Consider the following 57,218-nt stretch of genomic DNA (forward strand, 5'->3'; position numbering starts at 1 on the left):
CGCGACATGCGTCAGCGTCAGCGTCAGCGTCAGCGTCAGCGTCAGCGTCAGCGTCAGCGTCGAGCTCACAATACCCACCCTAGCGCTGTCAAGGGCCACGCCGCATTCTCCCTCGCGAGGACCCGAACGAATTCTCCATCACCGTGAACGCTGGCAAAGGATCGGGAATGCAACGTGCGGCGATTGTATTGGCGGGGGTTCTCACGTGCGGTGCCGTGCTCGTTCCGGTCGCACCGAGTCGTGGAGCCGCGCAGGTCGCGCCTCCGGCTGACACGGCGGTTGTGGCCCGCCTGCGTGGCGTCGTGTACGACAGTGTGGCGCAAGCGCCGCTAGCCGATGCCCTGGTGCGCGTGTTCCGCAGCGACAGTGCCGCCGAGGGGGTGTATGCGCGCTCCGATGCCGCCGGCGCTTTCACCGTACCCACGCTGCGTGCCGGTACGTGGCTCGTCTCCTTCCTGCATCCGCGCCTCGACGTGCTGCGCATCGAGGCGCCGGTGGCACGTGTGGAGGTGGTGGAGGCTGGCGAGATCGCCCTGACGCTGGCCCTGCCGAGTGCGGCGACGCTGGCGCGTGCCCTCTGCGGGCCGCCCACCGCGGATAGCACTGCGGTGGTCGTGGGCATCGTTCGCGACGCCAGCGCGCGACGTCCAGTGGCCGGGGCGACCGTGCGGACCACATGGCCAGAGTGGGTGTTCGCGAAGAAGCGCTCCGGGCGTGAGGACGTGTCGCGCGTGGCCCGCACCGACTCCAGCGGCCGCTTTGTCCTGTGTGGCGTCCCACAGGCTACGACCGTCAACGCGATCGCCTACAGCGGCCGCGACACGACCGGGCGGGTGGAGCTTGCGGTCCCGCCGAGCGAGTATCTCGTCTTCGACTTCATGATTGATCTGGACAGCGCCGCTACTGCGGCGGGCGCCGGAGGCCTGTCCGCGGACCCACTGCTACAGATCGCGCCGGCAATTGCATCGAAGCCAGCCGAAGTGTCGTTGCGGTACGGACGCGGCGCCGTGCGTGGAACTGTTCGCACGCCGGACGGCCGGCCATTCGCCAGCGCGGTCGCCCGCATTCTGGGCAGTGGTAGCGCGAGGCTCAGCGATAGCAGTGGGGTCTTTCGGATCAACGATGCGGCGGCCGGCACCCAGACCCTGGAAGTGCGGGCGCTCGGCTTCGAGCCACAGCGCCGGCCGGTGGTTCTGACGCCGAACGAACCATTGGACGTCGCGTTCGTCGTGCAGAAGACAACCGTGCGCCTCGACACGGTGCGGGTCGTCGCCGGCCGCAACCTTCCCCCCGAGCTCGAGCGCCTCGAGCGACGCTGGCGTGCGCGTCGAGGGGTCGTCCTTGATCGTGAAACCGTACGCAGTCGCTCGTCCTTTGGAATCACCGGCTCCCTGCGGGCAATTCCCGGCGTCCGTCTTGGCTCTCGTGCGGGCTACGGCAACGTCGTGTATATGCGGAGTGCCGGGGGAAGAGAGTGCACCCCGCCGCTGTTCCTCGACGGTTTCAGATTCGAAGCAGGCGATCTGACCCTCGACGAAGTGATCTTCGCCGACGATGTGGCCGCTATCGAGGTGTACGTGCGGGGCGTGACTGTCCCGGCCGAATTCTTCTCCGAGTGTGGCGCGGTCGTCGTGTGGACACGGCAGTTTTTCGATAATATCCCCGTGCTTGACCCGACGAAGACGCGCAACCGGGGCCGCTGAACCTTCTGGACGCGGGAGCGCGGTGTGCAATGTCTCGGTCGTGCCGTGGCCTCGACGTTCGAGGGTTTCGGGCAACGGGCCGTGCTACGGTGGGCGAGTAGCAGTGCTGGCCCAAACCGACGGTATCCAGCAACGCCGGTCGTCTGCCGCGCGTCGCGTGTAACTCCCAGCTCATGGCCGGCATGACCCATTTCCTCGAACGGCCGCAGCGTCCCGTGCCCGGAACTGTCCTCCGGCGCACGTCGTGTTTGGCCCCTCGACTTTAGGCGTCGCTACCACAGCGGGGCCCAACCCCCGCCGCGCGTAGCCCATTGGCACTGGCCTTGGTGAACAAGCCAAATGCTTTTTGGTGTTGTCGCTCCGATTCCGTTGGCGCCCAGCACACCGGCGCGAGATCCCAGCAGGAGTCGGTCGATAGCGGACGTCACGTAAACGGGCGTTGAGAGGACTCGCCAAGGCGGCGGCACGCCTGGCGCTCAACGAGTCGGCAAGGCGAATGCGGCCTCATACAGGAACGCGCCGCGATGGCGGCAAGAATGGGCCTCGATGACCTGACAATGATGCGGGGACGCGCAAGATCGTCCCCCAAACGTACCCCAGCCTCGCCAGCGGTGAACGCGGCGAGGCTGGGTGGTTATACAAATCGTTGTCGTTACTCGCTGTACACCATCGGGATGACAGGATTCGAACCTGCGACCCCCTGAACCCCATTCAGGTGCGCTACCGGGCTGCGCCACATCCCGTCGCGGAATCCAAACCCGCGAACAGACTGAAGAACGTAACGCGCTCCTCGGCGCCAAACCAGTGGTTGACCGCCGGTTTCCGCGTTCTCGAACGCGCGAGCCCCCGCCCGCGTAAAACGGATGACCGTCTTCCCGACCGCCCCTACTGAGTACTGCGTGATCTGTCTGGCTCGTTTCGTTTGTCCTGTCCGCGTCGCTGGTTCGCTCGCGCTTGTCGTCGCATCTCTGTGCGGCCCGCCATCCAATGGGCTCGAAGCGCAGCCATCCCCCAAGGTCGCCCGCGCGGTCCGTGTATCGCGTGCCCCGCGCGTTGACGGTCGCTTGGACGACGACGCATGGTCTCGGATTCCGCCGATCGACGACTTTTTGCAGCGCCAGCCCAATGAAGGCCAATCGCCTACCGAAGCCACGGAAGTCTTCATCGCGTACGACGCCGAAGCGCTTTACGTCGCCGCCCGTATGCGACGTCGCAACCCCAAGGAGCTGGCCCGTGCGGTCACCCGGCGCGACGGGTTCGGCAATACCGAACGGTTCACCATTACGTTCGACCCGCAGATGGACCGTCGCACGGCGGTCGGCTTCGGTGTCTCCGTGGCCGGCGTCCGATCGGATTTTCGCCACACGCAAGACGACGACATGCGTGGCCGAGAGAGTCAGTACGACCCGGTGTGGACGGCTGCCACTCGCGAAGACTCCAGTGGATGGACCGCGGAAATGCGCATCCCGTTCTCTCAGCTCAGGTTTCCGAAGGCAGACCGGCAGCGATGGGGCATGCAGATCGATCGATGGATGCCCGACAAGAATGAAGACATTCAGTGGGCGATGGTGTCGCCTCGCGAGACCGGGTACGTCTCGCGATTCGGCACCTTGGAAGGTCTCGACGGCGTCTCGCCAACGCGCCCTGTGGAGTTTCTGCCGTATGTGGCCGGCGATGCCACGCGACGCGGCTCGGCGACGGCCGGCAATCCCTTGAACCGTCCGCTCGCGGGTCGCATGGGGATGGACGCCAAGGCGGCACTCGGCTCCAGTTTGACACTCGACGCGACGGTGAATCCGGACTTTGGACAAGTCGAAGCCGACCCCGCGGAGGTAAACCTGAGCGCCTTCGAAACCTTTTTTGATGAACGTCGACCGTTCTTCACGGAAGGCAGTGAAATGGTCCGCGGAAACGGAGCCCAGTACTTCTATCCTCGCCGCATCGGCGCGCCACCACGCGGTTCGGCCACCGGCGATTTCGTCGACACGCCACGAAGCAGCACCATCCTCGGCGCCGCCAAGCTCACCGGTCGCTTGCCGAGCCGCCTCTCCATCGGTGCCGTCACCGCCGTCACGGCGGCCGAGCACGCGCGGGTGTTCCGATCAGATTCCGGTGTCACCAGCAGCGTGCCCGTCGAGCCGCGATCGGCCTTCGGCGTGCTACGGCTCCAGCAGGAAATTGGCAGGCAAGCTTCCACCGTCGGCGCGTCGTTCAGCACCGTGCAACGGAGCGTGGGCGGTCAACCAACGCTGGCGGGACTTCTCGCGCGCGAGAGCTACTTCGGCGGAACCGACTGGCGCATTCGCTTTCAACAGGGCAAGTACGCCATCAGCGGATTTGTTGCGGGTACGCATGTAGCGGGCGACACGGCGTCCATTCGTCGGCTGCAGACGGCGAATTCGCGCCTCTTCCAACGCCCGGACCGCCGAAACCTCCTGTTCGATCCGCTCAAGACGTCGCTGTCGGGCTACTCGGCCCAACTCCGTGCTGACAAGGATGCGGGACAGCACATTCTGTGGGGAGCCGAGGTCAAGGTCGAGTCACCGGGGTTCGAACTGAACGATCTCGGTCGACTGCAATCGACCGACGACATCGAGTACAACGCCGATCTCCAGATCCGCGAGACCACACCAGGGCGCCTGTTCCAGAACTGGCGACTCGGTTTCGAAACGCGCGGTGCGTGGAACTTCGAGCGAACGCACCAGCTGAACACGTGGTCGCAGAACAGCAGTGCAACGCTGAGAAACTTTTGGAATCTCAACCTGCGCTCCACGATCGCGCTGGCCACAGTGGACGACGCCGTCACGCGCGGCGGGCCGTACATGGGACTTCCCCGCGAGTTCCGTCAAGAGTTCCGCATCAACAATCCCTTCGGGGCGCGCACCGGTTGGCGTATGAATGGCGGATACGCTGTCGACGAGCTCGGCGCGTGGCGCCGCAACATGTCGGGCCAGATCACGCTGCGACCTTCGCCACGCGTCTCGGTATCCGCGGAGCCTATTTTCCAGTCGGGCACTGAACCGAGACAATATGTCACTCGCGTGGCAGGTGGCACCCGCACGTATGGCAACCGCTACGTCTTCGCGTTCATCAATCGCACCACGATCTCCACGAAGCTCCGCGCCAATTACGCCTTCTCGCCCAACCTGTCGGTCGAGGCCTACGCCGAGCCCTTCGTGGCCAGTGGTCGCTACTCGCGCATCGGTGAACTGGCGGCCCCACGCAGTCGGCTGCTGCGGGAATACGGCACCGACGGCACAACGATCGCCACCGATTCTGTTGGCGCGCTCACGATCACCGATGGCGCGTCGACGTTCACGATCGGGAATCGCGACTTCAACATTCTGTCATTCCGTTCGAACATGGTGATGCGGTGGGAATGGACACCTGGCAGCACGTTCTTTCTCGTCTGGCAACAAAACCGTCGGACGGCCGAGGCCTTCGGCGATCCTTCGAGAGCGAGCGATCTGTTCCGCACGACCCGCGCCAGCGGTGACAATTTCCTCGCCGTCAAAGTCAGCTATTGGCTCCCCGTCCGCTTCGGCGGACGGGGCTGAACGGCGCGCTGGAGCCTCCGTTGAGGCCGGTCCCGGGGTGCGCGCGTCACGAACGATCGGCGCCGAAGCACGATTCATGAATTGACAACTGGACCACGCACCGCACCTTTCACGTATGCCTACTGCCCTGCGCGTCCTGCTGTTGGCCTTCGGCCTAGCTCCGCTGTCACTCGCGCCGGGCCCGACGACATCGATTGCGTCATCAGTGCCGAGATCCTTGGCGAGCGCGCGGAAGACGGTCGCCGTGCTCACGTTCGACAACAATACCGGCAAGTCGGACTACGACCATCTCGGCAAGGGAATGGCCGCGATGATGACCACCGATCTGGCCGCGGTGAACGACATCCAACTGCTGGAGCGCGAGCGCCTGGCCGATGTCACGAAGGAGATCGACCAGCAGCGCTCGCGCTACTTCGACTCGACCACGGCCGTCAAGGTCGGGCGGCTGTCCGGTGCCCAGTACATCGTGATCGGCTCCATCGCCGCGGTAAATCCGCAGATGCGTATCGACACGCGTATCATCCGCGTGGAAACTGGCGCCATCGTGAAAACCGCCAACGTGACGGGCAAGGAAGAGAAGTTTTTCGAGTTGCAGAAGAAGTTGGCGCGGCAGCTCATAAGGGACCTCGACATCGCGCTCACGCCGGACGACGAAGCGAGACTTGATGCGCGACAGGAAGCCAACCGGGTCGACGATTTGGATGCCGTCGTGAAGCTGTCGAACGCCATGAGCATGGCGGACGCCGGCGACTACGGCGGCGCGATGCTTAAAATCGCGCCGGTCGTGGCCAAGTATCCGAACAGCACCTTTGTGAAGATCACCGCCGATGAGATCAAGAAGCGGGCGACGCAGAGTTCGAAGGAGAAAGCGAAGAACGGCATCAATAACGGCATCAACAAGCTGATCAAGCGGAAGTGGCCACCCACGAACTAGCTGTGTACGCTCGCCAGTGCCTCGTCCACCGACTTCCGTAGATCGTCGAGTGCGACCGGCTTGAGGAGGACCGCGTGCGCGCGTGCGGCGGCGATCCGCTCCGGCGTGAGCCGGTGACTGAATCCCGTGAGAATCAATACCGGCAAATCGGGACGCAGCATATGCACGGCCTCGGCCAACATATCGCCGGTCATACCGGGCATCGTCTGATCGGTAATCAACAGATCCACCGCTGACGGCTGGCGTTGAATGAAGGCCAGCGCCGCCTCCGGCTGCGCGAATACATGCACGACCTGCCCGTAGTGCTGCAAGGCGCGCTCCACCACCCGGGACACGCCCGGCTCGTCGTCCACCACGACCAGACACGCGCCGGCATATGGACTCTGCTCGAGCACATCGTTCTCGTCGGCGTCGATGGCACTGCCGTACGCCGCCGCCGACAGCTCGGCCGCCGACAGCTCGTCCTCCACTCCGAACGCCGTTTTCCTCTCCGCCTCGTCGAGCTCTTCGTCCCACAACCCCTCGATCACGGCGCGGGGGAAGCGCAGCTCGAAGGTGGTGCCCTGTCCGATTTCACTCATGACGTCGGCACGCCCGTGGTGCGAAACCACGATGCCATGCAGCACGGCCATGCCGAGGCCCGTGCCTTCACCGGTGGGCTTGGTCGTGAAGAAAGGTTCGAAGATTCGGTGGCGCACGTCGGCGGACATTCCGTCGCCCGTGTCGCGGACCTGTAGCACCACGACAGCGCCGTTCGGCTCCGGCGATGACTCGGGTACGTGTCGCGACGACAGCGCAATCGTGAGCACACCATCGGTTTTCGATCGCATCGAGTACTCCGCGTTCGACACCAGGTTGAGCAACAGCTGTTGCAACTGCGTCGGATCTCCCATCATCAAGTGCGACGGCTCAGCGCCTTCGATCACCAGCGTCACCGTTCGCGGAATCATGCGCCGCAACAGCGGCTGCAGGTCGAGCACCAGACGCGACACGTTCACGTACTCGCGCGTGGGCGTTGAGCGTCGACTGAAGGTGAGAATCTGACGAACCACATCACGCGCGCGATCGCTGGCATCGAGAATCGCGCCGAGATTCTCTTCATTGCTGCGACCCTTGCGGAGTGCACTCTTCGCGAGTTCCGCGTTGCCGCGAATGACACCGAGCAGGTTGTTGAAGTCGTGGGCCACGCCGCCGGCGAGCGCCCCGAGTGATTCCAGCTTCTGCGCCTCGCGGATCTGCGCCTCGAACCACGCCTTCTCCGCCTCCGCCTGACGCATCATGCTGAGATCGCGGATCACGAGATGTGTCAGCAGTCCACCACCATTCGGGACGGTGGTGACCGTGCACTGTACAGGGACCTCCGTATCGCCGCGCTGCACCATGAACTCGGATGGTGGTGGCGTGGACATGCCGGTGCCGGGCGACAACGGGAGCGGCAGCGACACGAACTGGTCGAGCGGACAATTCTGCAACTGCGCAGGCGTCGACACGCCGAACAGCGCGGCGGCCATCGCGTTGCCGGCAGTCACGCGACCGTCATTGACGAGCAGCTGCGCATCGATCGCGCGATCGAAGATCATCCGGCACGCCCGTTCGCTCTCGCCAAGCCGACGCGTACTGTCGCGGAGCAGGCCATTCAAGCGAATCAGACGTACGCGCCATCGGAATGCGACAACCCCGAGCAGGAGCAGCATGGCGACGAACGCCCCTGCACCACTATAGGTACTGGGGCTCACGCGAATCCTTCAGCGGCGGTCCGTACGGCGTCGTCCATTGGCGGGAATACCGAGTTCGTGGACTCGAGCGTTTCCACGAGCATGCGCGCGATGAGATGATTGCGCACCGCTTTGTTGTCAGACGGTACGACATACCACGGCGCCCATGGTGTACTGCAGCGTTCCAGCATCTCCCGATACGCGTCCGTGTACGCATCCCAGCGGTCGCGGTCCTTCAGATCCTCGAGACGGAACTTCCAGTTTTTCGTCGGATCGTCGAGTCGTGCCGTCAAGCGTTCGTGTTGCTCTTCCGACGAGACGTGCAGCATGCACTTGCGAATGATCACGCCACTGTCGGCCAGCATACGTTCGAACGTGTTGATATGCTCGAAGCGAGCACGCCACACCGATTCCGGCGCCAGTTCTCTCACGCGCACCGCAAGTACGTCTTCGTAGTGCGATCGATTGAACACCCCGACCATACCGCGCGGCGGTACGACCTGATGCACACGCCAGAGAAAGTCGTGGCGCAGTTCGAGCGGCGTGGGCGGACCGAAGGCGGCAACGTGTACCCCGATGGGATTGAAGGCACCGTACACCGTCTTGATGACGCCGTCTTTGCCCGAGGCATCGCGCCCCTGCAGTACGAGCAACAGCGCGTGCCGTCCGTCGGCGTAGAACGCTTCCTGCAGCTCAGAGAGGCGCGTGAGCAGCGTGTTCGTAGCCGCCTCCAGCGCCGTCTTGTCGACCGAGTCTTCAATGCTGGCCGACTTGCTTCCCAGTTTGATCTTCTGACTCAGATCAACCGGTGTGAGCTGCAACGAGGAGAGTCCGTTGGACATCAGTCGTTTCCTCCCATGGTCGCAGCACGGCCCGTCATTTCCTGGACCGCGATGAAGAACGCGAGTTCACGGGCGGGGGTGGGGTCGTCGGCGCCGAACGCGGTAGGCACGAGCGTGCGAAACATCTCCACCGCTTGCGCGAACCGTTCAACGTCGTGGGGCGCGCCCTCGGGATCGGGGAACTCGATCCGCCCGTGCACGACCACACTGCGCCACTCGAACAGGGCCGTAATTGCATCGACCTCGAAGGCGACCCACGGATGATGCGCCAGCACGTTCACCTTGGTGCCGTACTGCGTTCGACCGTAGATGTGGCCGTTGGCGTAGACATAGTGGATCGGTTCGATATCGACGCGATCGCGAAAACTGAAGGCCAAGCGTCCGACCTGCTGCGACGTGAGCAGCGCTTCGCATTCCGCCCGATCGAGGACGTGAAAGTCAGGCTGATTGGTCATGATTCCTCCGCCGGCTCGTACGGCTCCATGTGAATGAGCACTCCCATCGCCGCCGGCACCCGCTGCCGGATCGCGGTTTTTACCATACCGGACAGAATGTGCGCGTCATGGAGCGAAAGCGCAGGGTCGGCCTGCACGTGAATGTCCACGTAGAATGCGGTGCCGGATTTCCGAATTTTCAGCTTTTCGATCGCCCGCACGCCCCGGGTGGAGAGCGCCGCGTCGGACACCGTGGCCAGGATCGCCGGCTCCGGTGCACGATCCATGAGATCGCGAAGCGCGGTGCGCAGGAGCAGACCACCATTGATCAGAATGACGCCGGCCGCCACGAGCGCGGCCCAGTCATCGGCCGGCTCCCAGCCCGGGCCACCGATGAGCGCCATCGAGATACCGATAAACGCCGCCCCTGAGCTGATCGCGTCGGCGTGATGATGCCACGCATCGGCCGCGACCGCGACGCTCCCCGAGGCGTGGCTGACCGCCATCACGCGCTTGGCGAGGAGCTCCTTGACGACGATGACCAGTGCCAGCACCAGCAGCGTCCACCACGCCGGGGCGTGATGCGGTGTGCGGATCTCCGCGATCGCCTCGATGGCAATACCGGTAGCGGCGCCGAGCATGATCGCCGACACGGTGGCCGCCGCCAGCGCCTCGGCGCGGCCGTAGCCGAACGGGTACCGCTCGTCCGGGTCCCGACTGGCGATCCGGAGTCCGCTCCAGACCACCAGCGAACCGACCATGTCGGTCGAACTCTCTACCGCGTCGGCGACCAGGGCGTACGAGTTTCCAAGAAGCCCGGCCAGCAATTTGATCACCGCCAACCCCGCATTGATCACGAGACCAAGCTGCGCGAGGCGCTGGGACTGGGGGGTGGCGGGACGGGCGTCGGGATCCGAGCTCATCTATAAAATAGAAAGTGTGGAGAAACTGTGATGGATGCCCATTCTCGGTCGTCTATCCCAGAGAAGTCGTCCCGGTGACGCTCGTGGCATCATTTGTGTGATGTAGTCACTGTTGCCGGGAGTCTCTGACGGCGTAAGTTACTGGTCGGTGGTAGCGGTTACAGTTTTAGCTCCTTTCGTCCCCATTTTGGCGGAAGGTGGTGACCGTACTCATCAAACGCTCACCTATTCGGGAGGGATATGCGTACCCTGCACAAGTTCATCATCGGTGCGACGCTCAGCGTCGCGCTTCCGGCGTCCGCCTTCGCGCAGCGTCAAGGCGCCATCGAAATCGGCGCGTTCGGCCGTGTCACCAAGTTCGCCGACACACTGAAGCTCGACACGGGGCTCGGCCTCGGTGGTCGCGCCGGTATCTATGCGTTCAAGAACTGGCTCCTTGAAATGGAGCTCAGCTATGCCGACGTCGACGTGAACCTGCCGCTGACCGGTCAGGTTGGACGCGACACGCTCAACAAAGTGTCGCATGCTCTGTGGGCGTACCGGCTGACCTACAACCACCCGCTTTCGGACCGCGTCAAGCTGCTGGCTGGTGCCGGCTATGCCTATGATTCGTATGGGCGTGTGCGTACCGTGGCGCCGCGTGGCGGTGGCCCCCAGGGTCTGCTTGGCCTGCGGTACATCATCAACGATCGCCTCTCGGCGCGTTTCGAAGGCACCGGCACGTACGTGTTGCCGGCCGACGACAACGCCAGACCGGTGGCTCGTGCCGCCGCGCTCAACCTCGGCGCTCAGGCTGGTTTGAGCCTGTCGTTCTTCACCCGCGACCCGAAGCCGCGCATCGTGACGGATACGTTGCGCATCTCGATGCGGGACACGGTGTATGTGAACCGTATCGACACCGTGCGTCTCGTTGGCCCGTCGCCGCGTCCGATTGTCATCGGCGCGATCAACTTCTCGTTCAACAAGAGCGACATCACGGCCGAAGCCAAGACGATCCTCGACGTCATCGCGGCGTCGCTGGTCGATCCGACAAACTCTTCGCGCACGATCACCGTGACGGGTAACACCGACGCAATCGGCTCGGAACGCTACAACGAAACGCTCGGACAGGCGCGCGCCGATCAGGCGAAGGCCTACCTCGTCTCGAAGGGCGTAGCGGAATCGCGTGTCATGGCGCGTACGCAGGGTGAGACGGACCCGGTTGCTCCGAACACGACCGACAACGGCCGTGCGACGAACCGCCGCGTGCTGGTGATGCTGACCAACTAAGTCCCGTCCTTGGTTTTGCAGTACTGCGAACGCCGCGTCGATCTTCGGATCGACGCGGCGTTCGACTATCGGCCCGTTAGATTGTGTGACGAATGGACAGCCCCGCCCCCACGCCGCCGGCAGCGCCGCCGGCACCGCCCCCGATCGCCAAGCCAGTCGTCAAGCCCGCGACCATGTCGCACCGGCTGGAGTATGCCGGCACGCGCGTCGCCGTGTTCGGGCTCCGGCTCCTCGGCTGGCGCGGTGCGAGCTGGGTAGGAGGTCTGATCGGCCGGTTCGTCTACAGTCCGATCGGCATTCGGGCGGGGGTGGTGGAACGTCAGATCGCGGCGGCGTTTCCGGAGTATTCGCGCGAGCGCGTGGTCCAAGTTTCCCGCCGCTCCTATGACAGCCTTGGTCGCACGTCGATCGAGACGGCGGTGCTCCCCGGAACCTCGCGGCAACGGGTGCTTGATCGCGTGGAGCGCGTCGAGGGCTGGGAGCTCGTCGAGGCGGCACGGGCCAAGGGCAAAGGGCTGTTGATCGTGACCGGCCACCTTGGGAACTGGGAGTTTGGTGGCGCGTATTTCGCTGCCCGTGGCATCCCCATCGACGTCGTGGCCCGCGGGATGGCCAATCCGATCTTCGACGCCTATGTCACGCGGACGCGCCGCGAGATTGGCATGGAAGTGATTCACGACAAGGACGCCGTGCGGCGCACGCCGCGATCACTGCGGGAGAACCGCGCGATCGCCTTCGTGAGTGATCACGATGCGCTGGGACTGGCCAGCACCTTCGTGCCTTTCTTCGGCCGCCCCGCCAAGACCCCGCGCGGGCCCGCCGTGTTCGCGCTCCGCTTCGACGTTCCCACCGTCTTCGTGGCGGTCGTGCGTCAGCCCAGCGGCCGCTACGCGATCCTCATCGAGCCGGTGGACGTCGAGCGCACGGGTGATCGTGACGTCGACATCGATGCCATCGTGCTGCGCTACACGCAGATCCTCGAGCGTCTCATACGCGAGTATCCTGAGCAGTATTTCTGGCAGCATCGGCGCTGGCGCCGTCAGCCGCCCGATACACCGCCGCATCTCCTCGAGCCGTAAACAGGTGAGCGCGGCGAAGAAGAAGACGAAGCGCACCGTGAAGCGTGTTACGGGCTGGCGTGCAATCGTGCGGCGTCTGGCGTTGATCGTATTGATCCTGATGGCGCTGCCCGTGCCGTTCATCCTGCTATTCGCTGTCGTGCAGCCGCCGATCACCTCCGTGATGCTGCAGCGCGTGGTTGCGCGCACCGCGAACGGCGAGCGGCCGATCTGGCCGGCGCACACCCCGGTGTCGCGCCGCGACCTGTCGCCGTATCTCCGGCGTGCCGTGCTCGCGTCGGAAGATGATCGGTTCTATCTCCACTTCGGCATCGATACGGTGGAGCTCAACAACGCCCTCGAGCGGAGACGGCGCGGCGGCAAGCTGCGTGGTGCGTCCACGCTCACGCAGCAGGTGGCCAAGAATCTGTTCCTCTGGAACGGGCGTTCGTTCGTACGGAAGGGGGTCGAGGCCTACATCGCCCTGCTCCTCGAGCTCCTGCTGTCGAAGGAGCGGATCCTCGACCTGTATCTCAATCTGGCCGAATGGGGACCCAACGCGTTCGGCGCCGAAGCAGCCGCACGGCTGCATTTCAGCAAAAGTGCAGCCAATCTGACGCGGGACGAGGCGGCACGATTAGCCGCGATCCTGCCCTCGCCTCGTCGATGGTCACCCAGGGGATCGATCGCGACCCGACGCGCGGCGACCATTCTGTTCCGTATGCAGTACGCGGCACCAAAGACCGAACCGCCCACGCCCGCGAAGAACCGGCGGTCTCGCTAAGCACGTCACCGGACGGCGGATTCGTGCACGCGCGATCATCGCTACGTGCCGATCACCAATCCGCCGTCAACGGTGAGCACAGCCCCGTTGATAAATGCGGCAAAGTCGGACGAGAGAAAGCAGTAGGCGTTTGCCACGTCTTCGGGTGATCCGAGGCGACCAGCAGGCGTGTGCGTTTGCATGGCCTCGAGCGCCGATGCCGGCATCCGGGCGGTCATCTCGGTGGCAATGAAGCCCGGCGCGATCGCGTTGACGGTGATGTTCCGCTTGCCGAGTTCACGCGCCCACACTTGCGTCATCCCAATCACCCCGGCCTTTGTCGCGACGTAGTTCGTCTGACCGAAATTGCCATGCAGGGCGACCACGGACGACGCGTTCACGATCCGTCCGCCACCGCGTTTCAGCAGCTCGGGGACCACGGCCTGCGTACATGTGTAGACACCTTTCAGATTCACCGCCACGACGGCATCGAATTCGTCGTCGGTCATCCCCCCCGTTACGGACCCGTCCTTGATCTTCACCAGTTGCGAATCGCGCGTGATGCCGGCGTTGTTGATGAGAATGTCGATGCCGCCGAAGCGCGTGATGGTGAGCGCCACCGCAGCGTCCACGCTGGCGCGCCGTGTTACGTCGGTCTCGATGAAGTGCACATCGAGTCCCTCTGAGGCGAGCGCGACCGCAGTGGCTTCACCGATCTCCGGCACTCGATCCCAAATGGCCACGTGAGCGCCGCTTTCGGCGAGACGGCGCGCCGTGGCGCGGCCGATGCCGTTGGCGCCGCCGGTCACAACCGCGACGCGATGTGTCAGATCGATATGCATGCGCGCCAAATTATCGCGCGGGCTCAGCCGTGCAAGTGCGATGACGTTAGTACTTTTGAATTATGAAGCATACTGAGCTCTTGTTGGGAGGTGCCCTGCTCGCGACCTGCGCCCTCAGCGCTTGTCGCAGCGAGTCGCTCACGCCTTCCGCCCCCACCTCGCGCCCTGGGATGCGCAACATTCCTGAGTTGCCATCCATGCCGGTATCGACCGTCGACGCGCCGATCAGCTATGCGCTGGAGCCCGCGCTCACCGCGCTTGAGCAAGCCGTGCCACGACGCTTCGGCAGTCTCGACAAGCGCCTGCAGATTCCGTCGAACAAGCGGCAGCAAGTGGCGTTCGCCGCCTCGCGAACGCCGTTTATGGTCAAGTTCGACGGTGAGCGGCTCACACTAACCACGACGGTGTCCTACACCGGGCGCGGCTGGTATAAGCCGCTGATCGGGCCGACGCTCAGCGCGTCGTGTGGCACCGACGACTCGCCGCCGCGGCTCAACGTGGTGCTCACCACCGACATCGGACTCAATCCGGCGTGGATCCTGGAGTCTCGCTCTCGTGTCACGTCGCTGCGCGCGGCGTCCACGGATGTGCGCGACGCATGCCTCGTGACGTTTCTCAAGATCGACGTGACCGATCAAGTGATTCGCGCCGTCCGCCCGTTGTTGGCATCGAAGCTGCCCGCGCTCGACCGCAAGATCGCCGGGTTCGACGTGCGCACGCGGGTGGAGAAGTGGTACGGTATGTTGCAGCGTCCCATCCGCGTGCGCGACAGCCTGTGGCTTGAGCTATCGCCGGAACAGCTGCGGCTTGGCCAGTTCTCGCTGCAAGACAGCGCACTGGTGGCCACCATCCGCTTGTATGCGCATCCGAGACTGACCGCCGGTCCGCAGCCCGTCGATCCGAAATCACCGCTGCCACCACTCTCGCCGGCATTGAAAGAAGTCGGGGACAGTGCCCGCATCCGCATCGAGGGATTGTTGCCGTACGATGTGCTGTCATCGACGTTGTCGCGTGAGCTCGCCGGTCGAAAGTTTCGTCGCTTCGGCCGCGCGGTGCGGCTTGATTCGATTGCGGTTTCACCGCTCGACGACGGACGCGTGGTGCTGGCCGCTCGCGTGAGTGGAGACATCAATGGCACCGCGTATCTCGTCGGTACTCCGCGACTCGATCAAACCACGCGCGCGCTGATCGTGCCCGATCTGGACTTCGACGTGTCGACCAGCAATGCGCTGGTGCAAGGGCTCGCCTGGCTGCGGAAAGGCGACATGGTTGCGCAACTGCGCAAGCAGGCTCGCTTTCCGCTCGACACCATTCTCGAGGAAACGCGCGCCAAAGTTGAAGGCGCTCTGAATCGCGACCTCACGAGTGGCGTGGAGCTGTCCGGAACCGTGCGCACCGGCAAGTTGCTCGACGTCCTCGTGCATCCACGATGGCTCGTCGTACGGGCCGAAGCGGCCGGCACGCTCGCCCTCGATGTCGACCGCGCCATCACCGTGAAGCGCAAGGGCAGCGCGCTGCGCTGAGTGCCGCACCGTCCCCTTGGTTGGCTTCGAATACGCCGTTACACTGCCCGTACGGCCCTCTCCGGTGCCGCCCGTGCCCTATCATCACTCCTCCGTGCCGACCCACTCTCCATTCATGCTCTCCCGTCAATCGTTATCGCTCCTCCTGGGCGCGACCGTCGCCGCCGGCACCATGCTGGCGCCGGTGGCGATGCGCGCACAGTCGACGGCAACGTCGTCGACGAAACCGGTCACGAAACCGGCGGCGACTGCGGCGGCGAAGCCGAAGGTTGCTAAGCCACAAGGTGCGCTCGGCCCGCAGTCGGGCGACCGGCACCTCGCCTTCAAGGGCACCGGTAGCGATCTCGACTCGCTGTGGCCCGTCAAGACAGCCGCCCCACTGCCGGGGTCGATTTTTCCCGCCAAGCGCGTCTTGGCGTACTACGGCAACCCGCTGTCGAAACGCATGGGTATTCTCGGTGAGTACGAGACGAGCGAGATGCTCGCCAAGCTCGAGCGTGACGCCGCCGAATGGTCACGGCTCGATCCGACGCATCCCGTGCAACCTGCGCTACACCTGATTGCCATGGTCGCCAACCCGGACCCGGGGCCAAGTGGCAAGTATCGCACGCGCATGGACAGTGCCTTGATCGAGAAGGTGTACGGCTGGGCGAAATCGAAGAACGCCCTGCTCTTCGTCGATTTGCAGGTCGGTCAGAGCACGTTGCAGCAGGAGCTTCCGTGGATCGAAAAATTCCTTCTGCGTCCCGACGTGCATTTGGGCATCGACCCTGAGTTCTCCATGAAGTCGAGTGGCGCCGTTCCCGGTCGTCGCATCGGGACCTACGACGCCGCCGATATCAATTACGCGATCAAGTTCCTGGCCAACCTGGTGGACAAGCACAAGCTGCCGCCCAAGATCCTGGTGGTGCACCGCTTCACGCCGAAGGGCGTGACTCATGCGAGAAATATCAAGCTCGATCCGAAGGTGCAGGTCGTGATGCACATGGACGGATTCGGCGCCCCTTGGCTCAAGCGCGACACCTACTATCGCGACATCAAACGGGAGCCCGTCCAGTTCACCGGATGGAAGCAGTTCAGCAAGGCGAAGAACGACAAGCCTCCCACCACGCGCGAAGCGATCTTGCGCCTCTGGCCCGCGCCGCTGTACATCCAGGTGCAGTAGCACCTCCCGCGACCGCCGGACCGCAGTCGGGGAGGACGTTCCCCTCCTCGACTGCCAATGCAGGCGTGTATGCAACGACGTGAACTGCTGACGGTCGCCGCCGCCGCGGCCGCCCTCACACTCCTTCCCAGTGAAGCGCGCGCGGCGTGGACAAAAGCCGTGACGCCCGAGCGTGACCAGCGCGTGCCAGCGGTACTGACGGCCGCCCAGCGTGCCACCGTCGCCGCGCTCGCCGACGCCATCATTCCGCGCACCGATACGCCGAGTGCAACCGACGTCGGCGTGCTAGCCTGGATCGATGTGATCGCGGCCGACTACTACACCGACGTTGACCGTCGCGCCTTGACCACCGGCCTCGACGCCATCGACGCGCAAGCACGCGCGATTGCCGGACAACCGCTATCAACGGTCACCGGCGAAACGCTCACGCTCGTGATGAATGCGCTCGACTCGCCGTACGACCGCAACACGCCTGCCGCCCGCGGCTATTCACGGGTGAAGGGGCTCGTGATTCACGGCTACTTCACGAGCGAGCGCGTGCAGCGCGACGTGCTGAAAACCGACATCATGCCGGGTCGCTTCGATGGTGCCGCGGACATGCCCGCCCGCAGCGGAGGCCGCGATGAGTGACGATCTTTACACGGACGCACAACCGCAGCGTCGTGTGTACGATGCTATCGTGGTCGGTTCCGGTATCAGTGGCGGCTGGGCTGCCAAGGAACTTACCGAGCGCGGCCTCGCCACCCTCGTGCTTGAAGCGGGGGGGCCGGTGGACTTCGGTGGCAAGGATTTCGTAGAGCACATTCAGCCGTACGAGATGAAGTACCGTGGCTGGGGCGATCGCAACGCGCTGGAGAGGGAGCAACCGGTACAGCGCCAGTGCTACGCCTGCGACGAAACCGGACGCAAGTTCTTCGTGAACGACAACGACAACCCGTACGTCTCGCCCGCCGATGCGCCGTTCAAGTGGTTTCGCGGGCGACAGGTTGGGGGACGGTCGATCATGTGGGGCCGTCAGGTTTATCGGTGGAGCGACCTCGACTTCGAAGCGAACGCGAAGGACGGGCACGGCACCGACTGGCCGATCCGCTACAACGACATCGCGCCGTGGTATTCGCACGTGGAGCGCTTTATCGGCGTGACCGGCGCGAAGGAGGGACTGGCGCACTTGCCCGACGGCGAGTTCCTGCCGGCCATGCAAATGACCGTTGTGGAGCAGGTCGCCCGCGAACGTATTTTGAAGGCGTTCAACGGCGAGCGCGTGATGACGATCGGCCGAGCCGCGATTCTCACGCAGAATCACCAGGGCCGCGCAGCGTGCCACTACTGTGGCCCCTGCGAACGCGGCTGCGTTACGCACTCATACTTCAACAGCATTGGCAGCACACTGCCCGCCGCGCAGAAAACGGGACGCCTAACGCTGCGTCCGCACAGCGTCGTGGCCGAAGTGCTGTACGATGCGAAACGATCACGGGCGCGCGGCGTGCGCGTGATCGACGCCCGTACGCAGCAGGAAACGGTGTACGAGGCCAAGGTCGTATTTCTCTGCGCCTCCACCATCGAGTCGGTGCGACTGTTACTGAACTCGAGCAGCACGCGCTGGCCCGAGGGTCTGGCTAACTCCAGCGGCACGCTGGGGCGCTACGTGATGGACCATCACTACGGGTCCGGCGCTGGTGGCACGATGCCCGGCTATCTCGACAAGCGGACGATCGGCCGTCGACCGAACGGCATCTACGTGGCGCGCTTCCGGAATGTGAACACGACGAGCCCTGATTTCCTGCGTGGCTACGGTATGCAGGGTGGCTCGAGTCGATCCGGCTGGGGACGGGGCAGTGGTATGGCTGGCTACGGCGCAGCGTTCAAGCAGTCGTTGATCGACGACCTGGGACCCTGGGGTATCAACATCGGTGGCTGGGGCGAGACCCTGCCGCACGCCGATAATCGCATCACGCTCGATGGCACGACGAAGGACAAGTGGGGCATTCCAGCGGCGCGCATCGACGTGCGTTGGCGCGACAACGAGATCGCGATGAACAAGGACGTCTCGGCCAGCGCCGTCGAGATTCTCGAAGCTGCCGGCGCCATCAACGTTCGTCCGAATCGCACGATGCATCCGCCGGGCCACTGCATCCACGAGATGGGAGGTGCGCGCATGTCGACCACGGCCAAGGATGGAGTGCTCAATGGCTGGAATCAGGCGTGGGACGTTCCCAACCTGTTCATCACCGACGGCGCCGCGATGTCGAGCAGCGCCTGCCAGAACCCGTCGATCACCTACATGGCGCTCACCGCGCGCGCGGTGGCGCACGCGGTTGGTGAACTCAAGCGGAGAAACCTGTGATGCCGCAGCGCACTGAACACACCGGCGTATCACGTCGCGAGGCGCTCCTCGCACTCGGCGCGGTCGCCGTCACCGCGTCTGCCGCACCGCTCGGTGCCACGACCTCCCGCGCGGTGCGTGTGGGTCGGCTCGATCAGTCCGTCGCGCGCTGGTGCTTTGCGCGCACGCCGATCAACGACCTCTGTGCATCGGCGAAGCGCATGGGACTGATGGGCGTCGACTTACTGGGCGATACCGAGTGGGAGATACCGAAGCAGTACGGGTTACAGTGCACGATGGGCAACAGCTTCGGCACGATTCCGATGGGCTTCAATCGCCTGAATCAGCACGAGAAGTTGGTGGCCGATGGGGAAGCGATGATTCCCAACGCCGCGACGGCCGGAGTCCAGAAGATCGTGGTCTTCAGCGGGAATCGGGGCGGCATGTCGGACGGTGAAGGGATCGCGAACTGCATCACGGGTCTCAAGCGACTGATGCCGACGGCCGAAAAGCACGGCGTGGTGCTGTGCATGGAAATGCTGAACAGCAAAGTGGATCATAAGGACTATCACGCCGATCATACCGCGTGGGCGGTCGAGGTAGCGAAAGGGGTGAACTCACCGAGCTTTCGCTTGCTGTACGACATCTATCACATGCAAGTCATGGAAGGCGACGTGATCACGACGATCAAGGCGAATCTGTCGTGGATCGCGCATTTTCATACGGCGGGAGTGCCGGGGAGGAATGAGATCGATGGCGGCCAAGAGCTCAATTATCGCGGGATCGCGGAGTTTATTGCGGGCTCGGGATACCGCGGGGTCGTGGCCCATGAGTTTCTGCCCAGGAGGGAGGGGATGAAGTCGTTACGGGAGGCAGTGGAGGTTTGTACGGTTTAGGGGGGGGCTCTGGGGGCTCTGGGGGGCTCGGGGTTCTTTGGGCTGTGGGCTCTCGGCTCCCGAGGCTCGGGGCATTGGGCTATGTGCTCTCGGCCGTGGGACGTGGGCCGTGGGCCGTGGGTGAGGGAGAGTGGACCGATGTCAGGTGTTGACGCGTTTGAGGAGGTTGATGAGCATGCCACGAATGCGGCCGGCGTGGGCGAGGAGGTCGGCAGCGGTGGCGCTCGCGAGGACGCGTGTGTCCCGCGCGAGCATCAAATGATTTGTTGATTCGGTGGTGGAGCCGAGTGCGACCGCGAGGAATCGTGCGAATTGGGGGTCGGTGACTTGCCCCGCCCCTTCGGCAATGTTGGCGGGGATCGACTCTGCCGCCCGTCGGAGTTGATTGGTGAGATCCGCTCGCCCTTTCACCGCGGTGGCCAAGGCGCGATCGATTGCGACGGCAAATGCATGCGCTTCATGCCATACGCGGAGTTTCGTGAAGTCTTGCATGCTCGCGAGTGTAGCGTTGTTCAAGAATTCCCCGTCACCAGAATGACGCAAGCAGTGCCTGCCCTACTCCCTCTGTTCCCCCCCACGACCCACGGCCCACGGCCCACGGCCGAGCGCTGATAGCCCAGTCGCCCCAAGCCTCGGGAGCCGAGAGCCCAAAGCCCAAAGCCCAAAGAGCCGAAGGCCCAGGCCCAGAACCCAGCACCCAGCACCCAGAACCCCATCTACGGAGAAACCAGTTGACAACCCACCCTCTCCATCACATACTACTATACAACCAGTACTGACTAACCCGGAGCCGCCGCCAGCCGCCATGACCGATATCCATTTCCCCCCCCGCGAACTCGCCGTCATGAGCGTCCTTTGGCGCCTCGGCTCCGCCACCGTGGCCGATGTCCGCGACGCGTTGGACGACGACCTAGCCTATACCTCCGTGCTCTCGGCCCTGCAGACCCTCGCCGACAAAGGCTACGTGCGCCACGAGCCCGAGGGCCGCGCCTATCGCTACTTCCCGGCCGTGGCCGCCGATCGGGCCGGGCGGAGTGCGCTGACCCGTATAAAAGACGCAATCTTCCAAGGGTCGGCTGAGCGTATGTTCACGCAGCTTGTCTCTGATAAACAGCTGAGCCGCGACGAGCTGGAACGCATGCGCGCACTCCTCAACGAGCGCTTGGAGGACGACGCATGACGCCGTCGCTGATGATCGGCTGGATGACGCAGGCGATGGTGGTGAGTGCGCTCCTCGCCGCGGCCGCGTTGCTGCTGCAGCGGCTCGCCGGTCGCGCGCTGCCGGTGCGAACGATCTGGGCCGGTGCGCTGTTCGCGTCACTGCTGCTGGTGCTCGTGGCGCCGTTGCGCACCGCGCCATCCTCCGCTCCCGTTGCGACCGACGTGGTCGCACTCGGCAGGCCGACATCGAACGTCAGCCCCGCACCGACGCTCGACTTGCAATCCATGATCGGATCGATCGCATTGAGCGTGAGCCGCGCCGTCTCCGCCCCAGTGTCCTGGAGCACAGCAACCATCGGTGGACCGCTCGATCGGGCACCGAGACTCGCCCAGCACGCGATCACGCTGCTGTGGCCACTCTCATCCGCGCTCGTGCTGCTGGCGTTCGGCGTGAGCTATCGCCGTCATCGCGCCGCGCTGCGACGCGCGACGCAGCAAGTCATCAACAGAACCACGGTAAGTGTCACCGACGCCCTTGGCCCGGCGGTGATCGGCGTGCGTGATCCACGCATTGTGGTCCCGGCGTGGTTGCTCGAACGTACGCCCCACGAACAGCAGCTCGTCGTCGCGCACGAGCAGTCGCACATCACGGCCCGTGACCCATTGCTCCTGCTGGCCGCCTGCGGCGCCATCGTGCTCATGCCGTGGAATCCGATCGCCTGGTTCACGCTTGCCCGACTGCGTCTGGCCATCGAGCTCGATTGCGATCGTCGCGTGCTCGGTACCGGCGCCTCGCCGCGGCAATACGGCCAGCTCCTCATCGAATTGTCATCGCACGTGCCGCAATCTCTGCATGGCGGCATCGCCCGCACCCCGCTCGCACTCACCAGCCCCGCGTTTTCATACCACGCATCGCACCTTGAACGGAGACTGATCACCATGACCTCACGCCCATCGCGCTTCATTCGCTCCCGTCGCCTCGGCAGCAGTCTGCTGGCCGCCGTCGCGCTCCTCGCCGCCTGCGAATCACAGCTTCCCACGGCGGCCGAGTTGCAGCACATGGACGTCAAGGGCGTGGAAGCCCGAGTTGCGCAGGTCACCAAGATCGACACCGCCAACGTCGTCTATTTCGTTGACAACAAGCGGGTCACGCGCGCCGAAGCGAAGGCGCTCGCAGCCGAAAACATCGCCACGGTGAACGTCCGAGGTGGAAAGGCGCAGGAGATCCGTATCAGCACCAAGGGCGCGACGCCAACAGCTCGATTGAACGGTGCCCCCGCGACAGTGGTCACCCTCGCGGGATCGGCGAAGAAGCCGTTCGACGGCCTTCTGCTCATCGACGGCCAGAAGGCGGAATCCTCGACGCTGAACTCACTCAACCCGGACTCAATCGAGTCAATTGAGGTCATGAAAGGCGACGCCGCGACGGCGGTGTACGGAGAAGCCGGCGCCAATGGTGTCATCAAGGTGACCACCAAGAAGAAATAGCTTGCGGATTTCGCACGATGTGCCGATACTGAAAAACATGACCGCGCACCGCACGGAAGTTTCGCGACTTATTAGCCTTATTCCCTCCGACGTAACGATCCGTGTTACGTCGGGTGTAGTCGTACGCACCAGGGAGAAAGGCCACGTCGTCGCTGCCATGTGACGCACCTGCCGCCCCTCCCGCGTACTCACGGGATGGGCGACCTGGTCAGCATTGCCAAGGCCCCTCCCACGGAGGGGCCTTCGTCGTATCAGGAGCACCCGATGTTCATGCGATTCGATCGCCGGCCGCAGTCCCGTTCCAACACACCGCACCAGCCTTCGCAGGACGCCACCGGTACGCCGTTCGCGCGCCCGGTCTCGACCAATATCGGCCGGTCGGCCGGACATGAAAACAATGACTTCCGCGAGCAGGCCGACGGCGCGCCGTGATTACTCGCTCCGGTAGCGCATGCGGCCGCGCTACGAGAGCAGACGTCGTGCGAGCGCGGTACGTTGAATCACCGTGATGGCGAGCAGTGCAATCCATACCACCAGGACATATCGGCTGACCGATGGGGCGAGCGCGATCAGCACATACACCAACGTGGTTTCGCCGCCCTCAGCCAGCGCGCGCGTGAACTGAATAGACCGATCGCTACTGAGCTGTCGGTGCGTCTTTTCGGCCAGTGATGACAGCGCCAGCGTTGTGGTGATCGCGAGCACGTAGCCGAGCAGCACCACCATCCAGAGCACGACATCGGCGGGCATCGCCACGGCGAACGCGATCGCCATTGCCGAGTAGGCCAGCATATCGAACGTGATATCCAGATAGCCCCCGAACAGCGAGCCGTTGCCCGCTAACCGAGCGAGCATGCCGTCGTAACCGTCCAGCAATCGACTCACGAGCCAGAGCGCGATACCGGACCCTGTGAGATGCACGGCCACCAACGCGGACGCGGTGACACCGAGCACCGCCGCCACGACCGTGACCTGGTTGGCTGTGATTCCCGCACGATGCAGCGCAATCGCTGGGGCACCCCAGTGACGCGAGAGCCATTGCCGAAACGGATCGTCGATCATGCGACGAAGCTAGCGCCTCGCGGCGCGCGTTGGTCAGCGCGCACCACGATCGCCGAACAGGTACCGAGCCGAAAACTGGAACTGGCGGGGCGGGGCTGCTGAAAAGAGGTAGATGGGATCGTTCGGGCGGCCCAACTGCGTGCGACTGCCGCCACCGCCGATGCCATTCGCATACCCGCCCCATGCGAGCGTATTGAGCAGGTTGAAGGCATCGGCTCGAAGCTCGAGGCCTCGCAGCGCCGGCAAGCGCGGCCGATATGATGCGCTGGCGCCGATGGTCGCGAAGCCCGGCAAGCGCTCCGCGTTGCGCGCCACGCCAAAGAAACGATCGGCGTTCCCGATGAACGAGTTGCCGCGAATGGAGCCCGAACCCAGCAAGTCGTAGCGCGCGATGCCGCTGCTGGTCACGGCGCCAGCCAGTCGATTTAACGGCACGCCTGTTTGGCCATCGCCGATCATGCTGACGGTGAATCCGCGCGAGGATTCATAGACGCTGCGAACGGTCAGGCGATGGCGGCGATCGTTGTTCGCATCGGCCCATTCATCGCTCGTGCACGCCGCGCCGGTAACCGCATCGATGCGGCTGGTGTCGAAGCAGTTGCCCTGCGTGGCCGAGAAGTTGATGTCCTCGGTATTATTTTGTGCGCGCGACCACACCCAATTGGCATCGAGCTGCCAACGCTCAGTGAGGGCGCGACGCCCCGTGACATACATCGCCACGTAGCGCGCCGAGCCACCGCTCTGCGCCGTGGACAGGCGGCGATAACCGGACGTGGCCGGGCTATTCGGCCGCGACGCGTCTCCTTGGCAAGACAACGAGCTCGCGCAGAGGCGTGGCACCGAATCAGCGGCCGTGAGTCGCCGCGCGATCGGATTGAGATCGGCTGTCCACGGCAGGTTGCGCGTCTCGCTCCACACGAGATCAGCGCTCAGTGCCCAGGCGCGACCGAACTGACGTTGGTACCCTAGCGTTGTCTGCCAGCTCATGGGTTGCTCGAGGCCGAGTGCGAACGTGCGAAAAATTTCGCGAGGCACCGATTGCACATCGGCATTCGGAATATTGGCGGGCAGCGGTCCGGCGCCGAAGGCGGGCGCGCTCGCACCACTGAACGTCAGCACGGAATTGCCGGAGGCCCCAAGCTGAATCGCATCAGAATAGATCGCGTACGGCAGCTTTCCGGCATACCGCCCGACGCCGCCGCGAAACACGTCCTGTTCGGTCCGCGACCAGTTGAACGACAGGCGCGGCTGCACATTGTCGAGGTCGGGATCACTCTCGCCACGCGACGTCAGGTCATCGTAGTCCCAGCGGAGGCCTCCCACCACGGTGAGTGATGGTGTCGGACGCCAAGTGTCCTCAGCGAATGCGCTGTACAATGCTTGCGACAGATTCACCTGCTGCGGACGAGCGTCGATCGTGTACGACTGCACGCGGGCGTTCGCCGGAATATCCGTGATTGAAAGCGGGCTCCCGGGCTTCGCCAGAATGTTGCCGCTATTGATGACAACGTACGAACCGTTGGGATTCGTGCTCGCCGCCGTCAACCGGAACGCGCCGGCGATGACGTCACCGCCGAGGCGAAGCGTGTGACGATCGCCGATAGCGGTCTCGAACACGTCGCGCAGCTGCCATTGCCGTTCGCTTTCATCGAACACGAAATTACTGGATCCCACGATGGCTTGGGTAGAAAGATCCGGCGACAGCACCGTGACCTGGGGCCTCGAGAAGTTGCTGCGCGCGGGCGGAAAATTCCACCGGAATGTGCCGACCTGCGCCGACGCCGTATTCGACGCACGCCCATCACGTAGCGCACTGCGATGAATCAGCGCCGACAACGAGCCGACGCGTCGCGTCGTGATGTCCGCTTCCGGGGTGAGCACGCCGCTCCCGTCTCCGGCTCGATCCACAGCGCTCGCGGCCACACGCAACGTCGTGGTTTGCGTTGGCGTCCAGCCGTGATCGAAACGACCGTATCCCTTCCACGTCTGTCGCCTTTCCGTGCCCAGAAACTGTGCCTGCGCCGTAGACCCGATACGATCTTCCTGTTCCCGCGTGTACTCGATGGCAGTGGCGAAAAACGTACGGGTTGGGTTGAATGCGCCGCGCAGCGAGCCGCCGGCCTGCACCCGTTGAAAACCCTCCTGCTTGGCGGCGAGCGCATTCCGTTCGGCGCCGAACGTGACCGGTACTCGCGCGTCGAACGGACGACCTGGCCGCTGATACACGAAGGCATCGCCGGTAAGCCGAGCGCGACCGGCGGCCGACGTGATGTTCACGAGGCCATCTGGACTGCGTCCGAGTTGCGTGGAGTACGTATTCACCAGCGCATCCATCCGCGCGATAGCTCCCAGTGGGACGTCCACGCGCGGTCCGCCCAGAAAACCTTCGTTGTTGTCGAGCCCATCCAGCAGATTCTGCGAGTACAGCGAGTTGCCGCCGTTGAACGACAGCCTGGGCGCGTCGCCGAAGAACCCCGTGGCCTGCGTGATACCCGGAATGTTATAGAGCAGCGCGATGGGGTCGCGGGCGTCGGTGGGTAGCGACGTCAGCTCGCGCGCCTCAATAGATCCGCCGGTGACGGCATTCTCGGTGTTCAGCAGAGGCCGCACGCGCGGTGCGACGACCGAGACCGCGTCGAGCGTGGCCAGCGAGGTGAGCACCACTGAGATGGACCGCATGCTTCCGGCCGTGAGCGCCCCCAGAGCGATGCGTGTGGGTGAATAGCCGCGGGCCGACACGGTGAGCACCGTGGGTGAGCCCGACACCACCACCAACCGGAATCGTCCGTCGGCATCCGTCACGGCGCGCGTACCCTGCCCCTCGGCCTCCGCACCGACCACCGGCGCGCCCGGCTGACTGCGCACCGTCCCCTCGATTGTAGCGGTCGACGCTTGTCCCACTGCCGCGTGTGGGGTGATCATCACAGCAGCGGCGAATGTCATGCCGCTGAAAAACGGTCGCCACTGGACGACCACGGTCCAACCACTCATCAAGACTCCTGAAGGTGACGTGAAGGTTTGACCCCTTACGACGGGCGTACGTAGTCACAATACGGCTTCTGAGTTCCTCTTCCGGCTTTCCGACCCCTGTACATGGCTGTCAGTCCAATCGATATCGCTGCGTTCGCGGCATTGCTCGCGATCTTGGCCGGCGCCGGATGGCGACAGGCCTCGTCGGTCGCCTCGTTCACCGTGGCGTCGCGGGACCTGTCGTTGTTCCCGCTGGTCGCCACGCTGGTGATGACGGAATTCAACACCAGTACGCTTCTGGCCTTCGCGTCCGCTGGCTATGGGGCCGGGCCCATGGCGTTGGCCCTGCCAGCGGTGTTTCTGGTGGGGCTGTTATTCTATACGCTAACCGTTGCACGCGCCTGGAAGCGCTTTGACCGCCTGTCGGTGGCCGAACTGTTCACGGTTCGATACTCCAAGGGTGTTGGTCGCACGGCGTCACTGCTTCTGCTCCTCGCGATGACGGGATTCACCGCGACCTATGTGAAGTCGCTCACCCTGCTCTTTACGCCGCTCGCGCCCGCATGGATGCCCGTGCCCCTGTTGTCGGCCGTACTGTCCCTCGTTGTGCTACTGGCAGTGCTCCCCGGAGGCTTGGTGTCGATCGTTCGGGCCGACATGGTGGCGTTCCTGGCGACCATTGTATTACTGCCGCTGCTGCTAGTGCTCGGCATGAAGCAGAGCGCACTGGCCGGCGGACTCACTACGGTATTCCCCACCAGTCAACTGACGGTGAACCCCATCGCGCAATGGGAAAGTTCCGCGTTGCCGATGCGATTCGTGTCCACGCTGATGGTGATCACGTGCTTCACGTATATCGCCGCACCGTGGTACGGACAAAAGATCTTCGCGGCTCGCAATACGAAGGTCGCCTTCCGGGCGGTTGGCCTTAGCGCCGTACTGGTATTCCTGTTGTACGGTGCCGTCGTATTGGCGGCGGCGCATCTGCGCGCTTCGCAGCCTCTGCTGGCCGACCCGCAGCTTGCCGTGCCGACCATGGTGCTGGTGTGGCTTCCCCGCGGACTGCGCGGATTTGCGTACGCCGTCCTGTTCGGTGCGGCGCTCACCACGCTGGCTGGCGTGTGGAGTGCGATGGCCACCATGATCGCCGCCGATTTTGGCGGACCGAAACTCGCCACGGTGTCGTCGCAGCGGTCGTTGATCATACTGTTCGCCTTCGGCAGTTGGTTGGGCGCCACCTTCCTCGTGGATCGGATTCTCGATCGCCTGATTCTGGCGAATATCCCGGTGGCCGCACTTTCGTTCGCCCTGCTCGCCGGCTTTCACTGGCCGCGCGCCACCACAGCGGGTGCGTGGGCCAGCATGATCGTGGGTATGGCCTGGGGTGTGGGCTGTTACCTCGTGGTCGGCGAAACGGGTGGCTACACGTGGCCGTGGGCCATGTACGGCATCCCGCTCATCTTCGCGGTGGGCATCATCACGTCGCTGTTGACGTCTACACGTGCTGCACCAGCCATGACACCAATGACTTCTTCCAGCCCGTGAATCCCGCTTTGCGTCGTTGCTCCGACGCCTGACGGATGGCTTCTGCGGTCGTAGGATAGGGGTGGATCACCGACGCGATCTGCCCCACGGTGAGCTTCAGAGTCACGGCCATCGTGAGCTCGCCGATCATGTCGCCGGCGTGCGCGCCGAGAATGTGTCCGCCGACCACACGGCCTTTCGGATCGGTAATGATCTTCACCAGACCGGCCGGTCCGGCATCGGCGATCACGCGATCGACGCCAGCCAGCTCGCGGCGCCACACCCCAACGGCGCTGCCGTAGCGATCACGGGCTTCGGCTTCGGTAAGGCCGACGTGCGCGAGCTCGGGGTCGGTGTACGTCACCCACGGCACGCCCGAGTAGTTCACGGTGCTCGAGCCGGGGAAGAGTGCGTTGCGCAGCACGCTCCGCGCCATGTGATCGGCGACGTGTGTGAACTTCAGGCCCCCGCTCACGATGTCGCCGGCGGCGTACACGCCGTTCACGTTGGTGCGCAGCGCTCCATCGGTGATGACGCCACCCTTGTCGGTGCGCACACCGATCGCGTCGAGCCCCAACCCTTCCACGTTCGGCGTGCGCCCCACCGCGATCAAGAGTGCATCGCCCCGGACGTCGTGCGGCACGCCATCGCGTGTCACCGCGAGCACGATATCGTCGCCATCACGACGAACCGCTGTGACGTTCGCGTTGAGCATCAAGCGCACCCCCTCGCCTTCGAGCTGACGCTGCAGCATGTCGGCCAGTTCACGATCTTCGCGCGCAAAGAAATCCGGCGACGCCTCGATGACGTACACGATAGATCCGAGGCGGGCAAACGCCTGCGCGAGCTCGATGCCGATCGGGCCTCCGCCCACCACCATCAACGTGCCTGGTAGCGTGTCCATCGAAAAAATCGTTTCGTTCGTGTGGTGCGGCACGTCGGACAAACCGGGAATCGGCGGTACGGTCGGCCTGGTCCCAGTGGCGATCACGATGTGCCGGGCCGTCAATCGTTCCTCACCAACCTGAATGGTATGCGCATCGACGAACCGTGCCGATCCTTCCACCACGTGCACGCCGAGTCCCCGGAACCGTTCAGGTGAATCATGTGGAGCGATCCGGGCTTGGACCCGACGCACGTGGTCGAGCACTTCGTCGAATGCCACCCGGATGTCGCTCGGGTGTATGCCTAAACGGGCGGCGGTGCGGGCCGCGTGCACGGCCCGGGAAGCGGCAATGAGCGCCTTCGACGGAACACAACCGTTCCACAGACATTCGCCCCCCAGGCGATCACGTTCCACGAGGGCCACGCGGGCGCCCAAACCGGCCCCGCCGGCGGCAGTCACCAGTCCCGCCGTACCGCCACCCACTGCAATCAGATCGAGAGTACGTTCAGTCATGGAGACAAATGGCCGAAGGGATGGAGCCCGCGATGAGTGAAGCGACGTCGGCGCCGAAGACAGGAGCATGGCTGCGTCTCGTCATCTTCGTCGGGTTTCTGCTCACGCTGTGGCTCGTGGCGCGCATGCTGGGCTTCGATGAGTATATCAGTGCAGAGCGGATCGGGACGACGATTCGCGACGCGCGAGCGTTGCCGTTCGCGGCGGCGATATTCGTGGTCGCCTATGCCGTGGTGGCCACGATCGGCCTTCCGGCCCTCCCGCTAACCTTGGCGGGCGGCGCCATCTTTGGCGTGGCGGCCGGCATCGCGCTCACCTGGCTCGGGGCGACGTTGGGCGCGACCGGGGCCTATCTGCTGGCCCGTACCCTCGGCGGCGACGCACTCCGGCGCCTGCTCGGCTCCCGCGCCGGCACTCTCGACCGCCTGCTCGGCGACGGCGCGTTTCTGACGATGTTGCGGCTGAGACTGATTCCCGTCGTGCCCTTCAACGCCCTCAATTTCGGCGCCGGATTGGCCGGCGTTCGCCTGTCGCACTATATCGCCGCCACCGCGATCGGCATTCTCCCTGGGACCAGCGTGTATACCTACTTTGCCGACTCGCTCCTTGCGGGAACTGAGGGCGCACGGCAAACGGCGTTCATTCGCGTCGCGATCGCCGGCGTCCTGCTCCTGGCCCTGTCGTACGCACCAGCGCTCGCCAAGCGCGCCGGATGGATCAGCCTGCTGGTGATCTCACTCGCCACCGCGGCGGTGTCCCGCGTGTTGCCTTCGCAGACCGTGTCCGCGGTGGGAAGTGCTCCGGCCGTCGATCATTCTGCGTGGAACACAATGCTCGCGGCGTACGTGACCGACGGCCTGGTGGACTACAATGCCTTTCAACGCGACCCGCGGTTCGCGGCGTATCTCGCCCAACTGCATCGGGTGCAGGCCGCCACGCTCCCTCGCAACGAGCAGCTTGCCTATTGGATCAACGTGTACAACGCGTACACCATCGAGCTGCTGAATAGCAGAAGAGAACGCAAGTCCATTCGCCGCATCAATAAAGTGCTGGGCGTGACGCTGAAAAGTCCGTGGGCGGAGTCCATCGTGAACGCGGATGGACGCACACTTACGCTCGATGCCGTGGAGCACGAAATCATCCGCAAGCAGTTCAAGGAGCCGCGAATTCATGTCGCGTTGGTGTGCGCCGCGTTGGGATGCCCGCCGCTGCGCAGCGAGGCGTTCACGGCCGATCGTCTCAATACGCAGCTCGACGATCAGGCGCGTCGCTTTCTCGCGCAGTCCGCGAAGAATCGCGTCGATGTACGAAGCCGCACGGTGTACGGGTCGCCGATCTTCACGTGGTATCGTGAAGATTTCGGGGGATCGCTGGAGGGAGTCGGTGCGTTCTGGGCGAAGTACCTGCCTCCAGGTCCGGCGCAGGATGTTTTGCGTAGTGGGAAGTTCCAGTGGGTCGATACGGACTACGACTGGAAAATAAATCTGCGGCGGTGATTCGAGACTGCTCACTGCTTAGGGAGCAGGGCAGCGGGTGAAGGAGGCAGAAGCAGTAATCGCGACTACCTCCGCATCACCGAATCCCCCAGCACGCTCCGATTACCGCTGTACGGCGCGTATCCTGCCCCCCAGTCCACGCCGATCACTTCGATCCACACGCGCGGGCCGTCGACATGCACCACGGTGTAGTGGTACGGATTGTCGCCAGCCTTCGGACCCGGCCGCACGACGTGTGACACGCGCGCGGAATCGACGCCCGACGCCCGCTCGTAGGCACGCAGGTCGGGCTCGCCTTGATACGTGTACAACGGCGCACCACCGCCGCCACTCACGATCTGATCGATGCGACGCGGCTGTCCCGTCGCATCGCGATAGCGCTCAACGAAATGTTCGTAGAGGTGCTCATGCCCGGTGAACAACAGCTCCACGTTGTGCTTGCGAAACAAGGGCATGTAGTACTCCCGCACCGCCGATGTCGGACGCTCGATTGTCGATCCACCGTGCGGCCCGGACGAGTAGACCGGGTGATGAAAGAATGCGATCACGTGCGTGAACCGTGCACGATCGAGTCCTTCCAACTGACTGCGCACCCACGCCAACTGCGTGGGGTCTTCCGCGATGTTGGAGTCGAAAGCGATCACGAACGTGTTGCCGTAGCCGAGGGCATACGTGGGGTAGCCCGCGAGGCGACGCGCTGCGCCATCGGCCGGGATGAGCTGCCCGACCGCGCGCAGGTAGTTCTCCAGCCCCACCAGACGACCCGGTGCATCGAGCTCCGCGGCCGACGTCACGTCGTGATTGCCAGGGGCGAGGTAGTACGGCACGCCACCTGTCGTGGTGAGTCGATTGATCAGTCCGATGAAGCTGACGTTCCACTGTTTCGGATCTCGCCCGTTCACTACCGCGTCACCACTCTGCAGTACGAAGCGAATCGCTTCCGGGCCGTTCTCCCTGCTCTTGATCGTGCGCAACATCGACTCGACCACGAGCGAATGCTCGTACTGCTCACTCACTCCGTCGCGCCGGCCGCGCGTATCGCCATAGGCTATGAACGAAAAGCGCGTCGTGTTGGCACTCGCGGACTCGGCCGGCAGCGGATTTCGCGGCTGCCGGATGGACACGACGGTGTCTTTGGCACCTGCCGCTGGCGTGACCTGCGCGGGTAGTGAGCAGGCGATGGCCGACAACACCGGCAGAGCCAACGCGGCAATGGCCGAAAGAACAGGAACCGTGCGGCAAGGCAGCGATCGCATGCAGGTGCTCCGGGCAAAGGGGATACGTCAGAACGTACCGCCGAAACGAAGAGGCCGGAACACGTGTGCGTCAGCGATCTTGGTCGCGCTCGACCGATCGTAGCGCTAGCATTACTCGACGACAGACGGCCACCTCACACCGACTACGCTCATGTCCATCAGGGTCTTGTTCGTGCCGTTCCACTTGCAAAGCGAATCGGCAAATGCGCCCGGACACGACTACGTGGAGAAGAATCGCGCGTGGGGGGAACGATTCATCGGGCCGCATTCGGTTCACTCGATGTTTTACGAACCCGGCAAAGTGAGCCCTGTGCTCGCACGCTTGGACGATGCGGGCCAGGTCTACATCCGCGGCCACAGCCTGACTGGGTTCGCGGGGGTCTTCGATCACGCCGGACTTGATGAAGCCGGACAGGTGCTGCATCCGGCGAAGATGAACCAGCACCTCCTCGCGCTGATGGCGCAGCCCAGTGTGAAATTTTCGCTGAAGGCCAAGGAGGTGGTGCGTAGATTGATTGCCTCCGGCCTTCGCTCCACCTTTGGCGGGAAGATCAAGTGTTACAATTGTCATAGCGCCGAGGGCGATCCGAACTTCGCCACGGAAGTCTCACGTCGACTGTGGGAAAAGGAGTACCGGCAGTGCGCGGTTTTCGGATATCAAGGCGCGCTCCAACCCTTTCACGTGGAAGTGGGTGGGAAGAAGCTCACGGACGACGGGCGGGCGGCGAAGTTGCGTCGCGTGGAAATTCTGCGCGGACCTTAGGTGCGCGATGCTGCGTTCGGCTGCCCTATCGCCGCGGCACTTTCGCCTCATTGCTACGCGCCGCCGCCGTTTTGGGCATGTACCACTCCTGACGGATCCATTCCACCACCATCTCGATCTCGCGCTGACTGAGGCTCTTCTCCGTACCGTACGACGGCATGCGATCGTTGTCGCGTCCGAAGAATCGTGGATGCGTCGGATCATTCACGAACGCGACCATCCACTCGCGCGACGCCCACCCGGAAAGCTCGGGGCTGTCCGTGCCAACGTCCTGAAACTTGTGGCACTCGGCGCACCCATTCGTGGTGTTACGCATGAACTGAATGCCGACCGCGATCTGCGCACTGTCCCGACGATCCATCGCCGCCTGCGCGCGGAGTGCCGCCTGCGACGACAGCGCCAGTACTACGTTGCGTCGCATCGCCTTGTCTTCGTCCGTCTCCGGCATGTGATCGCCGAGCCAGCCGACCATGTCCCCGTCCGTGTGCGCCGTGCCGCCCCAGTAACGGGGCGTAAGGATCGTGTCGGCGTTGAGAAAGCCCTGCACCCACTCACGTGAACCGTAGCCCTTGAGATCGGACGCCGAGATAGAGTCCTTCGGCAACGCGTTACCAAGTCCATCGTGTCCATCGTAGCGATGGCATGAGGCACAATTCCGCGAGAAGATGCGCGGCCCTTGAGTGTACGGATCGTCGCGCATGAGCGTGAGCGCGCCCGTGATCGGTACGCCGGCATTCGCCAGTTCCACCGCGCGAGCCGCATCGCGATTGGACACGGCCTTGGCCACCTGGTATTCCGGATCCTTGCGATCGGCGTCCAAGGCCTGCCACGTGAGCAGTGCCGCTCCGGCGAGCATCGCGCCAAGAAACCCGAGATTGAAGCGGTGGCCAAGCTTCCATCGCCCGAGAAAGGGCATGGCCATCAGGATCAGGATCCCGAGTGTTGGAAGCACGATCGCCCCAAGGAGCTCAGTGCTACCGGGGAAGTACTTGAGAAACTGGTACAAAAACAGGAAGTACCATTCGGGACGTGCGGCCGAGTACTGTTCGGCGGGATCGGCCGGCGCACCGAGCGGTGCCCCCTGTTCACGCACCACGAAGAACAGCACGACGGCGAGTACGGCGAGACACGCCACGGCATCGCGCAGCACCTGCTCCGGCCAGAAGCCTTGGTCGGGACCCTTGAGCGGCTTTTTGGGCGTCAGACCGTGTTTGCGGAAGAGGGACACGTGTCCCACGATCAGCAGGATGACCAGACCCGGAATCACGCCGGCGTGCAGCGCAAAAAAGCGCGTGAGCGTGAGATGCCCGTAGGTCACGCCGCCCACTATCACCGTCTGCAGCGATTGGCCGATACCTGGACTCATGCCCACGATGTTGGTAGTCACCGCTGTCGACCAGTAGCCATTCTGGTCCCATGGCAACAGATAGCCGGTGAGCGACAACGCCAACACGAGCAACAGCAACCCAACGCCGAACCAGTAGTTCACCTCGCGTGGCGCTTTGTAGGCGCCGTCGATGATGACCTGCATGAGGTGCAATATCAGCAACACCGTCATGGCCTGTGCGACAAAATGGTGCAGGCCGCGGAGGAACCAACCGCCCAGCATCTGGTGCTGGATGTAGTACACGCTTTCCCACGCCGTCTGCGAACTCGGGCTGTACGACATCCACAGGAACACACCCGTTATGAGCTGCACCACGAAGAAGAATGAGAGCGTGCTGCCCCACACGTAGCGCCAGCGCGCGCCGCCGGGGACGTTCTCGAACAGCGTTTCGTGAAGCAGCCCCTTATAGCCGGTGCGTGAATCAATCCACGACCCGATGGACGGACGTTCAGGACTCGGTTGCTCGGCCATTAGACGGGAATCTTGCTCGGGGAGCCTTTGCGGAAATTCTGAAAGCGCACCCAGACTTCGCCATCGCGGACTACGGCTTCGAGTTCATCCATGCCGCGCGGGCTCGGGCTCTTCGGGTCGGCGATCGCTCCGTCCAGCGTGAAGCTGCTGCGGTGACACGGGCAGAAGTAACCGTGTGAGGCGGCGTTGTACCCTACCGAACACCCGAGATGCGGGCAGACCGAGTTGAGCACACGCACGGTGTTCTCGCCGGTCTTCTGCAGGTAGACCGATCCCACGGGCACGTTCTCCGTCTTGTTCCAGGCGTCTACCAACGTATCGAGCACCGGGAACTTTCGCGGGTCGCCGTTGCTGGCGAGCGACGAGATCGACGCGACACGGACTAGACCGCGCGTATCGGACTTGCGCCGCAATGGATCGAACAGCGTGAATAGGCCCGCGACGGGCGCTACGACGGAAATGAGGCCGCCCACGATGATCGCGGCGGCCTTCGAAACGAAGTTGCGCCGGTCGGGCGCGGGCTTGATGTCGGACATGTCGGCGTGGTGATCCCGGAAGACAGAACGGATGCTTTGCACTAACTGTACGCAGTGGACCAGCGGATTGCTGACGTGGGACCGACAGCACGATGGGAACATCATACGCCGTGTGCGGTACGTCAGCGAAGGGCCGGTCCCGCGCGTTATCTCTTCATGGAAGCGCATTCGCACGTGCCCGGATGCGCGCTTTTCACACCACTTCGTACTCCACCTCACATGCATCTGCGACTCCGGCAGTTTGGCGCTGCGTGCGTCTTGGCTATGGCCATTTCGAGTGCAGCCCACGCCCAGCAGGACGAAGACAAAACGCCGCTCGGCAAGAAGATGAGCGCCATGAACACGGCGTTCAAAGCGGTCGGCCGTCAGGTCGATGACGCCTCGAAGAATGCCAACACGCTCGAGCAACTCACCACGATCGAGACCAACGCCAAGGCGGCCCTCACTATGGTGCCGGCAAAGAAGGAGAAGGTGCCGGCCGCCGAGCAGGCCAAGTTCCAGGCGGGCTATGAGGCGGGCATGAAGGAATTCCTCGCTGCGGTCGCGAAGCTCAGGGTCTCGATCAAGGCGGGCAAGAACGCCGAAGCCGTGGTCATTTACGATGAGATCAAGGCACTGCAGCGCGAGGGGCACAAGGAGTACCGCATCAAGAAAGCCGGCGCCCCTCCCGGCGGGATCTGAGCCCGACCGGGCGCAGCGGTTTCCCAATGCCACAAACGGCCCCGAATCACGTAGATTCGAGGCCGTTTGGTTTTAGAGCGGGAGACGGGACTCGAACCCGCGACCTTTTGCTTGGGAAGCAAATACTCTACCAACTGAGTTACTCCCGCAGACCCGGCCGAGCTGCCGACCACGCCACATCCAGAAACTACTGCGCCGAGGCGCGCGGGGTAAAGGGCTCCCCTCATATCCGCCCAGTTCGTCTGCGCGACAGCCCAAGGCAGTACGTTACCTGTCCCCCCACCGGAGTGCCCGTGCGACTGGCCGATTTCATCGAAGCGAACCGCGACCTCCTGCTGGCCGAATGGGAGGCCTTTGCGAGCACGCGCGAAGGCGCGGAGCACATGGATCGGGCCGCCCTCCGTGATCACGCCGGGAGCCTGCTGCGCGAGATCTGCGCCGACTTGCGCACACCGCAGTCACCGGCCGAGGCTGAGGACAAGGCGCACGGCCACAGCGATAGCCCCGATACGGCACCGGACTCCGCCGCGCAGGCCCATGGCGAGGAGCGCGCACACGGCGGATTTTCTATCAGCGAAATGGTGTCCGAGTTCCGCGCTCTCCGCGCCAGCGTCCTGCGACACTGGACGGCGCACACGGGCAACCTGAGCGGCACGGACTTGGCTGATCTCATGCGCTTCAACGAATCCATCGATCAGACCCTCAGCGAGTCAGTCACGCGGTTCACTGACAGCATTGCCGAATCCAAGGACCTCTTCCTGGCCATTCTCAGCCACGATCTGCGCGCACCACTACAGACCGTGCTCATGGTCAATGAACATCTGGCTGCCGCGCCGTCCCGTGACACAACGCAGACCGTACTGGTGTCCCGCGCCACGCGCAGCGTGACCCGCATGATCGAACTCGTGGACGACCTGCTCGACTTCACGCGCAGCCGCATGGGGGCGGGACTTGGCATCGTGCTCGCACCGACCGACCTGTCGACCGTGATCCGCGATGCGGTCGAGGAAGTCGAGGCCGCCCATCCGCAGTGGGCGTTCGAGGCCCACATCGAACCGGAGCTGCGGGCGTCGGTGGACAGCGCGCGCCTCCAGCAGGTGCTCGCAAACCTGCTGAGCAACGCGGTGCATCATGGGGATTCGTCGCTGCCGGTGACCGTGCGCGCCCATGGCACCGATCGCGACGTCGTCATCGAAGTCGGCAATTTCGGACGTGCCATTCCGGCCGCCGATATGAGCAGCCTGTTCAGTCCGTTCAAGCGCATCTTGGACAACGCGCCGCCGACCTCAGCCGATCACCACCTCGGTTTGGGCCTCTACATCACCGATCGCATCGTCACCGCGCATCACGGTCGTATCGATGTCACCTCGTCGAAAGAAGACGGCACCAAATTTCGCGTGACGCTGCCGAGGTAGCAGGCGCGATGCGGATCAGTGCTTCGGCGACAACACGACCTACACCCTCGGCACGGCGGTGATGTTTGCCGGCCTTCATGCTGCAGCCGATGATCGCCGCGTCGAACGACAGCGTGGTGCGCTCCACCATGCCACCGTCGTTGGTGAACTATCTGGCGAACAACTTCACGCCCACGGGGAATTTGCGCCGGCCGCTGCTCACGGTGCTTCCGTGGTCGCCGGCGCATTCACGGATCGGATCGGGTGGGTGCACACCGGCGTGAAGCCTGTGCCGTAGGGGCAGTAGTCTCTCGAACACGCTGCCGTGGGTCTCGACCCGCGGCAGTGGTGTCGGACGGCGGCTAAATTGTCGGGATGACTCTGCCGCATCTTCTTGTCGTCGACGCGCAATCGTTGGCCGGCCGTGCCGCCCATGTGGCGGCCGGCGACGTGACCAATGGCGTGCGCTTGTGGTGCCAGATGGCGCGCGGGGCGGCGATGGATATCGCCGCCACGCACCTCGTGGCCGCTTGGGACCACGACGGGCCTACTTTCCGGCATGCGCTATTCCCCACGTACAAGCACCGTCGCACCGGCTCCATGCGGACCCGTATCGCGCCGATTCGCGACGGCGTGGAGGCGACCGGCATCGCCAGTGTGAGCGTGGCCTCGTTTGAAGGCGACGATAGCGTAGCCTCGTTGATGGCTCGCTTTCGCTCCGAGGCGCGGGTGACACTGTTGTCGAACGACTCCGACTTACTGCAGTTCGTGTCGGAGGGCGTCGATGTGGCCACGTATGTTGGCGCCGGCAAAGGCCCGAATGGCATGCGCATCAGGCCGTGGAGCGCGATCGACGTGTTGGCGAAGTTCGGCGTATCGCCCGCGAACCTGCCGGCGTTCAAGGCACTCTGTGGCGAAGAGGGCGACGACATCCCGGGTGTAAAGAGCGTGGGAAAAGGCACGGCGGTGAAGTTGCTGCGTCGTTGGCAGTCCATCGAGAAGGCCCTCGAGGCCAGCGAGTTTGTGAGCCATCGCGACGACACCGCGAAATTGGCCGGGCAGCACGAACACCTGCAACTGATGCTGCAGCTCACCACCATCCGTCAGGACGTGCCGCTTCCGGCCATGGACCTCGCGCGCTGCGCGCTCGACGCGATCAGCTGGCCGGGCGGATCACAGGCCAGAGCCGGCGTGCCGGCGAACGCCGCTGGCGGTGGCGTGTCGCGGAGCGCGGCCGGTCCTGGGCTCGACGACGTACCATTTCCCGAGTACTGACCGTCATGCCTGCTTCCCGGCTCGGCCGCGTGACGCATTTCCGAACGGCGGCCCTCCTTGGCCTGCTGGCGACTGGCACCAGCGCCGCGGCAGCACTCCCCTCCATGGCTCGCGATCGTCGCGTGGTGGACGTCGTAGAGGTCGGACAAGTCCATAGTGAGGTTGGACACGGGTACGCCGCCCACGACGACACCAGCGGCATCGACGGCGGCACGTCGTTTCGACAGGCCCGCGGCTGGATTCGCTACGCGCTCACCACGTTCGACGACACCGACGTCACGATCGCCTGCACGTTCCTCGGCACCGCGTCGGGGAACTACGATCTCGTTGTCGAAGACAGTCTCATCGCCTCCAAGCGCTTTGACGCCACGACCGGTGTGCCCACCGTCGTCGAGATCGTGGTGCCGTTCGCCGTCACGAAGGGCAAGACCAACATCGCCGTCCTGCTGCGCGCTCGCGGCGGATCCACACCGCGCCTGCACGAGCTCCGCACAATTCAAGACCACAACGAAGTCGCCCCCCTCGCCGTCGTGCAACAGCCGCTGCCCCCGATGTTCTCTCCCTTCGGAGTCGTCCGATGAAGCCGTTGTCCGTTTCGCGTGTCACCCGCGCGCTGTGCGCCCTCCCGTGTACCGTCGCGTTGCTCGCCGCCAGCCAGCTGGCTGCCCAAACACCGGCGGCCAAGGCCCCCACGACCACGGCTCAAGGCGCGCCGTGGCTCACGCGCCCGGAGCGCACCGACTACGCCGAGACCAGCCGGTACGACGAGGTCATGGCGTACATGAAGCAAATGGCGGCCGCCAACCCGAACATCCATCTCACGACGTACGGCTACACCACGGAGGGTCGCCCGCTTCCGCTGGCGGTGATCGGTGCTCCCGGCGCGAGTGCCGAACAGGTGCTCGCGACGAACAAGACCCGCGTGTACATCCAAGGCAACATCCACGCCGGTGAGGTCGAGGGAAAGGAAGCGCTGCTCTGGTTGCTGCGCTCGATCGCCAAGGGGGAGCGCAATGCATGGTTCAAGACCACCGTGCTGCTGATCAATCCGATCTACAACGCCGACGGCAACGAACGCGTGGCCGTGACCAATCGCGGCTCGCAGGCGGGGCCCGTGGGCGGTATGGGCACGCGCGAGAACGCGCAGGGTCTCGATCTCAATCGGGACGGCACCAAAATGGAAACCGCGGAAGCACGGTCGATGGCGTCACTGCTCACGCGCTATCAGCCGCACGTCGCGATGGATTTGCACACCACGGATGGCAGCGCGAACAGTGGTTTCAACATGACGTACGAAACGTCGCTGAATCCGAACAACTCGAAAGCGCAAATGCGTCTGTTGCGCGACCTGCTGTTGCCGGAGATCACGACGAACGTGAAAGCGAAGCACGGGTCGGATTGGTTCTATTACGGCGGCGTGTCGGGCACCGGTGATCAGCGCGCGTGGCGCTCCGACGCCGAGCTGGCCAAACCGCGCTACACCTCCACGTACTACGGCGTGCGCAACATCCTTGGTTTGCTCACCGAGACCTATTCGTACGCCTCGTTCAAGACACGCATTACCGAGACGTACTGGTTTCTCGAAGAGACGCTCGGTTACGTGGCATCGCACGGCGACGCCGTGCGCGAGGTGGTCGCGAAGGCCAATGCCGAATCGATCATCGGTCAACAACTCGCCGTACGACAGCAGCTGGTGAAGGCGCCGGCGCTCCAGAAGATCGTGTTCGCGCCCACCATCGCCGTGCGCAATCCGTACGTGGCCGATCGTCCCTATCGTCTGCGGCCGGATGGCTTGGAAACCAACAATGTCACGAGCGAGATGATGCCGTTCTACGGCACCACCGAGCCGACCGAGACGACACTGGCGCCGCGGGTCTGGGTCATTCCCATGGCGTCGACATCTGCCGCATCTGCCGCCGCTCCGACTCCGGCGCCCGGTGGGTTCGGCGGTGCGCGCGGTGGTGCCGCCGGCACGCCCACCCAGCGTATGATGGCCTCCGTGATCGATCGCCTCGAAGCCCACGGCATCCGCTATGCAATCACGACGGCCGAGCAGCCGTTCAGCGGCGATCGCTTCAAGATCGCGACCAACACGCTGGACGCGCGCGAGTATCAGGGCACGCACAAAGCGCGCACGCTCACCGGCGCCTGGGAAGCCACCGAGCAGACGCTGCCGGCGGGCTCGCTGGTGATCCCCATGGATCAGCCGTTGGCGCGTCTCGCGTTCATCCTCATGGATCCGCGCTCGGACGACGGTTTCATGTGGTGGAATATCCTGGATGCGGTGTTGGGCCTATCACCCGCGCCGGCGTACTACCCGGTGCTTCGTTCGATGATCGCGGTGAGGTAGCACGTCGCGTCGCGGCGGTCACCCCTCGACCCAATCCGCCGCCAGGCGCCGCGACGCCAACCAGAGCAATAGCGACGCCAGCAGATAGAATCCGGCACCATAGTACAGCGCGTAGCGCATCGACTCGGCGCCGTAGCGCGGGGCGAGGAGGTCGGAGAGGTAGCCAAAGATCCACAGTCCCACCGCGATACCGAGCAGGTTGTTAATGAGCAGGAAGAGGGAGTTCGTGGTGGTGCGCATGTTGGCCGGTGCGAGGTGCTGGACGGCGCCGAGCACCGGGCCGAGCCACGCGAGATTGAGGCCGGTGGGAACGAGGAAGAGCAGGAACGCCCACGGCAGCGACGTGGCGTTCATGGCCGCGTAGGCGAAGGGCAGCGCCACCAGAAAACAGAGAGCTGGCGTCAGTGCGTAGGCCGCGCGGTTCTTTTTTCCAAAACGGTCGGCAAACGCCCCGCCCAGCCAGATGCCCGCCACGCCACCGACCAAGTTGATGGCGCCGTAGAACCACGACGTCTCAACCAATGTGAGTCCAAGGCTGCGTATAAAAAAGCTCGGCAGCCAGAACGCCACGCCATAGCCGCACACCGATGAACTCGCGGCGCCCAGCGCCAGCAACCAGAACGTCGGTTTCGGGAGTACCGTGGCCACCACCTGCGCGAGTGGTGGGGCGATCGACGGCGCGGCGGCGGTTGCGCCATCGAGTCCGCCGCGCACCGGATCTTTGACGACCAGTTTGAAAATCGGCGCGAGCAGTACGCCGGCCCCGCCCACAATGAAAAACGCGACGCGCCAGTTGATGGACGCGGCGATCAGGCCCCCGAACAGAATGCCCAGGGCCGATCCGACGGGAATACCGAACGAGTATGCCGCCAGCGCGCGGGCTCGCTGCGCCGGGGGGAAGTAATCACTCACGAGCGAGTACGACGGTGCCACACCGCCCGCTTCGCCGAAGCCCACGCCTACCCGGGCGAGGAAGAGCGACCAGAAGCCCGTGGCGAGGCCGCAGGCCATCGTAAACGCACTCCAGAGGCCCAGCGCCGCCGTGACAATCCAGGTGCGACTCGCGCGATCGGCGAGCCAGGCAATGGGCACTGCCACCGTGGAGTAGAGCATCGCGAAGGCGAGCCCGCCCATGAGGCCGAGTTGCGTATCGGTGAGTCCGAGATCCTGCTTGATCGGCTCCTTGAGAATGCCGAGGATCTGGCGGTCGAGGAAGTTGAACGTGTACGCCAGCACCAGCATCGCGAGCACCAGATAGCGATAGCGTGAGCCCTGCTCCGCGGGAGGTGCGGAAGCGTGTGACGTTTGCGACGACGGTTGCGACGACGGAGAGGCCATGGCGGGAATGTGCATGACCGAAGCCGTCTGCACATCCATGCCAATGTTGCCAATATGTGGCGAATTCACGATGGAACCCGCCCGATCTCGGGGAAGCTTCCATGGCGTTGTGAGCGGAAGCGGGCCCGAGACCGGTCCCTTCCGCCGCCAATCGGACGGTTCGACGGCAGCAGGGCCGGCGCACATTCTGCGAGGCACCGGTGACGACGCGCTGCCCGACCCCAGCACAAGCGCGAATGGGGAGAGCAGCCGGTCTGGAATGATCGCGCACCGATTCGAGATCCCAGCGGTGGCGCTTATCGACGCCACACCTGCACATTTCTCACGGTCACAACACACGGGGCGCATCATGACGGACGGTTTGTTCACCGAGACGTGGGCCATTGCCCTTGGCGATGCGCTGCATCGCAGCGATAGCTATCGTTCGGCCGCGAAAGCATGGGAAGGGTCAGTGATCCTCGACTGGAGTGACGCCCCAATCACGCACGTGACCAGCGATGCGAAGGCGTGTGGCGTGTTTCTCGACTTGCACCGAGGTGACTGTCGTGCGGCACGACTGGCGACGGCATCGGACTACGCCGCAGCGCAGTATGTCCTGTCCACTGACATCACCGTGTGGACCGCGTTGCTCGAGGCGAAACTCACGCCGACGATGGCGTTGTTGCGCGGAAAACTGACACTCAAGCAGGGATCGATCGGCACGTTGATGCCCCATGTGAACGCCGCGTCGGCGCTGGTGCGCGTGGCGCAGACGGTGAAGCGTACACCGGCGACGCGTGCCCCCGCGTTCGCGCACAAGATCGGGCCTGCGTCCGCCGCGCCGTCGGCGACCACGCCATCGGAAACCGCCCGGCCATTTTCACGCCCATTGCAGAGCACCAGCGCGATGGGATTGCGCTACGATCTTTTGCCCATGCGACTGTGGGAGAAGGCCAAACGGCTCGGGACGTGGAATCCGTCGGATATCGATTTCACACGAGACCGTGCGGATTGGCTCGCGCTGGCGCCTGATGAGCAGGATATGCTGCTCCGACTGACGTCGCTGTTTCAGGCGGGGGAAGAGTGCGTGACGCTCGATATCTTGCCGCTGCTCGATGTGATTTCGCAGGAGGGGCGCCTTGAGGAGCAGCTCTATCTCACGAGTTTTTTGTGGGAAGAGGCCAAACATGTCGAAGCGTTTCGCAGATTCTTTGATCAAGTCGCGGACGAGCACTCCGACCTGTCGCGCTTTCACTCGCCGAGCTATCACACGATTTTTGCTGTGGAGTTGCCCGATGCGATGGGGCGATTGCGAACCGACGCCTCACCGATCGCCCAGGCGCGCGCATCGGCGACGTACAACATGATCGTGGAAGGCGTGCTGGCGGAAACCGGATACCACACCTACCATCGCGTGCTCACCGCGCGCGGATTGATGCCGGGAATGCAACGCGTGGCGGCCTTGCTCAAGGCGGATGAATCCCGTCATCTCGCGTACGGCATCTTTTTGTTATCGCGGTTGGTGGCGGAGCACGGCGACAGCGTCTGGGATGCGATCACGACGAGAATGGAGGAGCTGCTGCCGTCGGCGATTGCCATTATCACCGAAGCCTTTTCGGCCTACCCGCCAGACCGCATTCCCTTTGGCTTGGCACCCGAGACGTTCGTGACGTTTGCGACCGGGCAGTTCCAGCGTCGGATGGAGCGCATCGAGCGGGCGCGCCATCAATCCATCGCGCAGATCAACGCGCTGGAGGCGCTGGAGAGCGCCCTATAAAACGTCAACAGCCCCCGCGAGCGGGAGCCGTTGACCGTGTGCGCTGTATTTTTCACTCTGCACCAACCAGAGCCACAGATCGGGATTGAACCGATGACCGCCCGATTACGAATCGGGTGCTCTACCACTGAGCTACTGTGGCGTTCGATCTCACGGTGAGGTGCCGTGTCCTGCGAACTACGGTAAACAGTGCCCTCGCGCGGACTCGAACCGCGACGCCGTTAAGCACTACCACCTCAAAGTAGCGTGTCTACCAATTCCACCACGAGGGCGTACAACAGCTGCAGCAAAACATCATGTGTTCGCGGAAACCCCAACCACACCAACATCCCAAATATCCGCGGAACAACGGGAGCGACGGGGCTCGAACCCGCGACCTCTCGAGTGACAGTCGAGTGCTCTAACCAAACTGAGCTACGCCCCCAACAACATCCTGCACCTGCATCAGCCAGCTCCAGAGGGAGCTGATAGCTCCAACGGGAATCGAACCCGTCTCTCAACCTTGAAAGGGTCGTGTCCTAACCGATAGACGATGGAGCCAGAGTCTACGTCCTGCACCTCCCAAACATCCTGCACCAGCACCTTCAGTAGCGGTAACGGGATTCGAACCCGTGTTCCAGCCTTGAGAGGGCTGTGTCCTAGTCCCCTAGACGATACCGCCGTAGTCTCGCGCCGAGGCGCGAGGCCCGGCGGTACTTCGATTTCCTGTCGGGATCGTGTTCGCGATCACTCCCTGCTCCGTTCGCCTTGCGGCGCCCGCCCTCCTCCCTACGCCCTCCTCCCTACGCCCTACTCCAAAATGACAGGCCCCGGGGGAATCGGACCCCCAACCGCCGGTTTTGGAGACCGGTGCTCTACCAATTGAGCTACGGACCTCCTGAAGCGCCGCGACCCACCGGCGCTTGCAGTGCGACCAGGGTGACCGACGGGAATTGAACCCGCAACCCCCGGAATCACAATCCGGTGCTCTAACCAATTGAGCTACGGCCACCATCGACGAACGCGTGTGTTTCTACCTACCACGTTCGTAGCCAACAGCCACTCAGTCATCACCAACGATGACAACCGACGGGAGACGCAAACGGTAACCAGACGAATGACCGATTGCAAGCGGGACAGCCATACTTCGCCCCGACTTTTTTCCCCGGTCGAACGATCACTCCTTCGCGCGCTCGAGATACTCGCCCGTGGTCGGGTTCACGCGGACACGTGTGCCCTCTTCCACGAACTCCGGCACGTTCACCGTGACGCCGTTCGACAACTTCGCTGGCTTGGACGATGCCGTCTTCGTGGCACCACGCACCACCGGCGCCGTCTCGACGATCTCGAAAATCAGCGAATTCGGCAGCTCAATGCCGATCGGACGACCGTTGTAGTACTCGGCCAGAATCTTCATGCCCGGCTGCATCCACGGCGCCGAGTCACCGAGCGCCTCTTCATCCATCTCGATCTGATCGTAGTTCGAGATGTTCATGAAGTGAAACACGTCGCCGCCCTGATACATGAACTCCAGTTCTTGCGTTTCCATGTCCGCCTTCACGATCGTGTCCGCCGCGCGGAAGCGATGCTCGAAGTTCGAACCCGTACGCAGGTTCTTCAGCTTCGCCTGCACCATGGCACGCAGGTTCCCTGGCGTATGATGACGAAACTCGACGACGCGGCACGGATCGTTCTCGAACACGAGAACCATACCACGTCGGATCTGGGTCGCAGAAAAGGCCATGCGAACGACACCTTCGAACAGGGGACATCGGGGGCGAGCCCCCGAAGGTTACCATCTGGAATACCGCGCCCTTCCCGGCGACCGACCAAGACTCCCGCGAGAGGGTCTCGATCGATGCACCAATACCGCGCAGCCTCGAAAAATAACCGCATATGGCTGGGACTGGAAGAGGGTGCGGCGCCCGGCCTCTTATCCGCCCGGGGTACCGGCCGACGAATACTTTGCCAGCAGCGGAGCCAGCCCACGCCAGACCGTATCGGCCACCCGCTTCGATCCCTCTGGATTCGGGTGGATGCCGTCGGCCTGATTGAGCCGGGCATCTCCCGCGACCCCCTCGAGCAGAAACGGCAGCAGCGTCACGCCCGTTTCCTTGGCTGCTCGCACATACGCTTGGTGAAAGCGCGTGGTATAGCTCCCGCCAAGATTCGTGGGCGCCTCCATTTGCACCAGCGCCACCCCAGCCTCCGGCCGTTGGGTGCGGACTACCCGCACCAACGCCACGATGTTGGCGTACGTCGAGTCGGGGTCCACCCCGCGCAAGCCATCGTTTGCGCCCACCTCGAGTACCACCAGCGACGCCGGCTGATCGAGCACCCAACCCGCCCTGCGCAAGGCGCCGGCCGACGTCTCGCCGCTCAACCCCGCATTCACAATGCGCACCGAATACCCCGCCGAATCCGCCTTCTGCTGCAACAGCGCCGGGTAGGCCTTCTCCGGATCGAGCCCCAGCCCCGCCGTAAGGCTCGTCCCCAACAACACCACGCGCGACGAGCGCGAGCGTTCGGCCGTCTGGGCATCGGCACGCTCGGTGGAGGATTGCGCCGAAGCAGTTGCCGCCGCGACGCTCTTCCCGGTTCTTTCTCCCGATGCCGATTTGCCGCCGGCTGAATCCGAACGACCGGATTCAGCGTTGGTGCCACAGGCTACTCCCAATGCCGTCAGGGCCGCGAGTACCGCGCTCGCCGCCCAGTGACCGTCTTTCTTCTTCCGTTCCAATCGCATGCTCGTTGCCCGTGGGTTAACCAAGGAATACCAGAGTGGCACGCAGCGCCTCACGGTGTTGCGCGACGTGTCGTTCGACGTGCCGCAGGGCGCGTTTGTCTCGATTGTCGGGCCGTCCGGCAGTGGAAAGACCACGCTGCTCGGACTACTCGCCGGGCTTGATACCCCGTCACAGGGCACAGTGTCGCTCGATGGCGAAGAATTCGGAAGTCTCGACGAAGATCGCCGTGCCAAATTGCGCGGGGAGAAGGTCGGCTTCGTGTTCCAGAGCTTCCAGCTGATCCCCACGCTCACGGCCCTCGAAAACGTGCAAGTGCCACTCGAGCTCTCCGGCGCCGTCTCCGCGAAAGAAGCCACGATACGCGCCCGCGATCTGCTCACCCGTGTGGGGCTCGGCGATCGCACGCACCACTTCCCGCAGCAGCTCTCCGGCGGCGAACAGCAGCGGGTGGCGTTGGCGCGCGCCTTCGTGAACGAGCCCCGCATTCTCTTTGCCGACGAACCTACCGGGAATCTCGACGGCGCGACCGGCGAGCGCATCGTGGAACTGCTCCAAGCGCTCAATCGCGAGCGTGGATGCACGATCGTGCTCGTGACGCACGACGTCGCGCTGGCCGCCCGGACACAACGCACGATCCGGCTTCGCGACGGGGTCGTGGTAGAAGATGTCATGCACGAGCCGGCCACCGCGTCGTCGGCCGCCGCCCCGTTTATCTCATGACGACACAGGCCCTGCTCCGCCTCGCTTGGCGCGAGAGTCGCACGGCCCGACGCCGGCTGGCGCTGTACATGTCGTCGATCGCCTTCGGTGTCGCCGCGCTGGTGGCGATCGACTCGTTCGCCGGCAACGTGACGCGATCGATCCGTGAACAGTCGCGCACGCTGCTGGGCGGTGACATGGCGCTCCAGGCGCGTGCCACATTCCCCGCCGTCGTCGATACGCTGCTCGATTCCCTGCGCGCCAATAACATCGCCACCTCGCGGGTCACGACGTTTGCCAGTATGGCACTGGCCGAACCGTCGGGCGGCACGCGGCTCGTGCAGGTGCGCGCGGTCTCACCCGGCTATCCGTTTTACGGCCAGATCGAAACGGTACCCGCCAACGGTTGGTCACGCGTGCACACCGAGTCAGTCGTCTTCGTCGACCCGTCGCTGTTGGTTGCACTCGATGCCAGCGTCGGTGATTCACTGCGCCTCGGGCAGAAGATGTTCGTAATCGCCGGCACGCTCGGCAACGTACCCGGTGACGCTGGTATCACTGCCGTGATCGGCCCTCGCGTATACCTGTCGGATACATGGCTCGACGCCACGGCGCTCCTCAAATTCGGTAGTCGCGCCGAGTACGACGTGGTGCTCAAACTGCCGGTCGCGTTGACGGCGCCCGCAAGCGCAAAGCGTGTGGCGCGCGATCTGCGCCGTCGTATCGATCCGAAGGCCGCTGCGCTGCAGGAGGCGCAGGAAGCAGCTGGCGAAGCGCGCCGCGGCCCCGGCGGCGAGGATGACGCACCGGTGGCCGACACGACGGCCAAGATCGCAGCGGCGGCGCCCGACACGGCTTCGGGGCTGATCTCCGGTGTCGTGCGCACCCGCGTGCGGGTGCGCACCGTAGCCGACACGGAGCGCGATTTCACCGAATCGGTCGCCCGGCTCGCGGACTTCCTGAGCATCATCGGACTCATCGCGCTGCTGCTCGGAGGCATTGGTGTCGCCAGTGGGGTGAATGCGTTTGTGTCGGCGAAAATCGACACCGTGGCCGTCTTGCGCTGCCTAGGCGCCACCAGTCGACAGGTGTTGGCGCTGTATGTCGTCCAGTCGGCGGCCATGGGTCTCGTGGGGGCGGTCGCCGGCACGTTACTCGGCGTTGCCATCCAGTTCCTCCTACCAGGTGTGGTATCGGACTTCCTGCCGATTGATGTGGACCTCGCACTCGAGCCGAGGCCGCTGATCCTGGGCCTCGCCACCGGCGTGTGGGTCTCGCTGGTGTTCGCGATGCGACCGCTGCTCGCGCTGCGTCGCGTGTCGCCCCTGCAGGCGATTCGCCGCGAGATGGACCACGCGGCCCTGCCGCGCGAGTGGAAGGACCCGGCGCGTCTCACAGTAGACGCCCTGTTGGTGAGCAGCATTATCGGCATCGTCGTGTCGCGCATTGGCAGCGTGCGTCAGGGTCTCTACATCAGCGCGGCCATTGGCGGCGCGGTGCTGGTGCTGTGGATCGCAGCGACACTGCTTATCGCGGCCGCGCGCCGCAGCACGCGACCGTCATGGCCTTTCGAATTGCGCCAAGGCATCGCGAATCTGCATCGCCCCGCCAATCAGACACGCGCCGTCACGCTTGCCTTGGGATTCGGCGCGTTTCTGCTCAGCACCGTGTATCTGGTGCAAGCGAATTTACTGAGTCGCGTACAGGCCACCTCCGCCGGTTCGGCCGGCAATCTGCTCTTTTTCGACGTGCAGGATGACCAGACGGCACCACTCGATTCCTTGTTGCGGGCGCGACAGCATCCCATTGTGCAACAGACGCCGATCGTGACCATGCGCATCGACGCCCTGAACGGACGCAGTGTGTCGTCGCTGATGGCCGACACGAGTGCACGTCGGGCGAGCTGGGCGCTGCGGCGCGAGTACCGCAGCACGTATCGCGACTCGATCGTGGGCTCGGAAGCGTTGGCGGCTGGCCAATGGTTCGCTGACCCGGCGACGCGCGCGAAATTGCGCGCCACCAATCCCGACGCGCCGTTCGAAGTGTCGTTCGAACGGGACCTCGCGACGGATCTCGGAGTGGCGCTTGGCGATACGGTGACGTGGAATGTGCAGGGTGTGCCGGTGACGACGATCGTTACCAGCTTCCGCACCGTCAACTGGGCGCGCTTCGAAGCGAACTTCTTCGTCGTCTTCGCTCCCGAGGCCCTGCGTCGTGCACCGCAGCAGTATGTCGTGGTGGCGAATGTGCCGGCGGGGCCGGCGATCGCGGCGGTGCAGCGCGATATCGTCCGTCGCTTCCCGAACATCTCGAGCCTCGATCTCACGCTCGTGCGCCAGACCATCGGTGCGATCGTGGAACGTGTCACGCTCGCGATCCGGTTTCTGGGCTTGTTCTCACTAGCGATGGGTGTGCCCGTGCTCTTCAGCGCGGTCGCCGCCACACGACGGGCCCGACTACGCGAAGGCGTGCTGTTGCGTACCCTCGGCGCATCACGTGCTCAGGTGGCGCGGGTGCTGCTGGCGGAATACGGCGCGCTGGGGGCCCTGGGCGCCCTCACCGGCATGGTGCTCGCATTCGCCGGCGCGTGGGGCCTCACGAAATTCGTATTCAAGGATCCGTTCGAACCGGCCATTGGCCCGACGTTCGTGATCGCCGCTGGGATGCTGCTACTCACGATGGCGATCGGTCTGTTGACCAGTCGCGATGTGTACAAGGAAACGCCGATGGCTGCGATCCGCGAAGCCTAAGCGCGCTTACCGCCGACCGATAATGCCGTACGAGTCGGCGGTTGTGCTACCCTCTCTGAACGCCACCCACACACGCGCGCCAACCATGCCGCGCAGGGCGCTCGGCACCGACGGCAGTCGCTTGCGACCCGATCCGTCGGTCAACCGCAGAACGCCGTCTTCGTCGAGCGTTCCGTCCCACGCCGGGACGCCGCCTGACGCGCGCACGAGATAGTCCGAAACGACGATGTCGCGCGGCGTGATCTTCACACCGCGCACCGTGACCTCGGTTCCGGCCAAGCGACCAAGCCCTGACGTCGCCATCCCACTCAGTGACACGTCATTGCCATCGACCCGTAGCACGACCTGACGCGCGGGCTCCGAACCAATGATCGTGACCACGCCGCGCACGGAATCGCCACGAGTGCGCCCGGCCAGATCGCTTCCACCGGCGAGACGCTGGGCAATCGCCCGTGCCATAGAATCACCACGGGCCTGCGCGCGGAGGCTCATGGCCTGTCCGGCGGCCGTGCCCAATCCAGTGCTGCTGCGCGCGGTACCGCTCACGTTGGCGATCGTCCCGTCGTTGGTGCCGCTGGCCGCCACTTCCGTGGCGTTGTTCATTGCGGTGAGCGAATCGATGAGAGCGGTGGGACCACGGTCAGCTTGGGCGAGGAGCGAATCGCCGCGATAGCCGAGCGTATCAAGCCCTGGTATGTCACCGGAAACCGTGACAGTTTTTTCACGATTGCATGCCACGACGGTGCACAGCAGCAGCAGCGGCCACGCGACTCGGCCAGCCGACCTCGGCGACCAGGGAGGCAAGTCATTACGAGCGAATCGATTCGGCGACGTCTTCATATCCGTGAAGCTACGCGCCACGCGAGCCGCGTCAACGCGGGATCACGAGGTCGGTTGTGGATCACGATCCGTTCGCGCCGCGCCTGCCGCCGAGCAGCCTGTTCATGCCATATTGTGGCGTTGGCCGTGGGGCCGCGATCGCGGACGAAGCGGCGCACTGCCGCGATTCACGGTATTTCACCGTGAGCCGCTGACGTCCATGTCGCTCCGTGCACGAACGTTACGCCGCTGGCACAATCGTGCATACCACGGTGACGTGGGTTCCGACGGCGCGTCAAACTCACGCGATGCATGAACTTCTGATGGGACACGGATCCGTGCGCTCTGGGCGCGACGGCTGGATGGATGACAACACGCGAGGCCTCGCCCTTGCCGCCGCGGCGGACTGGGACGAGGCCGCCGAGGCATTTGCTGCCTCGGCCGACGTGTTGGCACGACGTGCGCCCGATGTGAGCTCGCATGATGCGCTCGCCCTGATCCTTGGCAACCTGGCCCAGGCATGCTTCCGCGCGGGCCGAACTGATGACGCACTCTTGCATGCACAGCGCGCGTGCGCGCTTCGCGTAGCGCTGGCGGGCGAAGACGCCATGCCGGTTGCCCGCGAGCGCATGGACCTCGCGGTCATGCTGGGCGCCTCCGGTCGGCTCGATGAGGCGCAGGCGCTGATCCAGCGCGCGATCTCCGCGGTCGAACGTCATGTGGGTGATGAAGATGCGCGTCTTGTCGTGATGTTGGAGAACGCGGCCCGACTGGCGCTGGCCGCCGGTGCCCCGGCCAACGCCGAGCCGCTCCTGTTGCGCCTGCATGCGCTCCTCGACGCACATGGCATGTCCACGGATCGTGCCGATCGGCTGTTGGCGATGGTGGCCGCGGTGCGCGCTCGCGCCGATGCGAAACGCGCTGAAGCGACGCACGCGGCCAACCGTATGGACGCGATGCGCGCTGAAGCGATGCGCGCCGAGGCCGTCCGCGCCGAAGCCATCGACGTGGAGACTGTCGCCACCGAGGCCGATGTGGCCGTCTACGCGCACGCCTCGATCGACGAACAAGATGCGCATACGGAGTGGGATGATCAGCCACTTCGTGATGCGGTGGCAATCACGGACATCCTGCTGCGCACCACGCCCTCGGGCGTGATAGCGATTCAAGACCCCGTGAATCACGACGCCGAGATCCTTGCGGCATTCGAAACGGTGGTCGATACGCCGGTCGAACCCATGATCGATCTGGTAGCGGACCTGCCCACGCCGACGGTCGAGATCGCGCTCGATTTGGCCGACGATTTCAGTGTTCCGCCGATGGCCGACGACGCTCCGTCGATGACGCTCGACTTTGCCATCGAACACGGTCTCGGCGGGCCCGACGGGCCGGCGTCGGGGCTAGATGCCAGCACCGACTTGATGGGCCTCGAGCTCGACGACGCACTCGCCGACTCGTTGGTCGATGTGCCGACGCACCGACCGTCGCTCGAACTCGACGCGGCGGCGCCTTCTCGCATGGAGGTCGCAGCACCGGCCGTGAGCGAGACGTTGTCGGCGCTGAATGCTCCGCTGCGCCAACCCGTTCGGCATGTCGAGCCCGCGATGGCACACGGCTTCGGACCGCCACCGGCCGCGATGGTGACTCCTAATGCCCACCAAGAGCCGGGTCATCCGACGCCCATGCCGCCGACCGCCCGCGACCTCACACGCGCGCAGGACGCGCAGGATGCAGCAGACGCCGCCTCACGGTCGGGGCGTAGAGGTCGCACCCCGATGTCCGATCGCCGCCCCAAAGCCGAGGGCAGCCGCCGCGGCGGGATGATCGGTGCCGGCGTCGGTGCCGCGCTCGCCATTGGCGGCGCCGTCTGGTTTTTCTTGCTCCGTTGATCGACTGCTCCGCCGATCGACGGCGACACATATTTCCGTGCTGATGCGGAATTACTCGATGTCTCGGTTCAAAGGACGTGCGGTATGATGTCGTCTGACCACCAGTCGGTCGCGGCGCGGATGAACGGCTCTGTCTTGCTGGTGGGCCCGGGTTGGCTCGGCGAGAGAGTGGCGACGAGGCTCGTCGCGCTGGGCGCCACCGTTGCCACGTTGCAGCGCCGCGCGCAAAGCGCGGATACTTCTGAGGTCGTGGCGCTCACGGGTGACATCACCAGTGCGGCGCTCGGACTGGAATCGCTGGCGGCCTTGCAGCACATCGTGACGAATGCGCTCCCGGCACCGATCGATCATTTGGTGGTGTGTATCGCGCCGTCGCGCGCTCGCGGCGAAGACTACGACATCTATCCGCAAGCCGCCGCCGGGGCCACGGATCTGGCGCGCGCGCTGGGAATTCGCTCGGTGCTGTATGTCTCGAGCACCGGCGTGTACGATCGGCACGATGGCAGCGAAGTCACCGAGCAGAGCCCGATCGTACCGCTCGACGCGCGAGTGCAGGCGTTGTACGACGCCGAACAGCGCATCGCGACCGTCGCCGAGGATCCGGAGGCCGTAGTGCGCATTGTCCGCGCGGCCGGACTGTATGGACCGCAGCGTGATCCGGCGGCACGTCTAGCCGCCCCGACTTTCGCCTCCGGCGATGTGTGGTGCAACTTCTCGTGGCGCGATGACGTGGTCTCGGCGATTACGCATCTGCTCACACACCATCGCGCCCCGGGCGCCCGCGTATTCAACTGCGCTGATGGAACACCGTTGCGGTCGTCAGTGATCGCGTCCACCCTCACTGGCCGCGCGATGGACGTACCGACCGCGGCCACCATGCTCGAGTGCACCGCACCGGTGCGCGGTGGCCGCAGCAATCAGCGCGTCAACGTGGACGCCTTGCTGGCCACGGGATGGCGTCCGATGGCGCCCACGATCTATGATGGACTGCGCCTGCTCGGCCACCAGGTCCCGTTCGACGCGCCCGCGCCGGTCGCGCCGTGAGTGCACTGCCATACGGGCCACAAACCGCCGCGGTGCGCGGTTTTCTCGTACGCTTGGCTGGCCTGGGCGCGGCCGATCGCGCCGCTGTCGTTGCGCGCTACGAGGCCGTGGCCGCTACGCGGGCCTATGAGGGTGCGGATACTCGTCTGGGTGACGTCATCACCCGCAGCGGCCGCGAGGAGGCTCGCGATGCCCTCAGCGGCCCGTTGCTGCAGTTGGTAAAACGGACGACATCGCCGACGGCAACCGAGATCGAACTCGAGCCCATCGCCGAGCCGGCGCTGGCGGCGCTACTGGCACTGATGGTGCGAGATCTCCTTGATGACGCGACTCTTCGGCTGCTGACCGATGCCTTCAGCGATACGATCCCGCTAGGCTGAGCCGCCCGCGGGCGACGCCTCACGAGACGGTGTCTGCCCGTGGCTCAGCCGCCAGCGTAAAGCGCGGAATGCTCGCTTCGAACGACGACCCGTCGTCGCGCACAAACCGATACGAGCCCTCCATCCATCCCTGCGGTGCCTTGAGCACGCAGAACGACCGGTATTCATGTACCTGTCCAGGGAGCAGATGTGGCTGTTCGCCGACCACGCCCTCGCCTTCCACCACCGTATCTCCCACCGATTCGTCGTGGATCAACCAGCGGCGCGTGCGGAGCTGCGACGCCTGTTCGCCCACGTTCTCGATGCGGATGTGGTAGGCAAACACGAATTGGCCGAGCACCGGATTCGAGCGATCGCGCAGATATGAAGGGCGCACGGTGATGCGAATGCCCGACGTCATGCGGTAGTAGAACGGAACAGGTTCAGGGCGCATCGGAACGGCCTCGAGCAGGTATCGACAAAGTACCGGCGGCGCCGGTGCGCGACGGGAACGTGACGGTGACGGGTGAGCTTTCGGTGCCCACGCGGTTGAGCGACACGACCGACAACGATGTCGGGGACGTGCCCTTCGGGATCGCCCACGACGTCGTGGATCCAGACACCACCATCGTAATCCATGCCGTGTCGGTGCGCAGGCGGATGGCATACTGCCACGGCACTGCTGTGCCGGTGGTCCGCAACAGCAACCGGGTGCCAGTGGCGGTCTCGGCCAAGCGCGCGGTTGGCAGCGGCGGTGCGGCCGCCTTGAGCCACGGCGTGGCCGGTACGAGCGCCGGTGTTGCATACGGACCCACCAGCAACGTGTCGTTCATACCGGCCTGATTGGTCAGAAACGACTTCATACTGAAGTGTACGTTGCCGGTCGCCCCGTGCTGCAATCGCGTCACGCGAATCTGCTCGACGAGCTCACCCACCGAGAACGCCCCCGACCCAACGCCGCCGGCGCGCGACGTGAAGTTGCCGGGCCACATGTGACGCCCCATCACGTTTTCGCCAACCCACCAGTCGAGGAGCGCAGGATACGCTTGCTCACGCTTGGTGGTTGGCCAGTAGAGCTGCGGTGTGAAATAGTCCACCCATCCCTCGCGGAGCCACTTCCGCGCGTCGGCGTACAGCTTCTCGTAGGCATCGAAGCCGCGCACCTGCGTGGGATAGCCCGGACGCCAGATGCCGAACGGGCTGACGCCGAAGCGCACCCACGGCTTGGCTGTGTGCACGCCCACGTCGAGCGCCTGGACCAGCAGATCGACATTGCGACGACGCCAGTCGGCGCGCGCCAGCTTGCCCCCTTCGCGCACGTAGCGCTTCCAGCTGCGGTCATCGGGAAACGCGATGGCGCGGCCGCGGCGATCATTCTCCGGATACGGGTAGAAGTAGTCGTCGATATGCACACCGTCCACGTCGTAGCGCTTCACCACATCAAGCACCACGCGTAAGGTGCGGGCGCGAACCGCCGGTTCACCAGGATCCATCCACAGGTAACCCGCGTACGGCTTTACCAGCGACGGATTGGTGCGCGCGATATGGGTGGACGACAACGGCGACTTGGCGTCGGTGTGCCGTGCGCGATACGGATTGAACCAGGCATGCAGCTCGAGATGACGCGCGTGCGCTTCCTTGATCGCAAACGCTAGCGGATCCCAGAAGGGTACGGGGGCGCGACCCTGCACTCCGGTGAGATACTCCGACCACGGTTCGATCTTGGACGCGTACAATGCGTCGGCGGCCGGACGAATCTGCAACAGCACGGCGTTCAACTTGAGCGCTGCCGCCCGGTCAAGCAGTGCAATCAGCTCTGCCTGCTGTTCGGCAGTGGAGAGCGTCCGCTTCGATGGCCAGTCGATGTTGGCCACCGACGCTACCCAGACGCCGCGGAACTCGCGTGCCAACGGCGGTGCGTCCGCGCTCACGACGGGACGCGCTTGTAGCGGCGCTACCGGAGCGGCACGGCCCGGCGTGGTCACCGGCGTGGTCACCGGCCTGGTCACCGGCGTCGGACGCGCTGACGACGCCGGCACCGGCTCGGCGGGCGGAGGCAGCGGTGCCGTGGGCCGACATGCGATCGCGGCCGATAGCACCAGCGTCGCGCCGACAGAGACCCGATTACCGCGACGCATTACGCCAGCTCCGTGAGCATCGCGTCGAGCACCGCGCCGGCACGCGTCGCCGCTTCGGCCAGACGCGCTTCGGACTGGATAAACGAAATGCGGAAGAACCCTTCCCCACCAGCACCGAAACCAGAACCGGGAAGCACGATCACGCCCGACTCCTCGCGCAGTCGATCGGCGAACGTGGCGCTGTCGATACCGTCGGGCAGCGGCATCCAGAGGTACATCGTGGCGCTCGGCACATCGGCCGCGAACCCATTGGCGCGGAATGCCGCGACAGCGGCATCACGACGGGCCTGAAAGACCGCGACGTTCTGCGGCACGAACTCCGCCCAGCTCTCGATCGCCGCCACGCCAGCCGCCTGAATACCCATGTACTGCCCCGTATCGGTAAACGCTTTGACTTTGGCAAGCGCCGTCGCAATCTCCGGCTTCGCCACCGCCCAGCCGCATCGCCAGCCGGTCATGTTGTACGTCTTCGACAGCGAGTGGAATTCGATTGCCACATCTCGCGCGCCGTCGATCTCGAAAATGCTGGGCGGCACGTAC

The 57,218-nt window shown here is 64.4% G+C and carries 48 protein-coding genes and 9 tRNA genes (1 of these 57 running past the window's edge); 29 read left to right on the plus strand and 28 right to left on the minus strand.

What is annotated here, in order from left to right:
• Positions 1–143 precede the first annotated feature (143 nt).
• Complete coding sequence (locus tag ACLL97_RS09280; RefSeq protein ID WP_411280193.1) at positions 144–1,703, plus strand: carboxypeptidase regulatory-like domain-containing protein; 1,560 nt, start codon at positions 144–146, stop codon at positions 1,701–1,703.
• Positions 1,704–2,372: 669 nt separating this feature from the next.
• Here the strand turns inward: ACLL97_RS09280 and ACLL97_RS09285 are convergent.
• Positions 2,373–2,446: transfer RNA gene (locus ACLL97_RS09285), tRNA-Pro, on the minus strand.
• 321 nt (positions 2,447–2,767) lie between these two features.
• On the opposite strand from ACLL97_RS09285, the gene ACLL97_RS09290 reads away from it, so the two are divergent.
• A complete protein-coding gene (locus tag ACLL97_RS09290; protein ID WP_411280194.1) occupies positions 2,768–5,260 on the plus strand; it encodes a DUF5916 domain-containing protein in 2,493 nt (830 codons plus the stop codon).
• Between the two features lie 115 nt (positions 5,261–5,375).
• A complete protein-coding gene (locus ACLL97_RS09295; RefSeq protein WP_411280195.1) occupies positions 5,376–6,194 on the plus strand; it encodes a CsgG/HfaB family protein in 819 nt (272 codons plus the stop codon).
• Here ACLL97_RS09295 and ACLL97_RS09300 read toward each other — a convergent pair.
• Genes ACLL97_RS09300 through ACLL97_RS09315 form a run of 4 tightly spaced genes read right to left on the minus strand, consistent with a single transcriptional unit; the run spans position 6,191 to position 10,108 of the window.
• Complete coding sequence (locus ACLL97_RS09300; RefSeq protein WP_411280196.1) at positions 6,191–7,930, minus strand: ATP-binding protein; 1,740 nt, start codon at positions 7,928–7,930, stop codon at positions 6,191–6,193. The genes ACLL97_RS09295 and ACLL97_RS09300 overlap by 4 nt on opposite strands.
• Complete coding sequence (locus tag ACLL97_RS09305) at positions 7,927–8,751, minus strand: PPK2 family polyphosphate kinase (protein ID WP_411280197.1); 825 nt, start codon at positions 8,749–8,751, stop codon at positions 7,927–7,929. The genes ACLL97_RS09300 and ACLL97_RS09305 overlap by 4 nt, the downstream gene beginning before the upstream one ends.
• On the minus strand, positions 8,751–9,206 hold the full coding sequence (locus tag ACLL97_RS09310) for a pyridoxamine 5'-phosphate oxidase family protein (protein WP_411280198.1): 456 nt from the start codon (positions 9,204–9,206) through the stop codon (positions 8,751–8,753). Before ACLL97_RS09310 ends, ACLL97_RS09305 begins: the two co-directional genes overlap by 1 nt.
• Positions 9,203–10,108: a cation diffusion facilitator family transporter gene (locus tag ACLL97_RS09315; RefSeq protein WP_411280199.1), complete on the minus strand. Its 906-nt coding sequence runs from the start codon at positions 10,106–10,108 to the stop codon at positions 9,203–9,205. The genes ACLL97_RS09310 and ACLL97_RS09315 overlap by 4 nt, the downstream gene beginning before the upstream one ends.
• 240 nt (positions 10,109–10,348) lie before the next feature.
• Here ACLL97_RS09315 and ACLL97_RS09320 point away from each other — a divergent pair, with 240 nt between their 5' ends.
• From ACLL97_RS09320 to mtgA, 3 genes are all read left to right on the plus strand, one after another.
• Positions 10,349–11,377, plus strand: coding sequence for an OmpA family protein (locus ACLL97_RS09320; RefSeq protein ID WP_411280200.1), 1,029 nt, complete (start codon positions 10,349–10,351; stop codon positions 11,375–11,377).
• Between the two features lie 92 nt (positions 11,378–11,469).
• On the plus strand, positions 11,470–12,456 hold the full coding sequence (locus ACLL97_RS09325; RefSeq protein WP_411280201.1) for a lysophospholipid acyltransferase family protein: 987 nt from the start codon (positions 11,470–11,472) through the stop codon (positions 12,454–12,456).
• Positions 12,457–12,460: 4 nt separating this feature from the next.
• Positions 12,461–13,219 carry a monofunctional biosynthetic peptidoglycan transglycosylase gene (gene mtgA, locus ACLL97_RS09330; RefSeq protein ID WP_411280202.1) on the plus strand — a complete coding sequence of 253 codons (759 nt, stop codon included), beginning with the start codon at positions 12,461–12,463 and terminating at the stop codon, positions 13,217–13,219.
• A gap of 41 nt (positions 13,220–13,260) precedes the next feature.
• Here mtgA and fabG read toward each other — a convergent pair whose 3' ends face one another.
• Entirely contained in the window at positions 13,261–14,040 is a 780-nt protein-coding gene (fabG, locus tag ACLL97_RS09335) for a 3-oxoacyl-ACP reductase FabG (protein ID WP_411280203.1), read from the minus strand.
• 170 nt (positions 14,041–14,210) lie between these two features.
• On the opposite strand from fabG, the gene ACLL97_RS09340 reads away from it, so the two are divergent.
• The 5 genes from ACLL97_RS09340 (at position 14,211) to ACLL97_RS09360 (ending at position 19,947) form a co-directional block, all read left to right on the plus strand.
• Positions 14,211–15,563, plus strand: coding sequence for a DUF4403 family protein (locus tag ACLL97_RS09340; RefSeq protein ID WP_411280204.1), 1,353 nt, complete (start codon positions 14,211–14,213; stop codon positions 15,561–15,563).
• Between the two features lie 115 nt (positions 15,564–15,678).
• Positions 15,679–16,728 (plus strand): hypothetical protein, encoded by a 1,050-nt coding sequence (locus tag ACLL97_RS09345; RefSeq protein WP_411280205.1) that lies wholly within the window; start codon positions 15,679–15,681, stop codon positions 16,726–16,728.
• 69 nt (positions 16,729–16,797) lie between these two features.
• Positions 16,798–17,358 carry a gluconate 2-dehydrogenase subunit 3 family protein gene (locus tag ACLL97_RS09350; RefSeq protein ID WP_411280206.1) on the plus strand — a complete coding sequence of 187 codons (561 nt, stop codon included), beginning with the start codon at positions 16,798–16,800 and terminating at the stop codon, positions 17,356–17,358.
• Entirely contained in the window at positions 17,351–19,072 is a 1,722-nt protein-coding gene (locus ACLL97_RS09355; RefSeq protein ID WP_411280207.1) for a GMC oxidoreductase, read from the plus strand. Before ACLL97_RS09350 ends, ACLL97_RS09355 begins: the two co-directional genes overlap by 8 nt.
• Positions 19,072–19,947, plus strand: coding sequence for a hydroxypyruvate isomerase family protein (locus tag ACLL97_RS09360; protein ID WP_411280208.1), 876 nt, complete (start codon positions 19,072–19,074; stop codon positions 19,945–19,947). The genes ACLL97_RS09355 and ACLL97_RS09360 overlap by 1 nt, the downstream gene beginning before the upstream one ends.
• Before the next feature lie 141 nt (positions 19,948–20,088).
• Here the strand turns inward: ACLL97_RS09360 and ACLL97_RS09365 are convergent, their stop codons facing one another.
• Positions 20,089–20,439 carry a four helix bundle protein gene (locus ACLL97_RS09365; protein ID WP_411280209.1) on the minus strand — a complete coding sequence of 117 codons (351 nt, stop codon included), beginning with the start codon at positions 20,437–20,439 and terminating at the stop codon, positions 20,089–20,091.
• Positions 20,440–20,752: 313 nt separating this feature from the next.
• On the opposite strand from ACLL97_RS09365, the gene ACLL97_RS09370 reads away from it, so the two are divergent.
• From ACLL97_RS09370 to ACLL97_RS09380, 3 genes are all read left to right on the plus strand, one after another.
• On the plus strand, positions 20,753–21,127 hold the full coding sequence (locus ACLL97_RS09370) for a BlaI/MecI/CopY family transcriptional regulator (RefSeq protein WP_411280210.1): 375 nt from the start codon (positions 20,753–20,755) through the stop codon (positions 21,125–21,127).
• Positions 21,124–22,596 (plus strand): M56 family metallopeptidase, encoded by a 1,473-nt coding sequence (locus ACLL97_RS09375; protein ID WP_411280211.1) that lies wholly within the window; start codon positions 21,124–21,126, stop codon positions 22,594–22,596. Before ACLL97_RS09370 ends, ACLL97_RS09375 begins: the two co-directional genes overlap by 4 nt.
• 195 nt (positions 22,597–22,791) lie before the next feature.
• Positions 22,792–23,028, plus strand: a complete 237-nt coding sequence (locus ACLL97_RS09380) for a hypothetical protein (RefSeq protein ID WP_411280212.1) — start codon at positions 22,792–22,794, stop codon at positions 23,026–23,028.
• A 30-nt stretch (positions 23,029–23,058) separates the two neighbouring features.
• Here the strand turns inward: ACLL97_RS09380 and ACLL97_RS09385 are convergent, their stop codons facing one another.
• Both ACLL97_RS09385 and ACLL97_RS09390 read right to left on the minus strand, forming a co-directional pair.
• The gene (locus tag ACLL97_RS09385; protein ID WP_411280213.1) at positions 23,059–23,658 is read right to left on the minus strand and encodes a CDP-alcohol phosphatidyltransferase family protein; all 600 of its coding nucleotides are present in this window, start codon (positions 23,656–23,658) and stop codon (positions 23,059–23,061) included.
• A gap of 33 nt (positions 23,659–23,691) precedes the next feature.
• Positions 23,692–26,649: a carboxypeptidase regulatory-like domain-containing protein gene (locus tag ACLL97_RS09390; protein WP_411280214.1), complete on the minus strand. Its 2,958-nt coding sequence runs from the start codon at positions 26,647–26,649 to the stop codon at positions 23,692–23,694.
• A 102-nt stretch (positions 26,650–26,751) separates the two neighbouring features.
• On the opposite strand from ACLL97_RS09390, the gene ACLL97_RS09395 reads away from it, so the two are divergent.
• The gene (locus ACLL97_RS09395) at positions 26,752–28,173 is read left to right on the plus strand and encodes a sodium:solute symporter family protein (protein ID WP_411280215.1); all 1,422 of its coding nucleotides are present in this window, start codon (positions 26,752–26,754) and stop codon (positions 28,171–28,173) included.
• Here ACLL97_RS09395 and ACLL97_RS09400 read toward each other — a convergent pair.
• Entirely contained in the window at positions 28,124–29,551 is a 1,428-nt protein-coding gene (locus ACLL97_RS09400) for a dihydrolipoyl dehydrogenase family protein (RefSeq protein WP_411280216.1), read from the minus strand. The genes ACLL97_RS09395 and ACLL97_RS09400 overlap by 50 nt on opposite strands.
• A 32-nt stretch (positions 29,552–29,583) precedes the next feature.
• Here ACLL97_RS09400 and ACLL97_RS09405 point away from each other — a divergent pair, with 32 nt between their 5' ends.
• Positions 29,584–31,047, plus strand: a complete 1,464-nt coding sequence (locus tag ACLL97_RS09405; RefSeq protein ID WP_411280217.1) for a DUF547 domain-containing protein — start codon at positions 29,584–29,586, stop codon at positions 31,045–31,047.
• Between the two features lie 65 nt (positions 31,048–31,112).
• On the opposite strand, the gene ACLL97_RS09410 is transcribed toward ACLL97_RS09405, so the two are convergent.
• The gene (locus tag ACLL97_RS09410) at positions 31,113–32,303 is read right to left on the minus strand and encodes a metallophosphoesterase family protein (RefSeq protein ID WP_411280218.1); all 1,191 of its coding nucleotides are present in this window, start codon (positions 32,301–32,303) and stop codon (positions 31,113–31,115) included.
• A 151-nt stretch (positions 32,304–32,454) separates the two neighbouring features.
• Between ACLL97_RS09410 and ACLL97_RS09415 the strand changes: the two genes are divergently transcribed.
• Positions 32,455–33,066, plus strand: a complete 612-nt coding sequence (locus ACLL97_RS09415; protein ID WP_411280219.1) for a hypothetical protein — start codon at positions 32,455–32,457, stop codon at positions 33,064–33,066.
• Between the two features lie 25 nt (positions 33,067–33,091).
• On the opposite strand, the gene ACLL97_RS09420 is transcribed toward ACLL97_RS09415, so the two are convergent.
• Positions 33,092–34,924 carry a cytochrome b N-terminal domain-containing protein gene (locus ACLL97_RS09420; protein WP_411280220.1) on the minus strand — a complete coding sequence of 611 codons (1,833 nt, stop codon included), beginning with the start codon at positions 34,922–34,924 and terminating at the stop codon, positions 33,092–33,094.
• Positions 34,924–35,460: a ubiquinol-cytochrome c reductase iron-sulfur subunit gene (locus ACLL97_RS09425; protein WP_411280221.1), complete on the minus strand. Its 537-nt coding sequence runs from the start codon at positions 35,458–35,460 to the stop codon at positions 34,924–34,926. The genes ACLL97_RS09420 and ACLL97_RS09425 overlap by 1 nt, the downstream gene beginning before the upstream one ends.
• Positions 35,461–35,679: 219 nt before the next feature.
• Here ACLL97_RS09425 and ACLL97_RS09430 point away from each other — a divergent pair, with 219 nt between their 5' ends.
• Positions 35,680–36,141: a cytochrome b562 gene (locus ACLL97_RS09430; RefSeq protein WP_411280222.1), complete on the plus strand. Its 462-nt coding sequence runs from the start codon at positions 35,680–35,682 to the stop codon at positions 36,139–36,141.
• 76 nt (positions 36,142–36,217) lie between these two features.
• On the opposite strand, the gene ACLL97_RS09435 is transcribed toward ACLL97_RS09430, so the two are convergent.
• Positions 36,218–36,290, minus strand: a tRNA-Gly gene (locus ACLL97_RS09435).
• A gap of 144 nt (positions 36,291–36,434) precedes the next feature.
• Here ACLL97_RS09435 and ACLL97_RS09440 point away from each other — a divergent pair.
• The 5 genes from ACLL97_RS09440 (at position 36,435) to ACLL97_RS09460 (ending at position 41,160) form a co-directional block, all read left to right on the plus strand.
• Positions 36,435–37,556: an ATP-binding protein gene (locus ACLL97_RS09440; RefSeq protein ID WP_411280223.1), complete on the plus strand. Its 1,122-nt coding sequence runs from the start codon at positions 36,435–36,437 to the stop codon at positions 37,554–37,556.
• Between the two features lie 77 nt (positions 37,557–37,633).
• Positions 37,634–37,819 carry a hypothetical protein gene (locus ACLL97_RS09445; RefSeq protein WP_411280224.1) on the plus strand — a complete coding sequence of 62 codons (186 nt, stop codon included), beginning with the start codon at positions 37,634–37,636 and terminating at the stop codon, positions 37,817–37,819.
• A gap of 91 nt (positions 37,820–37,910) precedes the next feature.
• Complete coding sequence (locus ACLL97_RS09450) at positions 37,911–38,810, plus strand: 5'-3' exonuclease H3TH domain-containing protein (RefSeq protein WP_411280225.1); 900 nt, start codon at positions 37,911–37,913, stop codon at positions 38,808–38,810.
• Between the two features lie 5 nt (positions 38,811–38,815).
• Positions 38,816–39,391: a DUF6805 domain-containing protein gene (locus ACLL97_RS09455; protein ID WP_411280226.1), complete on the plus strand. Its 576-nt coding sequence runs from the start codon at positions 38,816–38,818 to the stop codon at positions 39,389–39,391.
• Positions 39,388–41,160, plus strand: coding sequence for a M14 family zinc carboxypeptidase (locus tag ACLL97_RS09460; RefSeq protein WP_411280227.1), 1,773 nt, complete (start codon positions 39,388–39,390; stop codon positions 41,158–41,160). Before ACLL97_RS09455 ends, ACLL97_RS09460 begins: the two co-directional genes overlap by 4 nt.
• An 18-nt stretch (positions 41,161–41,178) precedes the next feature.
• Here ACLL97_RS09460 and ACLL97_RS09465 read toward each other — a convergent pair whose 3' ends face one another.
• Positions 41,179–42,402, minus strand: a complete 1,224-nt coding sequence (locus ACLL97_RS09465; protein WP_411280304.1) for a spinster family MFS transporter — start codon at positions 42,400–42,402, stop codon at positions 41,179–41,181.
• A 445-nt stretch (positions 42,403–42,847) separates the two neighbouring features.
• Between ACLL97_RS09465 and ACLL97_RS09470 the strand changes: the two genes are divergently transcribed.
• Entirely contained in the window at positions 42,848–44,254 is a 1,407-nt protein-coding gene (locus ACLL97_RS09470; protein WP_411280228.1) for a R2-like ligand-binding oxidase, read from the plus strand.
• A gap of 70 nt (positions 44,255–44,324) precedes the next feature.
• Here ACLL97_RS09470 and ACLL97_RS09475 read toward each other — a convergent pair.
• From ACLL97_RS09475 to ACLL97_RS09515, 9 genes are all read right to left on the minus strand, one after another.
• A tRNA-Thr gene (locus ACLL97_RS09475) sits at positions 44,325–44,396 on the minus strand.
• A 48-nt stretch (positions 44,397–44,444) separates the two neighbouring features.
• Positions 44,445–44,526: transfer RNA gene (locus ACLL97_RS09480), tRNA-Leu, on the minus strand.
• Between the two features lie 77 nt (positions 44,527–44,603).
• Positions 44,604–44,678: transfer RNA gene (locus ACLL97_RS09485), tRNA-Asp, on the minus strand.
• Between the two features lie 44 nt (positions 44,679–44,722).
• Positions 44,723–44,794, minus strand: a tRNA-Glu gene (locus ACLL97_RS09490).
• A gap of 48 nt (positions 44,795–44,842) precedes the next feature.
• Positions 44,843–44,915: transfer RNA gene (locus ACLL97_RS09495), tRNA-Glu, on the minus strand.
• A 142-nt stretch (positions 44,916–45,057) separates the two neighbouring features.
• A tRNA-Trp gene (locus ACLL97_RS09500) sits at positions 45,058–45,130 on the minus strand.
• 41 nt (positions 45,131–45,171) lie between these two features.
• A tRNA-His gene (locus tag ACLL97_RS09505) sits at positions 45,172–45,245 on the minus strand.
• 165 nt (positions 45,246–45,410) lie between these two features.
• Positions 45,411–45,977 carry an elongation factor P gene (gene efp / locus ACLL97_RS09510; protein ID WP_411280229.1) on the minus strand — a complete coding sequence of 189 codons (567 nt, stop codon included), beginning with the start codon at positions 45,975–45,977 and terminating at the stop codon, positions 45,411–45,413.
• Between the two features lie 189 nt (positions 45,978–46,166).
• On the minus strand, positions 46,167–46,979 hold the full coding sequence (locus ACLL97_RS09515; RefSeq protein ID WP_411280230.1) for an arylesterase: 813 nt from the start codon (positions 46,977–46,979) through the stop codon (positions 46,167–46,169).
• On the opposite strand from ACLL97_RS09515, the gene ACLL97_RS09520 reads away from it, so the two are divergent.
• Positions 46,978–47,700 carry an ABC transporter ATP-binding protein gene (locus ACLL97_RS09520; RefSeq protein ID WP_411280231.1) on the plus strand — a complete coding sequence of 241 codons (723 nt, stop codon included), beginning with the start codon at positions 46,978–46,980 and terminating at the stop codon, positions 47,698–47,700. The two genes, ACLL97_RS09515 and ACLL97_RS09520, sit on opposite strands and share 2 nt — an antisense overlap.
• Positions 47,697–50,429: an ABC transporter permease gene (locus ACLL97_RS09525; protein WP_411280232.1), complete on the plus strand. Its 2,733-nt coding sequence runs from the start codon at positions 47,697–47,699 to the stop codon at positions 50,427–50,429. The genes ACLL97_RS09520 and ACLL97_RS09525 overlap by 4 nt, the downstream gene beginning before the upstream one ends.
• A 6-nt stretch (positions 50,430–50,435) precedes the next feature.
• Here ACLL97_RS09525 and ACLL97_RS09530 read toward each other — a convergent pair whose 3' ends face one another.
• Complete coding sequence (locus ACLL97_RS09530) at positions 50,436–51,269, minus strand: hypothetical protein (RefSeq protein WP_411280233.1); 834 nt, start codon at positions 51,267–51,269, stop codon at positions 50,436–50,438.
• Positions 51,270–51,556: 287 nt separating this feature from the next.
• Between ACLL97_RS09530 and ACLL97_RS09535 the strand changes: the two genes are divergently transcribed.
• The 3 genes from ACLL97_RS09535 (at position 51,557) to ACLL97_RS09545 (ending at position 54,561) form a co-directional block, all read left to right on the plus strand.
• Positions 51,557–53,137: a tetratricopeptide repeat protein gene (locus tag ACLL97_RS09535; protein WP_411280234.1), complete on the plus strand. Its 1,581-nt coding sequence runs from the start codon at positions 51,557–51,559 to the stop codon at positions 53,135–53,137.
• A gap of 84 nt (positions 53,138–53,221) precedes the next feature.
• A complete protein-coding gene (locus ACLL97_RS09540; RefSeq protein WP_411280235.1) occupies positions 53,222–54,181 on the plus strand; it encodes an NAD-dependent epimerase/dehydratase family protein in 960 nt (319 codons plus the stop codon).
• On the plus strand, positions 54,178–54,561 hold the full coding sequence (locus ACLL97_RS09545; RefSeq protein ID WP_411280236.1) for a hypothetical protein: 384 nt from the start codon (positions 54,178–54,180) through the stop codon (positions 54,559–54,561). Before ACLL97_RS09540 ends, ACLL97_RS09545 begins: the two co-directional genes overlap by 4 nt.
• A 19-nt stretch (positions 54,562–54,580) precedes the next feature.
• On the opposite strand, the gene apaG is transcribed toward ACLL97_RS09545, so the two are convergent.
• The 3 genes in view from apaG to ACLL97_RS09560 are tightly spaced (each overlapping or abutting the next) and all read right to left on the minus strand, a layout consistent with a single transcriptional unit that may run on beyond the window.
• Positions 54,581–54,994, minus strand: a complete 414-nt coding sequence (gene apaG / locus ACLL97_RS09550; RefSeq protein WP_411280237.1) for a Co2+/Mg2+ efflux protein ApaG — start codon at positions 54,992–54,994, stop codon at positions 54,581–54,583.
• Positions 54,984–56,678 carry a glycoside hydrolase family 10 protein gene (locus tag ACLL97_RS09555; protein WP_411280238.1) on the minus strand — a complete coding sequence of 565 codons (1,695 nt, stop codon included), beginning with the start codon at positions 56,676–56,678 and terminating at the stop codon, positions 54,984–54,986. Before ACLL97_RS09555 ends, apaG begins: the two co-directional genes overlap by 11 nt.
• Positions 56,678–57,218: the 3' end of an aminotransferase class I/II-fold pyridoxal phosphate-dependent enzyme gene (locus tag ACLL97_RS09560; protein ID WP_411280239.1), read on the minus strand. 644 nt of this gene lie beyond the right edge of the window; the window shows 541 of its 1,185 coding nt (coding positions 645–1,185); its start codon lies beyond the right edge, outside the window; its stop codon occupies positions 56,678–56,680. The genes ACLL97_RS09555 and ACLL97_RS09560 overlap by 1 nt, the downstream gene beginning before the upstream one ends.

The sequence above is a fragment of the Gemmatimonas sp. genome (genome assembly GCF_046594945.1).
GTDB lineage: Bacteria > Gemmatimonadota > Gemmatimonadetes > Gemmatimonadales > Gemmatimonadaceae > Gemmatimonas.

Coding starts and splice junctions, on each gene's coding strand:
- ACLL97_RS09355 (WP_411280207.1), top strand. CDS start 17,351: ATGAGTGACGATCTTTACACGGACGCACAACCGCAGCGTCGTGTGTAC.
- ACLL97_RS09390 (WP_411280214.1), bottom strand. CDS start 26,649: ATGAGTGGTTGGACCGTGGTCGTCCAGTGGCGACCGTTTTTCAGCGGC.
- ACLL97_RS09530 (WP_411280233.1), bottom strand. CDS start 51,269: ATGAAGACGTCGCCGAATCGATTCGCTCGTAATGACTTGCCTCCCTGG.
- ACLL97_RS09315 (WP_411280199.1), bottom strand. CDS start 10,108: ATGAGCTCGGATCCCGACGCCCGTCCCGCCACCCCCCAGTCCCAGCGC.
- ACLL97_RS09340 (WP_411280204.1), top strand. CDS start 14,211: ATGCGCAACATTCCTGAGTTGCCATCCATGCCGGTATCGACCGTCGAC.
- ACLL97_RS09430 (WP_411280222.1), top strand. CDS start 35,680: ATGCATCTGCGACTCCGGCAGTTTGGCGCTGCGTGCGTCTTGGCTATG.
- ACLL97_RS09525 (WP_411280232.1), top strand. CDS start 47,697: ATGACGACACAGGCCCTGCTCCGCCTCGCTTGGCGCGAGAGTCGCACG.
- ACLL97_RS09385 (WP_411280213.1), bottom strand. CDS start 23,658: ATGATCGACGATCCGTTTCGGCAATGGCTCTCGCGTCACTGGGGTGCC.
- ACLL97_RS09465 (WP_411280304.1), bottom strand. CDS start 42,402: ATGCTGGTGCTGGCGTACACGTTCAACTTCCTCGACCGCCAGATCCTC.
- ACLL97_RS09455 (WP_411280226.1), top strand. CDS start 38,816: ATGCCTGCTTCCCGGCTCGGCCGCGTGACGCATTTCCGAACGGCGGCC.
- ACLL97_RS09450 (WP_411280225.1), top strand. CDS start 37,911: ATGACTCTGCCGCATCTTCTTGTCGTCGACGCGCAATCGTTGGCCGGC.
- ACLL97_RS09345 (WP_411280205.1), top strand. CDS start 15,679: ATGCTCTCCCGTCAATCGTTATCGCTCCTCCTGGGCGCGACCGTCGCC.
- ACLL97_RS09410 (WP_411280218.1), bottom strand. CDS start 32,303: ATGCGATCGCTGCCTTGCCGCACGGTTCCTGTTCTTTCGGCCATTGCC.
- apaG (WP_411280237.1), bottom strand. CDS start 54,994: ATGCGCCCTGAACCTGTTCCGTTCTACTACCGCATGACGTCGGGCATT.
- ACLL97_RS09520 (WP_411280231.1), top strand. CDS start 46,978: ATGCTCGTTGCCCGTGGGTTAACCAAGGAATACCAGAGTGGCACGCAG.
- ACLL97_RS09400 (WP_411280216.1), bottom strand. CDS start 29,551: ATGACTGAACGTACTCTCGATCTGATTGCAGTGGGTGGCGGTACGGCG.
- ACLL97_RS09535 (WP_411280234.1), top strand. CDS start 51,557: ATGCATGAACTTCTGATGGGACACGGATCCGTGCGCTCTGGGCGCGAC.
- ACLL97_RS09320 (WP_411280200.1), top strand. CDS start 10,349: ATGCGTACCCTGCACAAGTTCATCATCGGTGCGACGCTCAGCGTCGCG.
- ACLL97_RS09360 (WP_411280208.1), top strand. CDS start 19,072: ATGCCGCAGCGCACTGAACACACCGGCGTATCACGTCGCGAGGCGCTC.
- ACLL97_RS09305 (WP_411280197.1), bottom strand. CDS start 8,751: ATGTCCAACGGACTCTCCTCGTTGCAGCTCACACCGGTTGATCTGAGT.
- ACLL97_RS09470 (WP_411280228.1), top strand. CDS start 42,848: ATGACGGACGGTTTGTTCACCGAGACGTGGGCCATTGCCCTTGGCGAT.
- ACLL97_RS09295 (WP_411280195.1), top strand. CDS start 5,376: ATGCCTACTGCCCTGCGCGTCCTGCTGTTGGCCTTCGGCCTAGCTCCG.
- fabG (WP_411280203.1), bottom strand. CDS start 14,040: ATGCATATCGATCTGACACATCGCGTCGCGGTTGTGACCGGCGGCGCC.
- ACLL97_RS09375 (WP_411280211.1), top strand. CDS start 21,124: ATGACGCCGTCGCTGATGATCGGCTGGATGACGCAGGCGATGGTGGTG.
- ACLL97_RS09425 (WP_411280221.1), bottom strand. CDS start 35,460: ATGTCCGACATCAAGCCCGCGCCCGACCGGCGCAACTTCGTTTCGAAG.
- ACLL97_RS09415 (WP_411280219.1), top strand. CDS start 32,455: ATGTCCATCAGGGTCTTGTTCGTGCCGTTCCACTTGCAAAGCGAATCG.
- efp (WP_411280229.1), bottom strand. CDS start 45,977: ATGGCCTTTTCTGCGACCCAGATCCGACGTGGTATGGTTCTCGTGTTC.
- ACLL97_RS09310 (WP_411280198.1), bottom strand. CDS start 9,206: ATGACCAATCAGCCTGACTTTCACGTCCTCGATCGGGCGGAATGCGAA.
- ACLL97_RS09540 (WP_411280235.1), top strand. CDS start 53,222: ATGATGTCGTCTGACCACCAGTCGGTCGCGGCGCGGATGAACGGCTCT.
- ACLL97_RS09445 (WP_411280224.1), top strand. CDS start 37,634: ATGCTGCAGCCGATGATCGCCGCGTCGAACGACAGCGTGGTGCGCTCC.
- ACLL97_RS09405 (WP_411280217.1), top strand. CDS start 29,584: ATGAGTGAAGCGACGTCGGCGCCGAAGACAGGAGCATGGCTGCGTCTC.
- ACLL97_RS09460 (WP_411280227.1), top strand. CDS start 39,388: ATGAAGCCGTTGTCCGTTTCGCGTGTCACCCGCGCGCTGTGCGCCCTC.
- ACLL97_RS09515 (WP_411280230.1), bottom strand. CDS start 46,979: ATGCGATTGGAACGGAAGAAGAAAGACGGTCACTGGGCGGCGAGCGCG.
- ACLL97_RS09395 (WP_411280215.1), top strand. CDS start 26,752: ATGGCTGTCAGTCCAATCGATATCGCTGCGTTCGCGGCATTGCTCGCG.
- ACLL97_RS09325 (WP_411280201.1), top strand. CDS start 11,470: ATGGACAGCCCCGCCCCCACGCCGCCGGCAGCGCCGCCGGCACCGCCC.
- ACLL97_RS09555 (WP_411280238.1), bottom strand. CDS start 56,678: ATGCGTCGCGGTAATCGGGTCTCTGTCGGCGCGACGCTGGTGCTATCG.
- ACLL97_RS09380 (WP_411280212.1), top strand. CDS start 22,792: ATGGGCGACCTGGTCAGCATTGCCAAGGCCCCTCCCACGGAGGGGCCT.
- ACLL97_RS09350 (WP_411280206.1), top strand. CDS start 16,798: ATGCAACGACGTGAACTGCTGACGGTCGCCGCCGCCGCGGCCGCCCTC.
- ACLL97_RS09420 (WP_411280220.1), bottom strand. CDS start 34,924: ATGGCCGAGCAACCGAGTCCTGAACGTCCGTCCATCGGGTCGTGGATT.
- ACLL97_RS09365 (WP_411280209.1), bottom strand. CDS start 20,439: ATGCAAGACTTCACGAAACTCCGCGTATGGCATGAAGCGCATGCATTT.
- ACLL97_RS09370 (WP_411280210.1), top strand. CDS start 20,753: ATGACCGATATCCATTTCCCCCCCCGCGAACTCGCCGTCATGAGCGTC.